Source organism: Bacillus sp. V26, from assembly GCF_034296245.1.
GTDB lineage: Bacteria > Bacillota > Bacilli > Bacillales > Bacillaceae > Bacillus > Bacillus halotolerans.
Genome location: NZ_JAXKQF010000010.1, coordinates 1 through 55430 on the forward strand (window position 1 = coordinate 1; position 55430 = coordinate 55430).

Here is a 55430-nt window from a genome sequence, read left to right on the forward strand (position 1 = left end):
GCCGCTAACATCAGGGAGCAAGCTCCCATCTGTCCGCTCGACTTGCATGTATTAGGCACGCCGCCAGCGTTCGTCCTGAGCCAGGATCAAACTCTCCGATAAAGTAGTTTGACTGACTACGCACATCACTGTGCGATTTTATAATAAAACTTGAATTAACAGGTACGTTTTGTCTTGTTTAGTTTTCAAAGATCATTTATGCCGCTTAACGAAGCAGCTTTATTACTATATCATTTCACTTCTTTTATGTCAACACCTTTTTTAAAAGGGTTAATGAAGCTTTTATTTGTTGTCAGCTGTTCATCAGCGACGAATAATAATATAACACGGATATTATCAAATGGTCAACAACTAATTTAATCAGTTTTAAAGAGACTTTTATCAGTTATATTCGTTTGGCCAGGCACATAAGATGTAACACAAGAATGATGGACAAGATAAGGAGGCATCATCAGTGAATCACTTCTATGTGTGGCACATAAAACGCGTTAAACAATTTATCATTATACTTATCGCCGCATTTGCTGCAGCCAGCTTTTTTTATATCCAAAGAGCTGTCCCGCTCCCTGTGTTTTCGACTGACAGCGGACCGAAAGCCATTTATAAAGGAGAAACAGATTCAAAAGACATTGCTCTTACCTTTGATATCAGCTGGGGGGATGAAAAAGCCGAGCCCATTCTTAATACCCTGAAAGCCAACGGCATCAAAAACGCTACGTTTTTTCTTTCCGCTTCTTGGGCCGAGCGCCACCCGGACACGGTGGCTCGCATTGTAAAGGACGGCCATCAAATAGGGAGTATGGGTTATGCTTATAAAAACTATGCAAATCTAGAGGATAGTGAAATAAAAAAGGACATTAACCGTGCGCGCACCGCCTTTGAAAAATTAGGAATCAAAGACATACGGCTCCTAAGACCTCCTACCGGTCAGTTCAATAAAAATGTCCTATCCATCGCAAAGCAGTATAACTATACAGTCGTTCACTATAGTGTGAACTCCCATGACTGGACGAATCCAGGCGTTGAAAAAATCGTCGATAATGTAAACCGTCAAGTTTCAGGAGGAGACATTATTCTTTTACACGCCTCAGACTCAGCTAAACAAACAGAAGAGGCCCTGCCTGAGATTATCCATCATATGAGAGAAAAAGGTTTAAAAAATGTCAACGTGGGAGATCTCATTGCAAACACAGATGCTAAATCAGCCGAGGTAAAATAAATTATTTCTCTGCAAACTTCGGCAGCATCAGCAATTGAAAAGCATTACACGCCATTAACGGAAAGAGCATTAAGTAAAGCCAGTCCTCATCATTTACTCTGAGCGCAGGAAACCATTCCAATGCAGTGATCACAACCATTAAAAATAAAGATGACACAAACGTTTTCTTTGAGGACTGCTTTTGTTTTATATACGCGGTAAGCAAACCGAAGATCAATAAAAATAACGGCAGCCAAGCATAGCCAGCCATTGACTCTCCTCTATCTCCGAAAAATAAAAACCGCACGTACATTAAATCAAAAGCGACAAACAGGATGAAAAACAGCTGCAGTAAATTCCATAAAGATGAAGATTTTAATATTTCGAGTGCAAACCGGTGAACTGTTAAAAACACGAAAAAGCCCATTTGACTGATGACACTAAAAATCATGCCGACACCGATAAACCAAAATAAAACAGAGAAAATCTGGCCCGCTTCAAAATTCAGAAACAGCTCCTTATATCCCCCCCATTTTAAAGCAAAACCCACAACACTTGTGACAACCGCTCCGACAGCTAAAATAGAAAAGAAAAAACGAACTAAGCCACGGCTTTTCATTTCTTTATTCAACCCCTCAAAAATCGCAGATCGCGATATTTTGTTATGTATAATTCCAACCGGATGAATCATATTAAAAGTAAGATAAGTATGTGAAAGGAGCTTAAGCATGTCAAAAGCCAAAACGCTATTGATGGGCTGTTTTTTGATATTATCTGTAACAGCTTGCGCTCCAAAAGACCAAGCAGCGGATATGGATTATGATCAGACCAAAAAAATGGTTGTTGATATATTAAAAACAGATGATGGAAAGAAAGCAATTAAGGAATTATTAAACGATGATGCGATGAATGAAGCACTGGTGATTGATCAGGATGCCATTAAAGGAACAATAGAAAAAACACTCACCTCTAAAAAAGGTGCGGATTTTTGGAAAAACATCTTTGAAGACACTGAATTTGCGGAAAGCTTTGCTAAAACACTTCAAACAGAGCATGAAAAAGTAATTAAAAAGCTGATGAAGGATCCGGATTACCAGAAAATGCTGATGAGTGTTATGCAGGACCCGGGAATGAATAAAAAATACAGCGAACTGGCAAAAAGCCAAGAATTCCGCAGTTATTTAGAACAAGTAATTACCGAAACACTTTCTAGTCCGCTTTACAAAAAACAGTTCGAAGATGAACTGAAAAAAGCAGCAGCAGAAACCGCTAAAGAAGGTGAGTAAAGGGAAGCCGGGATCAAAAAATCCCGGTTCGCCTTTTTATATTTGCACTTCCATTTTTTCAACGACTTTTTTTGCAATGTCATGATATATTTCACCGATTGGATGGCTTTGGTCATAAACAGACGGAGCAAATTGGTCTTTATCCCAATCAGGCTGTTTTAACGGTATTCTGCCGAGCAAAGGCACTTTAAGCTCCTCAGCAAGTTTATCTCCGCCGCCTTTGCCAAAGACATATTCTCTTTCCCCGGTCTTTGCACTTTCATAATAAGCCATGTTCTCTATGACGCCAACGACCTCATGATCTGTTTTAATAGCCATAGACCCCGCTCTGGCCGCAACAAAGGCTGCAGTCGGGTGCGGCGTTGATACGATAATTTCTTTACTGCTCGGAAGCATCGTATGTACATCAAGTGCGATGTCCCCTGTTCCTGGCGGAAGATCGAGAACGATATAGTCTACTTCTCCCCATTCTACTTCGTGGAAAAAGTTGTTGAGCATCTTGCCCAGCATTGGCCCTCTCCAGACGACAGGAGCATTTTCTTCAACGAAGAAACCCATCGACATGACCTTTACACCGAAGCGTTCAACAGGAAGCAGTTTGTCTCCTTCAATTGTTGGACGCACTGTAATGCCCATCATATCCGGCACACTAAAGCCGTAGATATCCGCGTCAATTAAACCGACCTTTTTCCCAAGCCGAGCCAGAGAAATAGCAAGGTTCACTGACACAGTTGATTTGCCTACTCCGCCTTTTCCGCTCGCTACAGCAAGGAAAACCGGCGGGTTATCCATATTTAACAATGTTTTGTTCTCTGTTGACGGCGCCCGAAATTTCGCAACTGTTTCTTCAGGCAGCTCTTCAAATCGAAGGCCTACCGTCTCAGCGCCTGCCCCTTTTAAGACATTTACGATTTCTTGCTGAACCTGCATTTGTTCTGCTGTTCCGGTTTTTGCAAGAGCCACTTTTACACTGACATGCCGTTTTTCAGGCTTTATTTTTACTTCCTTAACGGCATCCAATTCTCCCAGAGGTCTTTGAAGAAAAGGTTCGCGCATTTCACCGACTAGTTTTCTTACTTCATCTTCTCTTATCATCGAACCTCACCCTTTTGTGTATTCGTTTACAAACATTATTATATCATACATAAACAGCAGGTGTCTTTTGCTTAGAACCATGAGAAAACCCTCCTTTACTCCGGAGGGTCGCCTTTTTCTGTAAAGTATCTCAATATCCCTTTATATATGGAAGATGCCACTTTGTCCTGATATTTCGGTTTCCCCAGCATCTTTGCTTCTCCAGGATTGGATAAAAAACCGACTTCCACAAGCGCACCTGGTTTTGTGACGTTTTGCATTAAGTAAATACCATGAATTCGTTTTGCTTTTCGGGTTGTATTCTCCAGGTTTGTTCTCAACTCATCCTGAATGTATTTTGCAATTTTCTCGTTTTCCTCGTATTTTCCGTAATAAAAGCTTTGGGCTCCGCTCCATTTTTGTGACGGGATCGCATTAAGATGAATGCTAAGGTAGAGCTCAGCCTCTGAATTGTTAATTAAGTTCACTCGCTGTCTTAAGTCTTCCGCTTTTCGTTTACTATAGCCTCTTGTCCCTTCAGGAGCTAGATCGGTGTCACTTTCTCTAGTCATAATCACCAGGGCCCCTTGTTCCTGAAGATAATCCCTGACTCTGAAAGCCACTTCCAGGGTTATATCCTTCTCTAACAGCTTGCCGCCCACTGCCCCTCCATCCGGCCCGCCATGACCTGGATCAAGATAAATAATTTTCCCGCTCAAAGGCAGACTCCACGGATTCCAAGAATCGTTATTGCTGAATTGATACTTGAATAGAAACAGTAATACGATGAAGCCTAGCATAAAACTGAGCCATTTAAGCTTTTTCCTCATCCCTTCCCCTCCCGCTTGTCCGTTATTACATAAGTATGGGACAGGGTCGGGAAATATGATTAACGCATGCGAAGCTTACATTGTTTTTCTCTTTGGACAAACCCTTCTGTCCACCAGTCTTTGATGAATTTTCGTGCAGCTTCATAAACTGTGTTTTTATCAAACGTTGCGTATTGCTCATGTGTCCAATGATAAAGGTATTCAAAAAACTCCATACGAAGCTCTTCTTCTTCCCTAGCAGAGCGGGCACTAACACTTTGCATAGATTCTCCATAATACCCGAAAACCCCGAAACGCCCGCCTAACAAATAAGCTTCTATCGCAAAATCAATACAGCCTTCACTAATAACGTCCCTTTCATCCTGCAAAAATGGAAATAATGGAGTAAGACAGGCCTTTACAGACTGAATGATTTGTCTAAGTGAGAGTTCTTTGAGCAAGTTTTTTTCTAATTCAAAATCCTTTTGGCGTTTCACATCCATAAAAGACAGTACCTCTGCCATACAAATTCACTCTCCTTTTACCGGTTATTTTGAGGTTTGGGAGGTGAAACCATGCCCAAATTCGGTTGGAAATTCGCCCAAATGAAGGTGTCGATAACTTGAACATATGAAAAAGAGTGTAAAAAAAGCAGCTTTCTGCGGGGGAGGGAACTTATGTTCGTTCATGAGAGCAGAGGCAGCACAATAATAAAAGGCAGCTCCCTCTAATAGGTCGCTGCCTTCATACTTTAATGCTTCTTGTTGCAGAATATGTATTAATGTATTGATCCAATACAAAACCGCCTTTATCTTCATAAAAACCAGTGACAATAAAACCGGCGTCGAGCTGTCCCTTAATTTGATCTTCTAAGGAATGCCCGAATTCCAGAGCTTCATTATTTTCAATCAGCTTTTTTACCTTATGTTTTGGAAGATCTTCTGAGTCGGCGTATGGAATAGAGTGCTTTACTTTTAAAACGCCCTGCTCTTCTAATTCAATGTCAAACAGAAAAACAACTGGATTAACAAATCCTGAAATTAAAACGCCATTTCTTTTCAGCACGCGGTTCGCTTCTTTCCAAACCGGCAGGATATCTTCAACAAAAACATTGGCAACTGGATGTACGATGAAATCAAATGATTCATCTTCAAATTGACTGAGATCATCCATACTTCCTTTAACGGTGCGTATGGTCAAGCCGTCGCGGTCAGCAACCATTCTGTCCTGCCCCAGCTGCTGTTCTGAGTTATCTAAGACGGTGACATCCGCTCCGGCTGCCGCTAAAACCGGGGCCTGCTGTCCGCCTCCTGACGCCAAACAAAGCACCTTCAAGCCTTTTACAGGAGGAAACCAATCCTTTGGCACATTTTTCATAGGGGTTAACCTTATATCCCAATTCCCTTTTTTCGCTTGTTCAATGACATGCCGCTCTACAGCAACAGTCCATTCATTGCCTGTCTCTACTTTTTGATCCCACGCTTTGCTATTATGATCTACTAACGCATTCATGAATCGTTCTCCTTACTTTAGTGTTTAGAGTATAACAAATATTTCTAGATTGATACCGCTTTCCCTTTGCATATTCAGAAAAAAATTCATAAAACCGCAATAAATTGACAAAGGAGCTATGTGATTTTATTGCTAGTGATTATAATATCACTTTTTCAAATCAAATTAATGGAACAGCACTTGATGCCGGTATTACGTTTTTCATTGCCCTATGGCATTTGAGCACTTCTGTAAGACTCACTTCAGCACTAGACGTTTCTTTCTGCGATGCGAATTGGTATTTGAACGGTTCCGTGTTTCCAAAAACGAGTTGAAAATCCTTCAATTTGTGATAACAAACCATTTTAGCGATAAATGCGTATGCCATTTGTAAGGTCGTTTGAATGCAGCACGCAGAGGCGCACTATTTATGAAGATGCTGATACACCAACCATAGCGTTTGAATTCATTGTTCGTTTACAGGGGCTCAACATAGATCATTGAAGCACCTGAAAGGTGACACATTTTGGGCTGGTAGCCGTGAAAAGCTTAAGCTATTCGGAACCTTGTGAGAAAGACCAGCTTTTAAAGGCGGTCGTTTTATCAAACAAAAAATGGATGCCTGTTTAATCGCTTCTGCTTTAATTCTTAAAAGAAAATAAAAAAGCCCCCAACCCATGGTTGAGAGCTTTGAAACGTAAAATTAACGTTTTGAGAACTGAGGTGCACGACGAGCGCCTTTAAGACCGTATTTTTTACGTTCTTTCATACGAGCGTCACGAGTCAGAAGACCTGCACGCTTAAGTGTTGCACGGTATTCTGGATCTGCTTCAAGCAAAGCACGAGCGATACCATGACGGATTGCTCCAGCTTGACCAGATAAGCCGCCTCCATGTACGTTTACTAAAACATCATAAGTGCCAGCTGTTTCAGTCAAAGTTAATGGTTGTTTGATATCTTCGATTAGAGCTGGAGATGGGATGTGCTCGCTGATTTCACGATTATTAACGACGATACGACCTTCTCCTGGAACTAAGCGCACACGCGCTACAGAACTTTTACGACGGCCAGTACCGTAATATTGAACCTGTGCCAAATTGGTAACCTCCTTTTTAATTAACCGCGAAGTTCATAAACTTCAGGTTTTTGTGCTTCATGTGGATGCTCAGAACCACGGTATACGTTCAATTTTTTGAACATTTGACGACCTAGAGAACCTTTTGGAAGCATGCCTTTGATAGCAAGCTCAAGCATTTTCTCAGGGTAGTTTGTACGCATTTCAAGAGCAGTTCTTGATTTTAATCCGCCTGGATGTTGAGTGTGACGGTAGTAGATTTTGTCAGTTAACTTTTTACCAGTTAACTCGATTTTTTCAGCGTTGATGATGATCACATGATCTCCAGTATCAACGTGTGGTGTGTAAGTTGGTTTGTGTTTTCCGCGAAGGATAGCTGCAACTTCTGAAGAAAGACGACCTAAAGTCTTGCCAGCAGCATCAACAACTAACCACTTGCGTTCAATAGTACTTGCGTTAGCCATAGGTGTTGTACGCATTGAATTTCCCTCCTAAATGATCTGTCATTTTCAATAAACTTCGATTACGTTCTATTTCACAACACAATAAGTTCCGGGGCTTATCGTGGGGTTGAAATACATACCATATGATATCTTATAACTTTATGCAGACTCTGTCAAGAAAATATTATACACCTGGTTTAGTTGTCATAGTAAACGTTCCATAAGTACAGTCCGTGTCCCGGTGCTGTGCGCCCTGCTGCTTCGCGGTCCTTCGCTTCCAGCATGGATTTCACATCATCAGGAGAAATTTTTCCAATACCTGCATCCAGCAAAGTACCTGCAATAATTCTGACCATATTATATAGGAAGCCGCTGCCTGTGATCCGCATTTGCAGGCCGTCATCAGTCTCAGTCCAATCGAGTTCGTAAATCGTTCTCACTTTGTCCTGCACTTCCGTTTTAGCCGCACAAAAGCTTGTAAAATCATGTGTTCCTAAAAGATGCTTTGCCGCTTCTCTCATGTTCTGCACATTGAGGCGATATGAAAAATGGTAAGCGTAATGCCGTTTAAATACGTCCGGGTGTTTCTCCGTGTATACAAAGTAGCGATATTCCTTTTTAACTGCGCTAAATCGTGCATGGAACCCATCATCCGCAATTTCTGCTGTTTTGACTGCAATATCGTCCGGAAGCAGTGCATTTAAAGCATATGGCCATCTCTCAGCCGGAATAGAGAGCGGTGTATCAAAATGAATCACCTGTCCGGCTGCATGAACCCCGCTGTCCGTCCTTCCAGAGGAAACGACCGGGATTCTGTCTTGTGACTTATGCAGGACAGCCAGCGCCTTCTCCAGCTCATCCTGAACCGTTCTTTTACCCGGCTGTACTTGATATCCTTTAAACAAATGTCCGTCATAAGAAATCGTGCATTTCAGTCTCATAAAGCACCTCTAAGCCCTTAAGAAAAATAACAGAGCAGCCAATATGAACAAGCTGACGATGACAGAAGTATCCTTTGCCGTCCATACAAGCTTTCTGTATTTAGTGCGTCCCTCTCCGCCTTGATAGCCTCTTGCTTCCATTGCAACTGCAAGCTCTTCAGCACGCTTAAACGCACTGACAAAGAGTGGGACTAGCAGCGGTACAATTGCCTTCACTCTGTCTTTAAGCGGTCCGCTTGTAAAATCAACGCCTCTCGCCATCTGAGCCTTCATAATCTTATCTGTCTCCTCCATCAAGGTTGGGATAAACCGTAAAGAGATCGACATCATAAGAGCCAGCTCATGAACAGGAAGCTTCAATTTTTTAAATGGGTTGAGCAGCTGTTCCATCCCATCGGTAATCTCAATAGGTGTTGTTGTCAGCGTTAATAGAGTTGTCATTAAAATCAGGTAGACGAACCTAAGGGAAATGAAGATCCCTTGCACTAAACCGCCCTCATAGATCTTGAAAAAGCCAAGTTCAAAAATGACCGGCCCTTCATGTGTCATGATAATATGAAGCAGGAATGTAAAAAGAACAATCCAAATGATCGGCTTTAGCCCTTTCATCAAAAAGGAAAAAGGAACTCTTGTTAAGGAAACAACGCATGCTGTAAATAAACCAAGCACCGCATATGTCTGCACATTATTGGCCAGGAAAACGATACAGACAAACAAAAAGATCGTAACCAGTTTTGTTCTTGGGTCAAGCCGGTGCACAAGTGAAGAACCCGGCACATACTTGCCGATAATCATGCTGTCCATCATAAGGTTTTTCCCCCCTGAAAAAGAGCACGGATTTCAGCAGCGGCATCTTCTATTGTGAGCAGAGGTTCTTTAAATTTGACACCAAGTGCGGCTTCCAGCTGTCTTTGGAATTTAATCGTTTCCGGAAGATCCAGCCCCCAGCCGGCCATTTCTTCCCCTTTAGAGAACAAGTCTCTCGGACTGCCTGATGCCTGGATAGTTCCTTTATGCATCACGATCATTTCATCAGCATAGGCAGCCGCATCTTCCATGCTGTGGGTAACAAGAATTGTCGTCAGGTTTCCCCGTTGGTGGAGCTCATAAAACATGTCCATGATCTCTTTTCGCCCTCTTGGATCCAGCCCTGCTGTCGGCTCATCGAGAACAAGCACTTCAGGATCCATCGCAAGCACCCCGGCAATTGCAACCCTGCGCATTTGTCCTCCGCTTAATTCAAAAGGTGATCTGTCCAGAAGCTCTTCAGATAAACCTACAAGCTTCAGCATCTCTCTCGCTTTTTGTTCAGCGTCTTCCTTTTTCACACCAAAGTTCATCGGTCCAAATGAAATATCTTTGAGAACTGTTTCTTCGAATAATTGATGTTCGGGGAATTGGAAAACGATTCCGACTTTTTTCCGGAGGGATTTAAGCTCTTTATTCTTTTTTCCTGCCTGTATAACGGTACTGCCTAATGAAATATGCCCCTTTGTAGGCTTCAGGAGACCATTCAGGTGCTGAAGAAGAGTGGATTTACCGGAGCCTGTATGCCCTATTACGGCCACATAGCTGCCTTCCTTAATCGATGCATTGATATCATACAGGGCAAGGCGCTCAAACGGCGTCTTTATCTGATAGCGATGCTCTACATCTTTGATTGTAATGTCCATAGCTCGTTCACCAGCCCTTCCTGAGTCAAATGATTTTCTTCCAAAGCCAGTCCATTTTCTCTTAAGAGCTGGCTGAGCTGGAATGAGAAGGGTAAATCAAGCCCGATTCGAACAAGTTCCTTATTCAATTTAAAAATTTCCTCAGGCGTACCCTCGGCATATTTCTTACCGCCATTCATGACAATGATTCTGTCAGCTTTTGCTGCCTCATTCAGATCATGTGTAATCGAGATGACAGTTGCCATGCCTTGCTCTTTTAAATGTCTTACCGTTTCAAGCACTTCTTCTCGCCCGATCGGGTCAAGCATGGATGTTGCTTCATCTAAGATAATAATATCAGGACGTGCGGCAATAATCCCTGCTATCGCAACTCTCTGCTTTTGGCCTCCGGAGAGATGGTGCGGCTCTTGATCAAGAAAATCCTGCATGTTGACCTGTTTGACAGCCCAATCTACTCTCTCAATCATTTCTTCCCGCGGTACACCATAGTTTTCTAAACCAAAAGCCACATCATCGCGAACTGTTGTTCCGACAAATTGGTTATCCGGATTTTGAAAGACCATTCCAATCTTCTTACGCACTTCCCACACTGACTCCTCTGTCAGTTGAATTCCAGCAACCTTTATGTCGCCTGATTCAGGAAGGATTAAACCATTCAATGCCCGGGCCAGTGTTGATTTCCCTGAACCGTTATGACCTACAATTGCAAGCCATTCACCCTCATACACCTGCAGGGAGACGCCATCTAGTGCTCGTCTTTCTGCGTCTTTCCGATATCGAAAAACGATATCCTCTACCGATATCAACTGATTTTGATTCACGGACAACCGGCCTCCTCTCAGCTCATACTCTGCTTGTCTCTTTATTGAAAAAGTTGCAGTATCTAAAAAAAGGGCATAGATCCAGTTAGAAACTGTCCCGCCCTTCTTTAGATACACAAAAATATGTGATTAAACCAATTCGATAATTGCCATTGGTGCTCCGTCACCACGGCGAGGACCAAGCTTCATAATACGTGTGTATCCACCTTGGCGCTCCTCGTAACGAGTTGCAATGTCAGAGAATAATTTTTGAAGTGCATCTTGGTTATTTTCTTCGTTAGCAACCTCGTTGCGGATGTATGCAGCAGCTTGACGGCGAGCGTGAAGATCACCGCGTTTGCCAAGCGTGATCATTTTTTCAACTACAGAGCGAAGTTCTTTCGCACGTGTTTCAGTTGTTTCGATTCTTTCGTTGATGATCAAATCAGTTGTAAGATCACGAAGCATAGCTTTACGCTGTGCACTCGTACGTCCTAGTTTTCTGTATGACATGTGATGTCCCCTCCTTTATTGGAATGCTTTTTCTGAATTATAAACACACGAAAATCCTAGTTCACAAGGGAAACTAGTCAATCGTCTTTGCGAAGTCCGAGTCCAAGTTCTTCTAGTTTCGCTTTCACTTCTTCAAGTGATTTACGTCCTAGATTACGAACTTTCATCATATCTTCTTCCGTCTTGTTCGCAAGCTCTTGAACCGTGTTGATACCCGCACGCTTTAAGCAGTTGTAAGAACGAACAGAAAGATCCAATTCTTCAATCGTCATTTCAAGAACTTTCTCTTTTTGATCTTCTTCTTTTTCAACCATGATTTCAGCATGCTGAGCTTCGTCAGTTAAACCAACGAATATATTAAGGTGTTCAGTTAAAATCTTTGAACCAAGCGCAATCGCTTCTTTAGGTCCAGTGCTTCCATCAGTCCAAACATCAAGTGTAAGTTTGTCATAGTTTGCAACCTGGCCTACACGAGTGTTCTCTACTTGATAAGATACACGAGAAACTGGCGTATAGATTGAATCGATCGGAATCACGCCGATAGGCTGATCGTCTCTTTTGTTTGCGTCAGCAGGCGTATACCCACGTCCTCTTTGAGCAGTAAGGCGAACTCGGAAACTCGCATTCTCACCAAGAGTCGCGATATGAAGATCAGGATTTAAGATCTCTACATCACTATCGTGTGTAATATCAGCTGCTGTTACAGTTCCATCACCCTGTACATCAATTTCTAGCGTCTTCTCTTCATCAGAGTAGATTTTCAATGCAAGCTTTTTAATGTTTAAGATAATCGTTGTAACATCTTCCACAACGCCTTCAATTGTCGAGAATTCGTGCAGTACACCATCTATCTGGATTGATGTTACAGCGGCACCAGGGAGTGAGGATAAGAGGATACGACGTAAGGAGTTACCCAGAGTTGTACCATATCCACGCTCAAGTGGCTCTACGACAAACTTACCAAATTTGGCATCGTCGCTGATTTCAACCGTTTCGATTTTTGGTTTTTCAATCTCGATCATTACTTAAAACCCTCCTTCAAAACGTCGAAACCTCGAATAGAATCATATGAGATTCCATCCGAAATTCCCCATTGTTTAGTCCCGTATGTGCTCAGGCAACGAGTCGGTGCATTCGTTTAATAAATAACTGTATCATAACCCATTATTGACAGGGACACAAAATCTATACAAACAAATTACACGCGGCGACGTTTTGGTGGACGGCATCCGTTATGAGGAACAGGAGTTACGTCTCTGATAGCAGTGACTTCTAATCCAGCAGCTTGAAGCGCACGGATAGCAGCTTCACGACCTGAACCAGGGCCTTTTACAGTAACCTCAAGAGTTTTAAGTCCATGTTCGATTGAACCTTTAGCAGCTGTTTCTGCAGCCATTTGTGCAGCAAAAGGAGTAGATTTACGAGAACCTCTGAATCCTAGAGCTCCGGCACTAGACCAAGAAAGAGCATTACCATGAGTGTCAGTGATCGTAACGATCGTGTTATTGAAAGTTGAACGAATATGAGCAATTCCAGACTCAATATTCTTTTTCACGCGACGTTTACGCGTGTTAGATTTACGAGCAGCAGCCATTGTTTAGGTACCTCCCTTACTTATTTTTTCTTGTTAGCTACAGTACGACGCGGACCTTTACGAGTACGCGCATTGTTTTTAGAGTTTTGTCCGCGAACAGGCAAACCTCTGCGATGGCGGATTCCGCGGTAGCTTCCGATTTCGATCAGACGCTTAATGTTAAGAGAAACTTCACGGCGAAGGTCACCTTCTACTTTCAGTTTGTCAATAACATCACGGATTTTACCAAGTTCTTCTTCAGTAAGATCACGCACACGAGTATCTTCTGAAACACCAGCCTCTTTCAAGACTTGCTGAGCCGTTGTGCGGCCAATTCCGAAGACATATGTTAAAGAAATAACAACACGTTTGTCACGTGGGATATCTACACCAGCAATACGAGCCATTCTCTGGGCACCTCCTTATAAATTATCCTTGTTTTTGTTTATGCTTTGGATTTTCACAGATCACCATTACTTTTCCTTTTCTGCGAATAACTTTACATTTTTCGCAGATTGGTTTAACTGATGGTCTCACTTTCATGTGTTTCCAACCTCCTTCAGTTTCCGGAGTGCTTTATTTGTAACGGTACGTAATCCTGCCACGAGTTAAGTCATATGGAGATAATTCTACCGTAACTTTGTCTCCAGGTAAAATGCGAATGAAGTGCATGCGGATTTTACCAGATACGTGAGCCAAAACAGTGTGTCCATTTTCGAGTTCAACTTTGAACATCGCGTTTGGCAATGTTTCGACTATCGTACCTTCCACTTCAATTACATCGTCTTTCGCCATTCAAGTGTTCTCCCTTCTTCAAATCAGTAACTTGCTTTCTGACAAATTTCAAAAGAGAAAATCTCAGTTTTCCGTTTGTCACACGCCCTGTTTCGTTTATACTGTTCTGAACTTCCGGAGATACGCAATCATAAAGGGTTAAATGATTGATATTCTATTTCTTAGGAGAATGAAATGTACGCTTTTCTCCGTCTGCTATTAGTACATGATGATTACAATTCCACCGACAACGGCAAGATGAATTCGCTCCTGCCAATGTTAACCGAACTTTCTGCCCTATCAAGCCGGAAAAACATCTGCCTTCGGAATGATGTCATCATCTAGACTTTTGTCAGTATATCAAAACCCGTTTCCGTAATCGCAATTGTATGTTCAAAATGAGCACACTTTTTCCCATCTACCGTTACAACCGTCCAGTTATCAGCCAAAGTTTTCACATAGCGGCTGCCAGCGTTCACCATAGGTTCAATAGCGAGAACCATGCCAGGTTTAAGCCGTGGTCCTTTGTTGGGCGGACCGTAATGAGGAATTTGCGGGTCCTCATGCAAGTCTTGACCAACACCATGTCCGACATACTCCCTAACAACTGAAAACTGCTCATTTTCGACATACGTTTGTATTGCGTGGGAAATATTCGACAAACGTTCACCTGGTTTTGCTTCCTGCAAGCCTTTATATAAAGATTCCTCTGTCACTTCCAGAAGTTTTTTATCATCATCACTGATGTTTCCTACCGGATATGTCCATGCAGAGTCACCATGATAACCATTTAATTTAGCACCGATATCAATACTGATGATGTCACCGTCACGCAACACCCTGCTGCCAGGAATGCCGTGAACGAGCTCTTCATTCACTGATACGCAAATGCTCCCGCGAAACCCATTATACCCCTTAAAAGATGGGATTGCACCCTGCTTCTTAATAAAACGTTCGGCAATTTGATCCAATTCTTTTGTCGAGATTCCTGGTTTAATGTGCTTTTTTAACTCTTCGTGAGTCAAAGCCACGATTCGCCCTGCCTCCCGCATGATACCAAGTTCACGTGGGGTTTTACAGATAATCATTTTTTTAATCCTCCAAGAAGATCCTTCACATCTGCATAAACATCTTGAATGTCCTGCTGGCCATTCACGTTTACAAGATAACCTTTCTCAGAATAGAAATCGAGTAAAGGCTGAGTCTGCTTCATGTTTACCTCAAGCCGTTTAGAGACTGTTTCCTCATTATCATCTGCCCGTTGATAGAGTTCGCCTCCGTCTTTATCACAAACACCCGGCGTTTTCGGCGGATTAAAGACTAAATGATAGGTTGTGCCGCAAACACTGCAAATTCTGCGTCCAGTCAGACGTTCCATTAAAGAATCTTTATCAACTTTAATGTTAATGACATAATCAATCGGCTTGCCGTATTCTTCAAGAATTTCTTCAAGAGCTTCGGCTTGAGCGACTGTTCGCGGAAATCCGTCCAGAAGAAAACCTCTTTCACAATCATCTTTGCCAAGTCTTTCTTTGACAATTCCAATTGTGACTTCATCAGGTACGAGCTCACCCTTATCAATATAAGATTTTGCTTCGAGTCCGAGTGATGTTTCCTCTTTCATAGCAGCACGGAACATATCTCCTGTTGAGATGTGAGGTATTCCATAATCCTCAACAATTCGTTCGCCCTGTGTACCTTTACCGGCACCAGGAAGCCCCATTAAGACTAAGTTCATTCGGATTTCCCCCGTCCTCTCTTAATTAAGAGGGAATGGATAAATCCATTTCCTCTAGTTTTTCATAAATCCACGGTAGTTTCGTTTCACCAACTGGCTTTCTAGTTGTTTCATTGTCTCCAAGGCTACCCCGACAACAATTAACAAAGATGTTCCGCCAATTTGTGCACTTTGAGGCAATCCAGCGAATTGAATGAAAAAGATAGGAAGAATGGAAATCACGGCTAAGAATAAAGCACCCACAAACGTAAGTCGATACAAAATGCTCGTAATTCTATCTTGAGTCATTTTCCCTGGACGAACCCCCGGGATATAGCCACCCTGTTTTTTAAGGTTATCAGCCATTTGTTCAGGATTAACCTGGACAAAAGCATAAAAGTACGTAAAGGCAATAATTAACGCAACATATATAGTCATCCCCACCGGATGAGTATTGTCAAAGTTGGCTTGAATCCACTTTGTCACATCGTTTGTTCCAAAGAATGACGCGATCGTACGCGGTGTTATTAAAAACGCAACCGCAAAGATTACTGGAATAACACCGGCAGGATTCACTTTCAATGGAAGGTGAGTAGACTGACCTCCGCCAGCAGGTGAACGACCTGTGCCTTTAGCATATTGAATCGCAATTTTCCGTACAGCTTGCTGAATGAAAATAACTCCAACAATAACTGCTAAAATCGCAATCACAAGAAGAGCGACTTTCACAATATGAATAAACAGCTGATCGTTGCTACCGACAAATTGAGTCTCATATATTTGTCCAACCGTTTTCGGAATACTAGACACAATCCCCGCGAAGATAATGATCGATATTCCGTTGCCTACTCCATGAGATGTGATTTGTTCTCCAAGCCACATTAAAAAGGCAGTTCCGCCAGTAAGTACTAAAGCGATGATCAGATATGTGGATACGCCGGATTTTTCAATCAGCAATCCGTTAGCCAAATTGTTAAATCCGTATGACATACCCAACGCTTGGATAAATCCAAGGACAATCGTAAAGTATCTTGTGAACTGAGCCAATTTACGGCGGCCGACTTCACCCTGCTTAGACCACTCAGTAAACTTCGGCACAACATCCATCTGAAGCAGCTGGATGATGATTGAAGCTGTGATGTAAGGAGTAATCCCCATTGCGAAAATAGAGAATTGGTAAAGCGCACCGCCGCCAAATGTATTAAGAAGATCAAATACTCCCATTTGAGACTGTGCCTGTAACACATCAGCGTTAACATACGGCACAGGAATAAACGCACCTATGCGAAAGACGATAAGCATGAGTAAAGTGAATATGATTTTATTCCGGATATCACTCACACGCATAAAGTTGGAGATTGTTTTAAACAAGTTAGATCACCTCAGCTGTACCGCCAGCAGCTTCAACAGCTTCTTTCGCAGAAGCAGAGAATTTATTGGCTTTTACAGTTAATTTTTTCTCTAATTTACCGTTGCCAAGAATCTTTACTCCTGCATTAAGTTTGCTTATAACACCAGTCTCAAGAAGAAGTTCAGGAGTGACTTCCGTTCCTTCTGCAAAACCGTTCAATTTGTCTAGGTTGACTACAGCGTATTCCTTACGGTTAATGTTAGTAAAACCGCGTTTAGGAAGACGTTGGAATAAAGGCATTTGTCCCCCCTCGAACCCTGGGCGTACACCGCCGCCAGAACGAGCGTTTTGACCTTTGTGACCTTTACCAGCTGTTTTACCGTTGCCAGAACCAATACCACGACCTACGCGATTACGCGTTTTGCGTGAACCTTCTGAAGGTTTTAATTCATGAAGTTTCATTAGGACACCTCCTTATCCGATCAATTATTTTTATTGTTCTTTAACAGAAACTAAATGAGATACTTTATTAATCATACCACGAATCGCAGCGTTGTCTTCATGAACAACAGTTTGGTTTGTTTTCTTTAAACCAAGTGTTCTCACAGTAACGCGTTGATCTTCCGGGCGACCGATTACACTTCGTTTGAGGGTAATTTCTAATTTAGCCATTAATATTCCCTCCTTATCCTAACAGTTCTTCTACAGATTTTCCACGAAGCTTCGCAACCTCTTCAGCACGCTTAAGTTCACTTAAGCCTTGAAGTGTTGCACGAATCATGTTGATCGGTGTGTTAGAACCTAAAGACTTAGAAAGGATGTCAGCTACACCAGCAAGCTCAAGTACCGCACGTACAGGGCCTCCAGCGATAACTCCAGTACCTTCAGAAGCAGGTTTTAACAAGATGTTACCTGCACCGAAACGTCCGATGATTTCATGTGGAATTGTAGTTCCAACCATTGGTACTTCAATTAAATTCTTTTTCGCATCTTCAACAGCTTTGCGGATCGCTTCTGGTACTTCTTGTGCTTTACCAGTACCGAATCCTACGTGTCCGTTTTTGTCACCGACAACGACTAGAGCTGCAAAGCGGAAACGACGACCACCTTTAACAACTTTCGCTACGCGGTTAACCGTAACTAAGCGTTCTTCTAACTCTAATTTGCTTGGGTCAATACGACGCATAATCATGTGTCCCTCCTTCTTTTATTAAAATTTAAGTCCAGCTTCACGAGCGGCATCAGCCAAAGCTTTTACACGTCCATGGTATAAGTATCCGCCACGGTCAAATACTACGTCAGAAACGCCTTTTTCAGCAGCGCGTTTTGCAACTAATTCTCCAACTTTAGCAGCAGCTGAAGTATCTCCAGTGCTTTCAACGTTCAAGTCTTTATCGAGAGTAGATGCACTAGCAAGTGTTACACCATTTACATCATCGATGATTTGAGCGTAAATGTGCTTGTTTGAACGGAAAACGTTAAGACGCGGTCTTTCAGCAGTACCAGAAAGTTTAGCGCGAACACGAGCGTGTCTTTTAAGACGAGCAGCATTTTTGCTAGTTTTCGTAATCATCTAGGTCACTCCTTTCTTCACTTTAAGCGATCTTACTTAGCAGATTTACCTTCTTTACGGCGAACAACTTCACCTTCGTAGCGGATTCCTTTACCTTTGTAAGGCTCTGGAGAACGGACAGCGCGAATGTTAGCAGCAATAGCTCCTACACGTTCTTTGTCTGTACCTTTAACGACTACTTTAGTTTGAGAAGGAACTTCGATATCGATGCCTTCTTCAGGGACGATCTCAACAGGGTGAGAGTATCCAACGTTTAAAACAAGTTTATTTCCGGATTTAGACGCACGGTAACCGACACCGACTAATTCCAAACCTCTTTCAAATCCTTTAGATACGCCTTCCACCATGTTGCCAAGCAGACTGCGAGTCGTACCATGCAGGGCACGGTGCTCTTTTTGATCAGAAGGACGAGCGACTGTAAGCACATTGTCCTCTATTTTAATCTCCATATCAGGGTGAAACGTACGAGTTAATTCTCCTTTTGGTCCTTTCACAGCTACAGTATTGTTATCGTTTAACGTTACTGTAACATCAGAAGGAATCTCAAGTAGCTTCTTACCTACACGAGACATACCAAACACCTCCATTCATGTTAAACTTTTTACCAAACGTATGCTAATACTTCTCCACCAGCTTGTTTTGCACGGGCTTCTTTGTCCGTTAAAACGCCATGTGATGTAGAAAGAATTGCGATTCCTAGACCGTTAAGTACACGTGGTACTTCATTAGATTTAGCATAAACACGCAAACCAGGTTTGCTGATTCTTTTAAGACCAGTGATTACGCGCTCGTTATTTTGTCCGTATTTCAAGAAAACGCGGATGATACCTTGTTTACTGTCTTCTACGAACTCAACGTCACGAATGAAACCTTCACGCTTTAAAATTTCAGCAATTTCTCTTTTCAATTTAGAAGCAGGAATTTCAAGCTTCTCATGACGTACCATGTTTGCATTACGAATACGAGTCAGCATATCTGCAATTGGATCTGTCATAACCATTATATAATTACCTCCTTCCCTTTCTTGGGGATTACCAGCTGGCTTTTTTCACGCCAGGAATTTGTCCTTTATATGCAAGCTCACGGAAACAAATACGGCAAAGTTTAAATTTACGAATGACTGAATGCGGACGTCCGCAGCGTTCACAGCGAGTGTACTCTTGTACTTTAAACTTTGGTGTACGTTGTTGTTTCGCAATCATTGACTTCTTAGCCACGATTTCGCCTCCCTTTCATTGATTATTTCTGGAACGGCATACCTACTTGAGTTAATAGCTCACGAGCCTCTTCATCAGAATTAGCAGTCGTTACAATAACGATGTCCATTCCGCGAACCTTTGTTACTTTATCGTAGTCAATTTCAGGGAAGATTAACTGTTCTTTGATACCAAGTGTGTAGTTACCGCGACCGTCGAAAGATTTTTTAGAAACCCCGCGGAAGTCACGTACACGCGGTAAAGATACAGAAATAAGTTTATCAAGGAAATCATACATGCGCTCTCCGCGAAGAGTTACTTTCGCACCGATAGGCATTCCTTCACGAAGACGGAATCCAGCAATTGATTTCTTCGCACGAGTAACGACAGGTTTTTGACCTGCGATAAACGTTAATTCTTCAACAGCACTGTCGATTGCTTTTGCGTTTTGAACAGCGTCACCAACACCCATGTTGATTACGATTTTTTCAATTTTAGGCACTTGCATAACTGAGTCATAGTTGAACTTAGTCATTAAAGCAGGTGCAATTTCTTTATTGTACTTTTCTTTAAGGCGGTTCATGAGATAGACCTCCCTTCCTTTAATACTATTTATCTAGAACTTGCCCAGATTTTTTTGCTACACGAACTTTTTTGCCATCTTCCACTTTGTATCCTACGCGAGTCACTTCACCTGTTTTAGGATCGAGCGGCATAACGTTTGATACATGAATTGGCGCCTCTTGATTAGAAATACCGCCTTGAGGGTTAGCTTGAGTTGGTTTAGAGTGTTTCTTTACCATGTTAACACCTTCAACTAAAACGCGGTCCTTTTTAGGGAAAGCAGCAAGGATTGTTCCTTGTTTGCCTTTATCTTTACCAGAGATAACCATAACTTTATCGCCTTTTTTTACATGCATCCTGATCGCACCTCCTTGAATAAGGCATTTATTTCATTAGATAACTTCTGGAGCTAGAGAAACAATTTTCATAAAGTTGTTTTCACGCAATTCACGAGCAACCGGTCCGAAGATACGAGTTCCACGCGGGCTCTTGTCGTCACGGATGATAACACATGCATTCTCATCGAAGCTGATGTATGAACCGTCACTTCTGCGCGCTCCGCTTTTAGTGCGAACGATAACAGCTTTTACGACTTCACCTTTTTTGACAACGCCTCCTGGTGTTGCTTGTTTAACCGTGCAAACAATTACATCACCAATGTTAGCTGTTTTACGACCAGAACCACCAAGAACTTTAATAGTAAGTACTTCACGTGCGCCAGAGTTGTCAGCTACTTTTAAACGAGTCTCTTGTTGAATCATTATTTGTTACCTCCCTTCGGAAAAAAGAATTCCGAACTTTATTAGATAATAACAGCTTCTTCGACAACTTCAACTAGACGGAAACGCTTAGTTGCAGACAATGGACGAGTTTCCATGATCTTTACGATGTCACCGATTTTCGCTTGATTATTTTCATCATGTGCTTTGAATTTCTTTGAGTATTTTACGCGTTTACCGTAAAGTGAATGTTTCTTGTATGTTTCAACAACAACAGTGATGGTTTTATCCATTTTGTCAGAAACAACACGGCCTTGGTAAACTTTGCGTTGGTTACGTTCGCTCATGCTCACGACCTCCCCTCAGTGATTATTTATTAGCAGCAATTTCTCTTTCACGAATCACAGTTTTCATGCGCGCGATAGCTTTGCGCACTTCACGAATGCGAGCAGTATTTTCAAGTTGTCCTGTCGCTAATTGAAAGCGAAGATTGAAAAGTTCTTCTTTAAGAGACTTTACTTTTTGTTCAATTTCAGCAGTGGTAAGGTCACGAATTTCATTAGCTTTCATTTGATTCACCACCAATTTCTTCACGTTTTACGAACTTCGTTTTAATTGGCAATTTGTGAGATGCAAGACGAAGTGCTTCACGAGCAACCTCTTCAGACACACCAGAAATTTCAAATAAAACTTTGCCCGGTTTTACAACAGCTACCCAACCTTCTGGAGCCCCTTTACCGGATCCCATACGTACCTCAAGTGGTTTAGCAGTGTAAGGTTTAGAAGGGAAAATTTTGATCCAAACTTTACCGCCACGTTTCATGTAACGAGTCATCGCAATACGGGCAGCTTCGATTTGACGGTTAGTGATCCAAGAAGCTTCTAGAGCTTGGATACCGAACTCACCGAAATGTACTTCAGTACCGCCTTTCGCACGGCCACGCATTTTTCCGCGATGCTCTCTGCGATATTTAACGCGTTTAGGTAATAACATATTATTTTCCTCCTTCCTCAGTTTTCTTCTTAGTAGGAAGAACCTCTCCACGATAGATCCAGACTTTTACACCAAGCTTACCGTAAGTAGTGTCAGCTTCAGATGTTGCATAGTCAATGTCCGCACGCAATGTGTGCAATGGAACAGTTCCTTCACTGTAGTATTCAGAACGAGCGATATCTGCACCGCCAAGACGACCAGAAACCATTGTTTTCACACCTTGTGCTCCAGCACGCATTGTGCGTTGGATTTGTTGTTTCTGCGCACGGCGGAAAGAAACACGGTTTTCTAATTGACGAGCGATGTTGTCAGCAACTAGCTGTGCATCAAGATCTGCTCTTTTGATTTCAAGAATGTTAATGTGTACACGCTTGCCAGTAAGGCTGTTAAGGGCTTTACGAAGTGCTTCGACTTCAGAACCGCCTTTACCGATAACCATACCAGGCTTAGCTGTGTGGATCGTAATGTTAACACGATTTGCTGCGCGCTCGATTTCAACTTTAGAAACAGAAGCGTCAGAAAGTCGTTTGCTAATGTATTCACGAATTCTTAAATCTTCGTGCAGGAAGTCAGCGTAATCTTTACCAGCGTACCACTTAGATTCCCAATCACGAATGACTCCGATACGAAGACCGACTGGATTTACCTTTTGACCCACTACTTATCCCTCCTTCTTTTCTGATACAACGATTGTAATGTGGCTCGTACGTTTGTTGATTTGGCTCGCACGTCCCATAGCACGTGGGCGGAATCTTTTTAACGTAGGGCCTTCGTCAACGAATGCTTGAGAAATAACCAGGTTGTTAGCGTCCATTTCATAGTTATGCTCAGCATTTGCAATAGCGGATTTTAATACTTTCTCGATAATTGGAGAAGCAGCTCTCGGTGTTAGGTTCAAGATTGACACTGCTTCACCTACTTGCTTGCCTCGAATCAGGTCCATTACTAGACGTGCTTTACGAGGAGCAATACGGACTGTTCTTGCAACAGCTTTAGCTTGCATTTAAAAGCCTCCTCTCTTAGCGTCTTGTTTTTTTGTCATCACTAGCATGACCTTTGTACGTACGAGTTGGAGCGAATTCACCCAACTTATGCCCTACCATATCTTCAGAGATGAATACAGGCACGTGTTTACGTCCGTCATAGACTGCGATTGTGTGACCAATAAACTGTGGGAAAATAGTAGAACGACGAGACCAAGTTTTTACGACTTGTTTCTTGTCTGTTTCATTTAATTTCTCGATTTTTGTCATCAAGTGTCCATCGACAAATGGTCCTTTTTTCAAGCTGCGAGCCATTTTGGAACCTCCCTTCGTGATTGCACTACGGTCCGAAGTGAACCGTAGACAACCCCGTTATTTATTTTTGCGACGACGTACGATAAATTTATCAGATTTGTTCTTTTTCTTACGTGTCTTGAATCCAAGAGTTGGTTTGCCCCATGGAGACATTGGTGATTTACGTCCGATTGGCGCACGTCCTTCACCACCACCGTGTGGGTGATCGTTAGGGTTCATTACAGAACCACGAACTGTTGGACGGATGCCTTTCCAGCGAGAACGTCCAGCTTTACCAATGTTGATAAGTTCGTGCTGTTCGTTACCTACTTGACCGATAGAAGCACGGCAAGCAGAAAGAATCATGCGAACTTCTCCAGAGTTAAGACGTACAAGAACGTATTTACCTTCTTTACCAAGAACCTGAGCAGATGTACCAGCTGAACGTACAAGCTGTCCGCCTTTGCCAGGTTTTAATTCAATGTTATGCACAACTGTACCAACAGGGATGTTGATAAGTGGAAGTGCATTACCTACTTTGATGTCAGCTTCTGGACCTGACATGATTTCAGTACCCACTTGAATTCCTTTTGGAGCAAGAATGTAACGTTTTTCTCCGTCTGCATAGTTGATTAGAGCGATGTTAGCTGAACGGTTTGGATCGTATTCAACTGTAGCAACGCGTCCAGGTATACCATCTTTATCGCGTTTGAAGTCGATAACACGGTATTGGCGTTTATGTCCGCCACCTTGGTGACGTACAGTCAATTTACCTTGGTTGTTACGTCCGCCTTTTTTGTGAAGGGGAGCAAGCAAGGATTTTTCCGGCTTGTCAGTCGTGATTTCAGCAAAATCTGAAGTTGTCATGCCACGACGTCCATTAGAGGTCGGTTTATACTTTTTAATCGCCATTTTGAATTTCCCTCCTTCTTTTTACAGATAATTAAGCTTCAAAAATTTCGATTTCTTTGCTGTCTGCAGTAAGTTTTACGATCGCTTTTCTGCGACGGCTAGTCATACCAGTGTAGCGTCCAACACGTTTTGATTTACCTTTGTAGTTCATGATGTTGACTTTGTCAACTTTCACTCCAAAGATGCTTTCAACCGCGTCTTTCACTTCTGTTTTGTTAGCTCTTACATCAACTTCAAAAGTATATTTTTTTTCAGCCATTAAATCAGCAGAACGTTCAGTAATGACGGGGCGCTTTAGAACATCACGAGGATCTTTCATTATGCAAGCACCTCCTCTACTTTTTCAACCGCTGCTTTTGTAATCAGAAGCTTCTCGTGGTTGACAACGTCTAAAACGTTGATTCCGTTAGCTTCAACTACAGTAACTCCAGGAATGTTGCGAGCAGATAAAGCTACTGCTTCGTTAGCATCTGCAGTTACGATTAAAGCTTTTTTCTCAACAGATAATCCTTTAAGGATAGCTGCCATTTCTTTTGTTTTAGCCGTATCAAGAGTAAGATCTTCAAGTACGATGATGTTGTTGTCGTTTACTTTAGAAGACAATACTGATTTGATTGCCAAGCGGCGAACTTTTTTAGGTAATTTATAAGAATAGCTGCGTGGTGTTGGGCCGAATACGACACCACCTCCGCGCCATTGCGGTGAACGGATAGAACCTTGACGGGCACGTCCAGTACCTTTTTGACGCCATGGTTTACGACCTCCGCCGCGTACTTCAGAACGATTTTTTACTTTGTGAGATCCTTGACGTAAGGAAGCTCTTTGCATAAGAATAGCGTCGAATACAACACTTTCATTTGGCTCAATTCCAAATACAGAAGCGTTTAATTCGATGTCACCAGCAGTAGAACCGTTTTGGTTGTATAATGCTACTTTTGGCATGATCAATTTCCTCCTTTCCTAAGAGAGTTATTTAGATTTAACAGCACTTTTAACAGTGATTAAAGATTTTCTCGCACCAGGTACGTTACCTTTGATCAAAAGAAGATTGCGTTCCGCATCAACTTTTACGACTTCAAGGTTTTGAACAGTGATCTGCTCTCCGCCCATACGTCCAGGTAATAATTTACCTTTGAATACACGGTTAGGATCTACAGGTCCCATTGAACCAGGACGACGGTGGTAGCGTGAACCGTGAGACATAGGTCCGCGAGATTGTCCGTGGCGCTTGATCGCACCTTGGAAACCTTTACCTTTAGATACTCCTGTTACATCTACAATTTCTCCAGCAGAGAAAATTTCAACCTTGACTTCCTGACCAACTTCATACGCATCCATTTCCACTCCGCGTAATTCTTTTACGAAGCGCTTAGGAGCAGTTTCCGCTTTAGCAACGTGTCCTTGTTCAGGTTTGTTAGAAAGCTTTTCGCGCTTGTCATCAAAACCAAGCTGGATTGCTTCGTAGCCGTCGTTTTCAGCTGTTTTCTTTTGGAGAACAACGTTCGGAGCAGCTTCAATAACAGTTACCGGAATAAGATCACCGTTTTCTGCGAATACTTGCGTCATACCAATTTTTCTTCCTAAGATTCCTTTGGTCATTCGTCACACCTCCTATTAAGATCATTCTATATTTTAGAATTAAAGTTTAATTTCGATATCGACACCAGATGGTAAGTCTAATCGCATGAGCGCATCAACAGTTTGTGGTGTTGGGTTCACAATGTCGATTAAACGTTTATGTGTACGCATTTCAAATTGCTCACGAGAATCTTTGTATTTGTGCACCGCACGAAGGATTGTGTAAACTGATTTTTCAGTTGGCAACGGAATCGGACCAGATACGCTGGCACCAGAACGTTTTGCCGTTTCAACAATCTTCTCTGCAGATTGATCAAGGATTCTATGATCATATGCTTTCAAACGAATACGAATTTTTTGTTTTGCCATTATTTTCCCTCCTTTTCGCCTACTTCACGTTAGACAGTTCTCCGTGAGAAAAACCTGAACACCTTGCCATGGCAAAGCGGCCGGGTGTGTCAGCAACCTCTCACTTCATCGCAGTCAAAGACCAACATACACCATTATACAGAAAATAGACGTATGTTGCAAGACTTATTTAGAATATGCATGATTTGCACACTTTTAGTATTATACAGGTGTTTTTCTTATTTATCAAGAAGCGAGTGAATATGGGAATTTTCTTCTATCATAAGTGGTACACTGCGTGTCTACTCAGAGTATTGGCAAATAATGAAGGCTCCTCGATATGCGGCGTGTGGGCGGAGTTTTTAAAATAATGCCAGCGCTTTTCAGGAGCATCCACATACAGATAATACTGTTTCGATGTTTCAGCAGGAACGATCAAATCATGTCTCCCCGAAATAAAAAAACTAGGTACTTTAATAGAAGAAACTGATTTAAATGCATCAAAACGAAATAAATCATCAGTTAAATACTTTGCGCTGAAACGCTGTCCTCTGATGAAACGAGAGATGTTTTTTATTCCATACTCATTTCCAGCAAGCAACTGACACAATACCGCAAGAATGTGCCGGCGATGATGAGTGAATCCTCCCCTGCTCAGTTCAATACAGACTCGAAAGATGAAGAACTGAATTTTCTTGTTCCAAGGTGGAGGGCCAAGTAAGCCTAAGGCTACTGAAAGAGAGCGATTTGTCTTGCGCAGAGAATCATAGGCCGTTTTTTCTTCCAGCTGAGTATTAGTGACCTGACTGATTCCATAATAAGCGTAAAAAAGATCCGGCCTCTCTTGCAGAACACGAAGAGCCAGCAGCGAACCCCAAGAGTGTCCTGCAAGGTACACTTTTGTTTTTGAGAAACGGTCTAAAAGCCATTCGGTTACTTGAATTGTATCTTTAATGATTTGACTGATTGTCATTGAACTCTGCGGAATTTGTTTAGTATAGGAAAGACCCGAACCCCTTTGATCCCAATTTACAACTGTAAAGTACTGTTCCAGTTCCTTTTGATAGCTCCTGATAAATCCGATTTGGGATGCTCCGGGTCCACCATGTAAAAAAAGCAGCAATGGGTTCGCTTTATCATTTCCATTGATCATGAGCATTTGCTTTGTATTTTCGATCCTCAGTTTTTTCATGAAAGAAATTGATGTGTTTTCACTCATAACCCATAGCTCCTCAAATAAGATAAACCTTATTATACAAGCAAACAAAAAAGTACACAAAAAAACGAGACCCAAAGGGTCTCGTTTTCAATATACTATTACTCAGTGATTGTAGAAACAACGCCTGAACCAACAGTACGTCCGCCTTCACGAATAGAGAAACGAGTTCCTTCTTCGATAGCGATTGTAGAGATAAGCTCAACGTTCATTTCAGTGTTGTCTCCAGGCATAACCATTTCTACGCCTTCTGGAAGATGGATGATACCAGTTACGTCAGTTGTACGGAAGTAGAACTGAGGACGGTAGTTAGAGAAGAATGGAGTATGACGTCCACCCTCTTCTTTAGAAAGAACGTAAACTTCAGCTTTGAATTTGCTGTGTGGAGTGATTGTACCTGGTTTAGCAAGTACTTGACCACGTTGGATATCTTCACGAGCTACACCGCGAAGAAGGGCTCCAATGTTGTCTCCAGCTTCAGCGTAATCAAGAAGCTTACGGAACATTTCAACACCAGTAACAGTTGTTTTGCTGTTTTCTTCTTGAAGACCGATGATTTCAACTTCGTCACCGACTTTAACTTGTCCACGCTCAACACGTCCAGTAGCAACTGTACCACGACCAGTGATTGAGAATACGTCCTCAACTGGCATCATGAATGGTTTTTCAGTGTCACGTTCTGGAGTTGGGATGTACTCATCAACTGCATCCATAAGTTCGAAGATTTTAGCTTCGTACTCAGCATCTCCTTCAAGAGCTTTAAGAGCAGAACCTTTGATAACTGGTACATCATCACCAGGGAAGTCGTATTCGCTAAGAAGATCGCGAACTTCCATTTCAACTAGTTCAAGAAGCTCTTCGTCGTCTACCATGTCGCATTTGTTTAAGAATACAACGATGTATGGTACACCAACGTTTTTAGAAAGAAGGATGTGCTCACGAGTTTGTGGCATTGGGCCATCAGCAGCAGATACTACTAGGATAGCTCCGTCCATTTGCGCAGCACCAGTGATCATGTTTTTAACATAGTCAGCGTGTCCTGGGCAGTCAACGTGTGCATAGTGACGAGTTTCAGTTTCATACTCAACGTGTGCAGTAGAGATTGTGATACCGCGCTCACGTTCTTCTGGTGCACCATCAATTTGATCGTACGCCATAGCTGTACCTTTACCAGATTTCTTATGAAGTACTGTTGTGATAGCAGCAGTTAAAGTTGTTTTACCATGGTCAACGTGTCCAATTGTACCGATATTGGCATGTGATTTGGAACGGTCGAATTTTTCTTTAGCCATTCTAAAATCCTCCTTAAGAGCTTTTAATTAGTAATGTATAGAGTGATAGGAAGTGAAAGAAAGCTTTCACTTCCTCATCTTACAATAGTAGTTATACTTGAGTTAAGAGGCAAAATCAATTATTCGCCTTTATTTTTTTTGATAATTTCTTCAGCAATGCTCTTCGGCACTTCTTCGTAGTGATCCATGTGCATAGTGAACGTACCGCGACCTTGCGTGTTAGAACGAAGGGCAGTAGCGTAACCGAACATTTCAGCAAGAGGAACCATCGCACGAACAACTTGCGCGTTACCGCGAGCTTCCATACCTTCTACGCGTCCGCGACGAGAAGTAACATCACCCATGATGTCTCCCATGTATTCTTCAGGAATAACCACTTCTACTTTCATGATTGGTTCAAGAAGAACTGGGTTACATTTGCTGACTGCATTTTTCAATGCCATAGAAGCAGCAACTTTAAACGCCATTTCGTTTGAGTCAACATCATGGTAAGAGCCATCAAAAAGTTTTGCTTTAATGTCGATAAGCGGGAATCCAGCTAATACACCATTTTCAAGTGAATCTTCTAGACCTGCTTGAACAGCTGGGATGTATTCACGAGGAACAACCCCACCGACAATCGCATTTTCGAATTCAAAGCCAGCGCCTTCTTCGTTTGGTTCGAATTCAATCCAAACGTGACCGAACTGACCGCGTCCACCAGACTGACGTACGAATTTACCTTCAACTTTTGCACCGGAACGGAATGTTTCACGGTACGCAACTTGAGGAGCACCAACGTTAGCTTCTACTTTGAATTCACGCTTCATACGATCAACAATGATATCAAGGTGAAGCTCACCCATACCAGAGATGATTGTCTGACCAGTTTCCGGGTTTGTTTGAGTACGGAATGTTGGATCCTCTTCAGCAAGTTTTGCTAAAGCGATACCCATTTTATCTTGGTCAGCTTTTGATTTAGGCTCAATTGCAACGTCGATAACTGGTTCTGGGAATTCCATTGATTCAAGGATAACTAGATCCTTTTCATCACATAGAGTATCTCCAGTAGAAGTATCTTTTAGACCTACAGCAGCTGCGATATCTCCTGCATATACAGTAGAGATTTCTTCACGGCTGTTGGCGTGCATTTGAAGGATACGTCCAACACGCTCACGTTTGCCTTTAGTTGAGTTTTTCACGTATGAACCAGAATCAAGTGTTCCAGAGTACACACGGAAGAACGTCAGCTTACCAACGTAAGGGTCAGTCATAACTTTAAATGCTAATGCAGAGAATGGCTCGTCATCAGAAGAATGACGCTCAATCTCTTCATTTGTATCAGGACGGATACCTTTGATTGCAGCAACGTCTGTTGGTGCAGGAAGGTAGTCAAGAACAGCATCAAGTACTAATTGAACACCTTTGTTTTTGAAGGCAGAACCAACAAGAACTGGGTAGAATTCAACATTTAAAGTACCTTTACGGATACCTGCTTTTAACTCGTCAATAGTGATCTCTTCACCCTCAAGGTATTTGTCCATAAGCTCTTCATCAAGCTCACATACAGCTTCAATGAGGCTGTTGCGAAGCTCTTCAGCTTGCTCTTTGTACTCTTCAGGGATTTCTTTCGCATCAGAACGAGTTCCAAGATCATCTTCGTAGAAATACGCAACGTTTTCTACTAGGTCAATGATACCTTCGAAGTTGTCTTCAGCACCGATCGGCAATTGAATTGCATGAGCGTTAGCTTGAAGACGATCTCTTAAAGTTCCTACAGAGTAAAGGAAGTCTGCACCGATTTTGTCCATTTTGTTGACGAAAACGATACGCGGTACTCCGTAAGTTGTTGCTTGACGCCAAACAGTTTCTGTTTGAGGCTCAACGCCAGACTGTGCGTCAAGTACAGCAACAGCACCATCAAGTACACGAAGAGAACGTTCAACTTCAACTGTGAAGTCTACGTGTCCTGGAGTATCGATGATGTTTACGCGGTATCCTTTCCACTGTGCAGTTGTCGCAGCGGAAGTGATTGTGATACCACGTTCTTGTTCCTGCTCCATCCAGTCCATTTGTGAAGCTCCTTCATGAGTTTCACCAATTTTGTGGATACGACCAGTATAGAACAAGATACGTTCTGTAGTAGTCGTTTTACCGGCATCAATGTGAGCCATGATCCCGATATTACGAGTTTTGTCTAAGGAGAACTCTCTTGCCATTGGGTAATTTCTCCTTCCTTATTGGGAAATTGTGTTTTTTAGTATATAAATCCTACCAACGATAGTGAGCAAATGCTTTGTTTGCTTCAGCCATCTTATGAGTATCTTCACGTTTCTTAACAGCAGCACCAGTGTTGTTAGCTGCGTCAAGGATTTCGTTAGCTAAACGCTCTTCCATCGTTTTTTCTCCGCGAAGACGAGCATAGTTAACTAACCAGCGAAGTCCAAGAGTAGTACGACGTTCAGGACGAACTTCTACAGGAACTTGGTAGTTCGCACCACCTACACGGCGTGCTTTTACTTCAAGTACAGGCATGATGTTTTTCAATGCTTGTTCGAAAACCTCCATTGCATCATTGCCAGTACGTTCTTTAATGATATCGAATGACTTGTATAGGATTGTTTGAGACTTACCTTTTTTACCGTCGATCATCATTTTGTTGATTAGACGAGATACAAGCTTAGAGTTGTAAATCGGATCAGGTAAAACGTCTCTTTTTGCTACAGGACCTTTACGTGGCATCTGAATATCCTCCCTTCATCAATTATACGTTTATACGTTTATTATTTTGCTTTAGGACGTTTAGTACCGTATTTAGAACGGCCTTGCGCACGGTTTTCAACTCCAGCAGTGTCAAGCGCACCACGAACGATGTGGTAACGTACCCCTGGTAAGTCTTTTACACGTCCGCCGCGGATAAGTACAACACTGTGCTCTTGCAGGTTGTGACCGATACCAGGAATGTAAGCAGTAACCTCAATTCCGTTAGTTAAACGAACACGAGCATATTTACGAAGTGCTGAGTTCGGTTTTTTCGGTGTCATTGTACCAACACGAGTACATACCCCGCGTTTTTGTGGAGAAGATACATTAGTGTGCTCTTTTTTAAAGCTGTTGTATCCTTTGTTAAGTGCAGGAGACTTCGAGTTTTCTACTTTACTCACGCGTCCTTTGCGAATTAGCTGATTAATTGTAGGCATGTTTTGTTCCTCCCTTCATTACGTTTTATAACCCACATACCCAGGTGGTTCATCAATAGGCAAAAAACAATGTCTTTACACGAGAATAACTCTCACGCAAAAACAAGAAGTACGTTATAACATAATGGCAACAGCTGCTGCTCCTACTTCAATTCCGCAGGCTTTGCCGAGCTTTTTCATGGATTCAACCATTGAGACAGCAATCCCATTATCTTTCGCAAGTGTTATCACACTTGACGTAAGAATAGGATCCGCGTCTTTTGCAACGACTACTTCCTTTACTGAACCTCGTTTTAGAGCTTTCACTGTTTGCTTCGTACCAATAATAATTGATTTGGCCTGTGATACTTTATCATAAGACATAAACATATCCTCCAAAGTAACAGGTTTATTTCGAGCACCTTGGTTATATTATCATTCTAGGAGACGAATGTCAACAAGGTATGACATTTTTTAGTTTCTATCTTCTCATAGAGTGATTTTTTTATTTAAATATGACTGCTGAAAGACTGTTTTGCAGTCTCTCAGCAGCATGATATCAGTTATTCAACCGGAACCATGTCCTCAGTCGGCTGAACATTTGAAACAGGTTTTACTTTTCGGTATTTCATCATTCCAGTACCAGCCGGAACAAGCTTACCGATGATAACATTCTCTTTCAGGCCGAGAAGTTCGTCACGCTTACCTTTGATCGCTGCGTCTGTCAGGACACGTGTTGTTTCCTGGAAGGAAGCAGCAGATAAGAATGAATCAGTTTCAAGAGAAGCTTTGGTAATACCGAGTAAGACAGGACGGCCTGTAGCAGGACGTTTGCCTTCCAGCAATACCTTTTTGTTCGCTTCAGTAAATTGGTGAATATCAAGTAATGAGCCAGGAAGCACATCAGTCTCACCGGCATCAATCACACGTACTTTGCGAAGCATTTGGCGAACCATTACTTCTACGTGTTTATCGCCGATTTCAACACCCTGCATACGGTAAACCTTTTGAACCTCATGAAGAAGATACTCTTGAACTGTAGTCAGGTCAGTCACTTTAAGAAGTTCTTTCGGATCGATTGAACCTTCTGTCAGCACTTGGCCTCGAGTAATTTTATCTCCTTCCGCTACTTTTAAGCGGGAGTTATATGGTGCCGTATAAGAGCGTGTTTCAACTGCGCCTTGAACCACAATTTCTTGCTGTTTGTCGCGAACTTCATTGATTTCAACGACTGTACCGTCGATTTCGGTAATTGTTGCCTGACCTTTTGGATTACGCGCTTCGAAAAGCTCTTGGATACGCGGGAGACCCTGTGTGATATCGTCTCCTGCAACCCCGCCTGTATGGAATGTACGCATTGTTAACTGTGTACCAGGCTCACCGATTGATTGGGCAGCGATGATTCCAACTGCTTCTCCGACTTCTACATCGGTACCAGTCGCAAGGTTTCGGCCATAGCATCGTTTACATACACCATGAGGCGTATTACATGTGAAGGCAGAACGGATCCACACTTCTTCAATGCCGGCTTCAACGATTTCAATCGCTTTATCTTCATCGATCAGTTCGTTTTCGTTTACAAGCACTTCCCCTGTTTCAGGGTGTTTCACTTGTTTTCTTGCAAAACGGCCGATTAAGCGTTCTTCTAAGCGCTCAATGATTTCAGTGCCTTCTCTAAGCGGTTGAGCAAGGATGCCTCGGTCAGTTCCGCAATCAGTTTCACGGATGATAACATCCTGTGCAACGTCAACAAGACGGCGTGTAAGGTAACCTGAGTCAGCAGTTTTAAGGGCGGTATCGGCAAGACCTTTACGCGCACCGTGAGTGGAGATAAAGTACTCCAATACTGTCAGACCTTCACGGAAACTAGATTTAATCGGTAACTCAATGATACGTCCAGCCGGGTTGGCCATCAGACCGCGCATTCCGGCAAGCTGAGTAAAGTTAGACGCGTTACCACGGGCACCAGAGTCACTCATCATGTAGATCGGGTTGAGCTCATCAAGTGATTTCATCAGTTTGCCTTGGATAACGTCTTTTGCAGAACTCCAGATAGAGATAACTCTCTCATAGCGTTCTTCTTCAGTGATCAGACCGCGGCGGAACTGCTTCATAACGTTATCAACTTTGCCTTGTGCTTCTTCAAGAATTTCTTGTTTATCATCGAGAACGACGATATCAGAAACCCCAACTGTAATACCGGCTTTTGTTGAATATCTGAAACCTAGGTTTTTCATGCGGTCAAGCATTTTAGACGTTTCCGTAATGTGGAATCGTTTAAAGATTTCCGCGATGATTTTACCCAGAATACCTTTTTTAAACGGTGCATTGATTGGCTGCTGTGCGATGGCAGCTTTTACATCGGCACCTTTTTCTAAGAAGAAACGGTCAGGTGTTTTCTCTTCAATGTTGCTCTTCGTTGGTTCATTCATGTAAGGGAATGATTCTGGAAGAATTTCATTGAAGACCAGTTTACCGACAGTTGTAATTAACAATTTTGAACGCTGCTCTTCGGTAAATGTCACGTTCTTAAGGGAGTTCGCTGCAACAGCCACTCTCGTATGAAGGTGAACATATCCGTTTTGATAAGCAAGAAGCGCTTCATCCGTATTCTTAAAGACCATACCTTCGCCGACAGCACCAGCACGCTCCAGAGTCAGGTAGTAGTTACCCAGTACCATATCCTGAGACGGTGTTACAACCGGTTTACCATCTTTAGGGTTCAAGATGTTTTGAGCGGCAAGCATCAAGATGCGTGCTTCAGCTTGAGCTTCTGCAGATAATGGTACGTGAACCGCCATTTGGTCACCGTCAAAGTCAGCGTTATAAGCTGTACATACGAGCGGGTGAAGACGGATTGCGCGTCCTTCAACAAGTGTCGGTTCAAACGCTTGGATACCTAATCTGTGAAGCGTAGGGGCACGGTTCAGAAGGACCGGATGCTCCTTGATAACTGATTCTAGTACATCCCATACTTCAGGCTGTACGCGCTCAATTTTACGTTTCGCACTCTTAATGTTGTGAGCAAGACCCTTTTCAACAAGCTCTTTCATAACGAAAGGTTTGAAAAGTTCGAGCGCCATTTCCTTCGGTAATCCGCATTGGTACATTTTCAAATGAGGACCAACGACGATTACAGAACGTCCGGAGTAATCGACACGTTTACCAAGAAGGTTTTGACGGAAACGGCCTTGCTTCCCTTTCAGCATGTGAGAAAGAGATTTTAATGGTCTGTTACCAGGGCCTGTTACAGGGCGTCCGCGACGGCCGTTGTCAATTAAAGCATCGACAGCCTCTTGAAGCATACGCTTTTCGTTTTGAACGATAATGCTAGGCGCACCAAGGTCTAAAAGGCGTTTCAAACGATTGTTACGGTTGATGACACGACGATAAAGGTCGTTCAAATCAGAAGTCGCAAAACGTCCGCCATCAAGCTGAACCATCGGTCTGAGCTCAGGAGGAATAACAGGAAGCACATCAAGGATCATCCAAGAAGGCTTGTTTCCTGAGTTACGGAAGGCTTCCAAAACTTCAAGGCGTTTGATCGCACGAGTACGACGCTGTCCTTGAGATGTTTTCAGCTCTTCTTTTAACATATCAACTTCTTTTACAAGATCGATATCTTGAAGAAGTTTATGAATCGCTTCCGCACCCATAGATGCTTGGAACTTATTACCGTACTTATCAAGATACGCACGGTATTCCTTTTCTGATAGAAGCTGTTTCTTTTCAAGCGGTGTGTTTGCCGGATCAGTTACAACGTAAGAAGCAAAGTAAATAACTTCTTCCAGTGCACGAGGCGACATATCCAACACAAGACCCATTCGGCTTGGGATACCTTTGAAATACCAAATGTGGGAAACTGGGGCAGCCAGTTCAATGTGCCCCATTCTCTCACGACGGACTTTAGCCCGTGTTACTTCAACTCCGCAGCGGTCACAAACTACGCCTTTATAACGAACTCGCTTGTACTTCCCGCAATGACATTCCCAGTCCTTAGTCGGTCCGAAAATGCGTTCGCAGAATAGACCGTCCTTTTCAGGTTTTAACGTACGATAGTTTATCGTTTCAGGCTTTTTCACTTCACCAAAAGACCATGAACGGATTTTATCCGGTGAAGCAAGACCGATGTTCATATACTCAAAATTGTTCACATCTAGCAAGGGGCCTACCTCCCTTTTTATCTTCGGATTAACCGATGTCACTTGCCTTTATAACTAGAGATTATTCTTTTGTTACTACATCGCGTTCAACGTCTGCAGATGCTGTTTCTTCCGGCTCTTCATCACCTGATAACGCCAGGCCGTCAGCTTGTTTTGCATCTTCTTCGTCTTCTAAATCTCTCATTTCTATTTCTTCTTCATCGCTAGAAAGGATTTTCACATCCATACCTAAACTTTGAAGTTCTTTAATTAATACTTTGAATGATTCCGGAACACCAGGTTCAGGAACGTTGTCGCCTTTAACGATGGCTTCGTATGTTTTCACACGTCCAACCACGTCATCAGACTTAACAGTCAGAATCTCTTGAAGAGTGTAAGCTGCACCGTAAGCTTCAAGTGCCCAAACCTCCATCTCACCAAAACGCTGTCCGCCAAATTGTGCTTTACCGCCAAGAGGCTGCTGCGTAACAAGTGAGTAAGGACCTGTAGAGCGTGCATGAAGTTTATCGTCAACCATGTGAGCCAGTTTAATCATGTACATGATACCGACAGATACACGGTTATCAAACGGCTCTCCAGTACGTCCGTCGTAAAGAACGGTTTTAGCGTCACGAGACATTCCGGCTTCTTCAAGTGTTTCCCAAACATCCTCTTCACGCGCTCCGTCAAATACCGGTGACGCAATGTGGATGCCGAGGTAACGAGCGGCCATACCCATGTGAAGCTCTAATACCTGCCCGATGTTCATACGTGATGGTACGCCCAGCGGGTTAAGCATGATATCAATTGGTGTGCCGTCAGGAAGATAAGGCATATCCTCTTCAGGAAGAATCTTAGAGATAACACCTTTGTTACCGTGACGACCGGCCATTTTATCCCCTTCAGAAATTTTACGTTTCTGAACGATATATACGCGTACTAACTGGTTCACACCTGGAGGAAGTTCGTCTCCGTCCTCACGGTTGAAGACTTTAACATCGTGAATAATTCCGCCGCCGCCGTGAGGCACACGAAGAGAAGTATCACGAACCTCGCGGGCTTTTTCACCAAAGATGGCGTGAAGAAGGCGTTCTTCTGCAGTAAGTTCTGTTACACCCTTAGGCGTTACTTTACCAACAAGAAGATCTCCGTCTTTTACTTCTGCCCCTATACGGATAATTCCGCGGTCATCAAGATTGCGAAGCGCATCTTCACCGACGTTCGGAATATCGCGAGTGATTTCTTCAGGCCCGAGTTTAGTATCACGTGCTTCTGATTCATATTCTTCAATGTGAATAGATGTATAAACATCATCTTTCACAAGACGTTCACTCATGATGATGGCATCCTCATAGTTGTAGCCATCCCATGTCATGAAGCCGACCATTACGTTACGGCCAAGTGCAAGTTCACCAAGCTCCATAGAAGGACCGTCAGCAAGGATTTCTCCTTTTACCACTTCATCGCCGACACTTACGATCGGACGCTGGTTGTAGCAAGTACCTTGGTTAGAGCGGACAAATTTCAGCAAGCTGTATTTATCTAGGTTTCCTTTTACTTTTTGACCGTCTACTTCTTCATAGCGGCGAACCCAAACGTTTTTCGCTTCTACACGTTCAACGATACCAGGGTGTTTACAAATCACAGCGGCACCAGAGTCTTTACCTGATACGTATTCCATACCAGTTCCTACAAATGGCGCTTCCGGCTGCATCAAAGGCACAGCCTGACGCTGCATGTTCGCTCCCATTAGGGCACGGTTCGAGTCATCGTTTTCTAAGAACGGGATACATGCTGTCGCAGCAGATACTACCTGCTTAGGCGATACATCCATGTAGTCAACACGGTTTCTAGGAACAACGGTGTTCTCTCCGCGGAAACGGGCTACAATGCTGTCATCCACAAACGCACCTTCGTCATCGAGTCGTGCATTTGCCTGAGCGACAACGTAGTTATCCTCTTCATCAGCAGTTAAGTAATCGATTCTTGGCGTCACTTTTCCTGTTTCAGGATCAACGCGGCGATATGGCGTTTCAATAAAGCCAAAACGGTTTACTTTTGCATATGATGATAGTGAGTTGATCAAACCGATGTTCGGTCCCTCTGGCGTTTCAATCGGACACATACGGCCATAGTGGGAGTAGTGAACGTCACGCACTTCCATTCCGGCACGCTCACGTGTCAATCCGCCCGGTCCAAGAGCCGACAGACGGCGCTTATGTGTTAATTCAGCAAGCGGGTTCGTCTGGTCCATGAATTGAGAAAGCTGAGAGCTTCCAAAGAACTCTTTTATGGACGCAATAACAGGACGAATATTGATCAGCTGCTGAGGTGTAATTGTATTCGTATCTTGAATTGACATTCTCTCACGAACCACACGCTCCATACGGCTTAAACCGATACGGAATTGGTTCTGGAGAAGTTCACCTACAGAACGTAAACGGCGGTTTCCAAGATGGTCAATATCATCTGTGTCGCCTACTCCGTGCAGCAAGTTGAAGAAGTAGCTGATAGAAGAAATAATATCAGCAGGTGTAATGTTTTTAATCTCTTCTTCAACGTAAGCATTGCCGATCACATTAATAACCTGTTCTCCTTCTTGATCAGTAGGAGCAAAGATTTTAATGGATTGAAGTGTTACTTCATCCTCAACAACACCGCCGTTCGGATACAGCTTTCTGAAACCGATTCCGTTTTCTAAGTATGGCAGTACTTTATCAAGAGTCCTTCTATCAAGAATCTGACCTTTTTCAGCCAGAATTTCTCCTGTTTCAGGATCAACAAGCGTTTCAGCAAGTCTCTGATTAAAGAGGCGATTTTTAATATGAAGCTTTTTATTAATTTTATAGCGTCCTACATTGGCAAGATCGTATCGTTTCGGATCAAAGAAACGAGAATCAAGCAAGCTTTTCGCATTTTCCACTGTAGGCGGCTCTCCAGGACGGAGGCGCTCATAGATTTCGAGCAGCGCTTTATCGCTGTTTTCTGTGTTATCTTTATCAAGCGTATTTCGCAGGTATTCGTTTTCTCCTACAAGATCAAGAATCTCTTGATCGGAGCCGAAGCCGAGAGCACGCAAAAGAACCGTAACCGGCAACTTACGTGTGCGATCAATGCGTACATAAACAACATCTTTCGCATCAGTTTCGTATTCTAACCATGCGCCACGGTTTGGAATGACAGTTGCGGTAAAACCTTTTTTACCGTTTTTGTCTACTTTACCACTGAAATATACACTTGGAGACCGAACAAGCTGGGAAACGATAACGCGTTCCGCACCGTTTATGATAAAAGTACCTGTATCTGTCATAATAGGGAAATCCCCCATGAAGACATCTTGGTCTTTTACCTCTCCAGTTTCTTTGTTAATTAAACGAACCTTCACTCTTAGCGGAGCTGAGTAAGTCACATCACGTTCTTTTGATTCCTCTACTGGATATTTAGGCTCCCCTAAACTGTAATCAATGAACTCAAGAGAGAGGTTACCAGTGAAATCCTCAATTGGCGATATGTCTTGAAACATCTCTCTAAGACCCTCATCAAGAAACCACTGATAAGAAGAGGTTTGAATTTCAATGAGATTTGGTAATTCTAACACTTCGCTAATGCGAGCATAGCTTCTGCGCTGGCGGTGTCGTCCATACTGAACTAGTTGACCTGTCAACTGATTCACCCCTCAAATCATGCGTATTATATGTGTAATAAGCATTTCTTCCAAAGAAAGAAAGAAAACACTTTTACAAGACAAAAGAAAAAAGGGTTTCTAATTAAGAAAACCACATCCAAAAACAAATACCGATTTTATTAGCATTTCCATACTTGTATAATTTATACATAGATATTGACATTTCATCATATCAATCTAAATATATACATTGGCATTTTATAATATTAACATAGCCAAAATACCGAGTCAAACTTTTTTTGCTTTTATGATATAATAGCCTTTCTTTTTTTGAACGACAGAAACTTCTTCGAACAGTTTCTCAAGCTTTTCAATGGCAGAAGGCGCACCTTGTTTTTTCTGTATGACGATCCACAATTCACCTGAAGCTTTTAAGTGTTCAGCGCTTTTCTCAAAGATAGCATGGACAACTTTTTTTCCGGCTCGGATTGGGGGATTTGTAAGAATAGAAGCAAATGTTTGAGCAGAGTCAACGTTTGAAAACAAATCGCTTTGGTAAATCTCAACGTTTGTTATTCCGTTTTGTTCTGCATTTTCATTTGATAACTCTACGGCTCTTTCATTAACATCAATCATGTGGATGGTCCGGTCTTTAAAGTCGCCGGCCAGCGATAATCCAATCGGGCCATAGCCGCAGCCTACATCTAGAAAGCTGCCCTCAACTTCAGGCTCTTCAAAAGATTCGACCAGCAGGCGCGAGCCAAAATCGACTTCCTTTTTAGAAAAAACACCGCTGTCGCTGGTAAACGTAAACTCCTTGTTTCGAAGCCTAAAAGACCATGTTTGTTTGTTGCTTTTTACTGAAGGTTTTTCTGAATAATAGTGCTCACTCATTATTAGAACCTCCTTTTTTTCATAACTTAAAGAATGGCAAAGAAAAAGCCCGCCTCATAAAAGCGAGCTTCCCCTACAGGCAAGTGAAGATTACTTAACTTCTACAGAAGCGCCAACTTCTTCAAGTTTAGCTTTAAGCTCTTCAGCTTCTTCTTTAGCAATACCTTCTTTAAGTGGTTTTGGAGTGTTGTCAACAAGTTCTTTAGCTTCTTTCAAGCCAAGACCAGTGATTTCACGTACAACTTTGATAACTTTGATTTTTTGAGAACCTGCACCAGCAAGGATAAGGTCGAATTCGCTTTGCTCTTCAGCAGCTCCGCCTGCAGCAGCTCCGCCAGCTACAGCTACAGGAGCAGCAGCAGTTACGCCAAATTCTTCTTCGATTGCTTTTACTAGGTCGTTCAATTCAAGTACAGTTGCTTCTTTAACGGAAGCAATGATTTCTTCGATATTTAAAGCCATTTGTAATTCCTCCATTTGTTTTGATTTTTAAAAACTGATTAGATTAAGCGCCTTGTTCTTCCTTTTGATCTGCCACAGCTTTTGCAGCAAGAGCAAGGTTGCGAACTGGAGCTTGAAGTACGCTAAGCAACATAGAAAGCAAGCCTTCGCGTGATGGAAGTTCAGCAAGAGCTTTCACTTCTTCAACAGTAGAAACTTTACCTTCGATAACGCCAGCTTTGATTTCAAGAGCTTCATGCTGTTTAGCAAACTCGTTAAGAACTTTAGCTGGAGCGACAACATCCTCAGTACTGAATGCAATTGCATTCGGTCCAGTTAAGACATCATTCAAACCATCAAGTTCAGCTTGTTCAACCGCACGGCGAGTCATTGTGTTTTTGTAAACTTTGAACTCAACGTTAGCTTCACGAAGCTGTTTACGAAGTTCTGTTACTTCAGAAACGTTAAGTCCGCGGTAATCAACGATGATCGTTGATTTGCTTTCTTTTAATTTAGAAGCAATTTCTTCAACAACAACTTTTTTTGTTTCAATTGCGCTGCTCATGGTTACACCTCCTGTAGATTCTTGTGTAACACTTATACCGTTAGGTGATCACGACTGAGAAACGGATTCCATATAAAAAGCCTCCATGAGACATGGAGGCTGTATATACAAGCATACGTAACGTAATAGCTGTGATAATATACACCTCGGTAGGATATTAAGCCGTTAAGCCCCTACTGTCTACGGTATAAATGATATATTATATTTTACAACATTTTGAATCATATCAGAATGTTGAATTCATGTCAATATTATTTTACGTTGAAAGTTGAAGCGTCTACTTTGACACCAGGTCCCATAGTAGAGGTTACAGCAACGTTTTTCACATAAACACCTTTTGCTGCAGCAGGTTTTGCTTTCAGGATTGTATCATACATTGTTGTGAAGTTCTCAACAAGTTTTTCATCCTCGAAAGAAACTTTACCGATAGGAACATGGATGTTTCCAGCTTTATCAACGCGGTATTCAACTTTACCAGCTTTGATTTCGCCGATTGCTTTTTCAACTTCGAAAGTAACTGTACCAGTTTTAGGGTTTGGCATTAAACCTTTTGGTCCAAGTACACGACCGATTTTACCAACTTCACCCATCATGTCAGGTGTAGCTACGATTACATCGAAATCGAACCAGCCTTGTTGAATTTTGTTGATGTAGTCAGTATCTCCAACGTAATCTGCACCAGCAGCTTCAGCTTCTTTCGCTTTTTCGCCTTTTGCGAAAACGAGAACGCGCTGGGTTTTACCAGTTCCGTTTGGAAGCACAACTGCTCCGCGGATTTGCTGGTCGTTTTTACGAGGGTCAACCCCTAGACGGAATGCAACTTCAACTGTAGCGTCGAATTTAGCTGTGTTTGTTTTTTTAACGAGAGCTACTGCTTCAGAAACATCGTAAGCTTTCGCACGATCTACAAGCTTAGCAGCTTCTGCGTACTTTTTACCTTTTTTAGCCATTTTAAAATTTCCTCCTTATGTGGTTATAGCGGAATAACCTCCCACGAATAAGGGTTGCGAACTTGTGAAAACTCGCAACCCGACAAGAAACAAATTAATCCTCGATTACAATACCCATACTGCGTGCAGTACCTTCAACCATGCGCATTGCCGCTTCAACGTCTGCTGCGTTTAAGTCAGGCATTTTCGTTTCAGCGATTTCGCGTACTTTATCGCGCTTAACGGTTGCCACTTTATTACGGTTTGGTTCACCAGAACCAGACTCAATTCCAGCTGCTTTTTTAAGCAATACTGCAGCAGGCGGAGTTTTTGTAATAAATGTAAATGAACGGTCTTCGTAAACCGAAATTTCAACAGGAATGATTAAACCAGCTTGGTCAGCTGTACGAGCGTTAAACTCCTTACAGAATCCCATGATATTAACACCGGCTTGACCTAGTGCAGGTCCAACTGGCGGCGCTGGGTTAGCTTTTCCAGCAGGAATTTGCAATTTTACAACTTTTACTACTTTTTTAGCCACGAGACACACCTCCTTAAGTCCGTGATGTGGTAATAGGGTAAACCCTCCCACTCAAGGTTTCATTCTTTATATGAATGACGAAATATCAAGCTAGCTGCCTTGGATAAGTCCAAGACGTACCTTTGCTATATTATCATTTATATATAGCAATTTCAAGTTTTTTCACATTACAATTTGTCGATCTGGGTAAATTCCAGCTCAACCGGCGTTTCACGGCCGAACATATTAACGAAAACTTTAACCTTGCTTTTATCGTAGTCAATCTCTTCAATTGATCCCGTAAAGTTGGCAAAAGGTCCGTCTATCACTTTCACTGTCTCTTTTAATTCAAAGTCAATGTCAGTTTTGCGTTCGTCCATACCCATTCTCTTCAGAATGGTTTCTGCTTCGCCAGGAAGAAGCGGCGTCGGTTTTGAACCAGAGCCGGCAGAACCTACGAATCCAGTAACACCTGGTGTATTGCGGACAACATACCAAGAATCATCCGTCATGACGATTTCAACAAGGACGTAACCAGGGAATACTTTCTTTTTAACGACTTTTTTCTTGCCGTTTTTGATATCTGTCTCTTCTTCTTCAGGTACGACTACACGAAAAATCTTATCCTGCATCCCCATTGATTCAACACGTTTTTCCAAGTTGGCTTTTACTTTGTTCTCATAACCAGAGTACGTGTGAACAACATACCAATTCTTTTCCATTCTCTTCAGGACTGTCCAGTCCTTCCCTCCCCGCATTTGGTTTTAGTGTACTACCATAACGCTTCATGCAAAAAATAGGCGGTAAGCCTATGATAACTTTCATTTTTAACCCACAATAAAAAACCCGCTGAACGGGTTTTGGCAAGTGATATTATGATCTATTATAGCACGTATTGCTGATCATTATTCAACTATTAAACGAATTAATTGAGAAATTCCTGTGTCAAGGAGGGCAAAAAAGATAATAAAAAAGATAACTGTTGAAATAACCGTGATGGTATAGCGAGTTAACTCTTTTCCTTTAGGCCAGCTTACCTTTTTCATTTCTTTCCCAACATCTTTAAAGAATCTCATAATACGCATGTAAAAGACCTCCACAATTTAAAAGCGCAAACACTATTTTGTTTCAAGATGAGCTGTATGTGAATTGCAAGTACTGCAGTATTTCTTTACTTCTAATCGCTCAGCCGCTGATGCAGAGCTCTTCATTGTCGTATAGTTACGGTTTCCGCATGTTTTGCATGCTAACGTAATCTTTTTTCTCATGTCATTACACCTTTTCTAAATAGACATTAGTTCTTATCTTAAGTAACATATCATAGTCAGAAAAATACTGTCAATATACCATAAATCCCTATTACAAACTGATCTCGCGAATTTCCAGGTACTTCTCCAGCTTGCGTTTGACTCGCTGAAGGGCGTTATCGATCGATTTCACATGGCGGTTCAGCTCATCTGAAATCTCTTGATAGCTTCTTCCGTCTAGATATAATACAAGTACTTTTCTCTCTAAATCACTTAAAAGTTCTCCCATTTTCATTTCAATATCATCAAATTCTTCCTGATTGATAATCATTTCTTCTGGGTTTAACGTTTTCGCTCCCGAAATGACATCAAGCAGCGTTCGGTCTGATTCTTCATCAAAAATCGGTTTATCTAATGAGACGTAGGAATTCAAAGGAATGTGTTTCTGGCGAGTAGCTGTCTTTATTGCGGTAATAATTTGGCGGGTAATACATAATTCTGCGAAAGCTTTGAAAGAGGTAAGCTTGTCCTCTTTGAAGTCACGAATAGACTTATAGAGGCCTATCATTCCTTCCTGAACAATATCTTCTCTGTCCGCACCTATTAAAAAATAGGATCTTGCTTTTGCTCGAACAAAGTTTCGGTACTTCGTAATCAAGTAATCTAACGCATCACTGTCCCCAACATGAACCTTTTCAATGACCTGCTCGTCCTCCAACTGGCAAAACTGCTCTTTGTTGAATTTTCCCTTGTTGTTCTGTAGATTCACTCCGATCCCCCCGGCGCACGTAGATAGAAATATTATACATTACTGGACAAAAAAGCGTCAACTTAATCTAAGTCGCCCCTCCGCCATTTTTCAAACGTTTTCAAAACCTCTTCCGATAAAGCAATTTTACCCGCTGGCTTTTCGGAAGTGATCTTTCTTACCCGCCTTTCGATTCGCCTTTCTATCGCTTCTACCTCTCTCAAGAGCTCCCGGGCCGATTTTCGCAATGCCCCCTGTCCGAAAATCGCCCACTGCTCAGTGTAGTCAGAGGTCGCAACATGAATTTGAGTCGCAATGTTATTCAGATCCTGTGCCAGCTTTTCTATCCGCTCATCCGCAGTCTCATTTTCTTTTGTGAAAATCACTTCAACTCTGTGGTTAGTGTGTTTTTTCTCAATTCCCTTCACAAGATGCGCGTCAAATACGACAATAACCCTGTTTCCTGTATACGATTGATATTCCGCCATTTTCTGAATCAGTACGTCTCTCGCCTCTTCAAAACTGTTCGCTTTTAAATCCTTCAGCTGCGGCCAGGCTCCAATCATGTTGTATCCGTCTACTAACAGGATATCCATTGATCATTATTCTCCCAGAGGGTTTCGCTTCCGGTAGACTTCATACATCAAAAGCCCCGCCGCTACAGATGCATTGAGTGAAGTAACTTTACCTGCCATCGGGAGTTTAATAAGAAAATCACATTTTTCTTTAATCAGGCGTCCCATTCCTTTTCCTTCACTTCCGATGACGAGAGCCAAAGGCATGCTGCCGTCCATTGTGCGGTAATCCTCCCGCGCGGATGCATCCGTTCCGACAACCCAGATTCCCCGCTCTTTCATTTCCTCTAGCGTTCGCGCCAAATTGGTGACCTTTGCGACTGGAATATGCTCAATTGCGCCTGTTGAAGCCTTTGCTACAGTAGTTGTCAGCCCGACAGCTCTGCGTTTTGGAATCACAATACCATGGGCGCCGACTGCATCAGCTGTTCTCATTATTGAACCGAGATTATGAGGGTCCTCAAGCTCGTCCAGAATGAGAAAGAAAGGCTGTTCATTTCTTTCCTCTGCCGCTTTATATAAGTCGTCCAGTTCCGCGTACTCATACGCTGCGACCTGCGCCACTACACCTTGGTGCTGCCCTGTCACCATTTGGTCGAGTTTTTTTCTAGGGACGTATTGAATGGTGATGCCCTGCTTTTTCGCAAGCTCAATCACCTGCTGTGCTTGTCCCTTTACGGTGTTTTCCGCCATCCACAGCTTATACAGCTTGCGATCTGATTTTAACGTCTCGATCACTGCATTTTTTCCTATGACGTAATCATGTTGCTGACTCATTTGTTTTCCTCCCTGACCGTTCCGAATTGTATAGCTTCAGCAACAAGCTGATTCAGTCTTTCTTCTTTTTTCTCAAGAAAAAGATAGCCCAGTAGTGCTTCAAATGCTGTGCTATAGCGGTACGTCTGCACATCTGTATTTTTAGGAATCGTTCCCGACTTGGCATTTCTGCCTCTTTTCAGCACCGCTTCCTCTTCTTCCGTGAAAAATGATTGATTCCGCAGAAAGAAAAGGATCTCAGCCTGTGACTTTGCCGATACGATCCGGCTTGATTTCTTGTGAAGATCATTTGGTTTGGTAAATCCCTGCTTAAGCAGGTGATGCCTCACATAAACTTCAAAAATGGCATCACCTATATAAGCAAGCGCAAGGCCGTTAAGCTGCTTTGAATCTTTTATCGTTTCAAAATCAAGCATCCGTTATTCTCCCCGTTTCCAGCGAGTGCCTTGAGCCGTATCTTCAAGAATGATATTCATGCTTTTCAGCTGGTCGCGGATCTGATCAGACAGAGCAAAATCACGATTGCGGCGCGCTTCATTTCTTTTTTCAATCAAATCTTCAATCTCTTGATCCAGAAGCTCCTGCTCACCCAGTGAGAAACCGAGGACAGAAACAATTCGGTCAAACATGTCAATAAACGCTGTAATAACGTGATCTGCCGTATGATCTTCCTGAAGATAATAGTTCGCATTCTTCGCCAAATCGAATAAAACAGAAATGGCATTCGCTGTATTAAAATCATCATCCATTGCTTCTTCAAATGCTGTTCGATGTTCTTCAATCTTTGCAAGCCATTTATCATCATCTTCTGTTAAATTCGTGCTGCTGTTTAAACGGTGCTGAAGGTTGCTATACGCTGTTTTCAACCGGTTAAACGCGCTCTTTGTGTTCTCCAGAAGCTCTTCTGAATAGTTAATTGGGTGACGATAGTGAACAGACAGCATAAAGAATCTGAGCAGCTGCGGATCATGCTGTTTAATAATGTCATGCACAAGCACAAAGTTGCCGAGTGATTTTGACATTTTTTCATTATCGATATTGATATAGCCGTTATGAAGCCAGTATTTCGCAAATGTTTTGCCAGTCAGCGCTTCTGATTGAGCAATTTCATTTTCATGGTGAGGAAATGTTAAATCCTGGCCGCCTGCATGGATATCAATTTGATCACCTAAGTACTTTTTCACCATCGCAGAGCATTCGATATGCCAGCCCGGACGTCCTTTCCCCCAAGGGCTATCCCAAGAGATTTCTCCTTCTTTAGCCGCTTTCCACAGAGCGAAATCAAGAGCATCTTCTTTTTTCTCGCCAACTCGGATGCGTGCGCCAGATCTCAATTCATCAATCGATTGCTGCGAGAGCTTTCCGTATCCCTCAAATGCTCTTGTTTTGAAATAAACATCTCCTTCAGATTCATAAGCATAGCCCTTTTTCACCAGCTGATCTATGAAATCAATAATCGCGTCCATGTTTTCCATGACGCGCGGATGAAGGTCCGCTTTTCTGCAGCCAAGAGCGCCCACATCTTCAAAGTATGCCTTAATAAAACGCTCAGAAATGGTCGGAACATCTTCACCAAGTTCATTTGCCGCTTTAATTAATTTATCATCTACATCTGTGAAGTTAGAGACATATTGGACATCGTAGCCTTTATACTCTAAATAGTTTCGAACCGTGTCATAAACGATGGCCGGACGGGCATTTCCAATATGAATATAATTGTAAACCGTCGGTCCGCACACGTACATTTTCACTTTTCCCTCTTCAAGAGGAACAAACGTTTCCTTCTGTCTAGTCAATGTATTATAAAGAGTGATTGTCATTTTTGATTAATCCTTTCTTTTCTGTCTTCAAGTTCCGTCTTCAGCTCTAAAATCTGCTGTTCCAAAGACTTAAACCGGTCAGCAACCGGATCGGGTAAATCCTGATGGTTTAAATCCCGTTTGATTTTCTTGCCGTTTTGCACGACAACCCTTCCCGGGATGCCGACAACTGTAGAGTAGTCCGGAACATCGTGCAGCACAACTGAACCAGCCCCTATTTTAGAGCCTTCACCGACAGTTATTGAACCGAGCACTTTAGCACCTGTCGCTATCAATGCGTCATCTTTAATTGTCGGATGCCTTTTGCCCCTTTCTTTCCCCGTTCCTCCAAGGGTAACCCCCTGAAAAACGGTTACGTTATTGCCGATTTCACATGTCTCCCCAATGACAACCCCCATCCCATGGTCTATGAAAAATCTTCTTCCGATCGTAGCCCCTGGGTGGATTTCAATTCCTGTAAAAAATCGGCTCACCTGAGATATAAGGCGTGCAAGGAAATAAAATTTTCGTTTATATAAAGCATGTGCAATCCGATGCGCCCATATAGCATGTAAACCGGAATAAGTTAAAATCACTTCAAAATAACTTCGTGCTGCAGGATCTTGATCGAACACCGTATCAATGTCTTCTTTGAGCATTTTAAAAAACACATGCTTCCCCCCATTCTACCCGCTATCATCTATCTATTTCCTCTAGACCCAATAAAAAAAGCGCCTCTGCATGTAAACATGACAGAGACGCTTTGACCGCGCGGTTCCACTCTGTTTGAAAAGCAGACTCCTGCTCTCCCAACTTCAGCCTGTAACGGCGGCGGCCGCCTTTGAATACTGATTTCAAAAAACGTTCTTCAAAGGTCTTAAGGGCGCACTTCTAAAACCCGACTCCTGGATCTCTCTCAGCCAATGAAGATCCTTTCTGTATTGGTCTAAAGCTTTATACTCTTCCCTGTCAACAATCATCTATTTAGATATTTTTCAACCGCTGAATTGCAGATTCTTTTCCGATCAGTTCAATTGATTGCGGAAGCTCAGGACCGTGAGTTTGGCCTGTTACAGCAACACGGATCGGCATAAACAGTTTTTTCCCTTTATGACCTGTTTCTTTTTGTACTGCTTTGATAGAAGCTTTGATTTGGTCCGGAGTGAACTCCTCCAGCTCTTCAAGCTTCGCAGCGAATGTGCTGAGCACTTCAGGCACCTGTTCTTCTTCTAAAACAGCTTTTGCTTCTTGATTATACTCGATCTCATCCGTAAAGAACAAATCAGTCAGCTCAACAATTTCCGCACCGTAGCTCAATTGCTCATGATATAGAGAAATCAGTTTGCGAACCCATTCTTGTTCTTCAGGAGATAGTTCATTGCCAACTTTGCCGGCTTTTTGAAGATGCGGAAGCGTAAGCTCAACAACCTGATCAAGATCCAATTTTTTCACATATTGGTTGTTGACCCATTTCAGCTTATGCATATCAAACAAAGCTGGTGATTTAGATAAACGATTTACATCAAAAATTTCAATAAACTCTTCTTTTGTGAAAAGCTCTTCTTCTCCCACCGGCGACCAGCCCAGCAGGCCGATAAAGTTGAACAGCGCCTCCGGCAAGTAGCCAAGCTCTTTATATTGCTCAATGAATTGAATAATTGATTCATCACGTTTGCTGAGCTTTTTACGGCTTTCATTTACAATCAGCGTCATGTGGCCGAACTGAGGAATATCCCAGCCGAACGCTTGAAAGATCATGATCTGTTTTGGTGTATTCGAAATATGGTCCTCACCGCGCAGCACGTGTGTCATTTTCATTAGATAGTCATCCACAGCAACTGCAAAGTTATAAGTCGGCGTTCCGTCTTTTTTCACAATAACAAAGTCGCCGATGCCATCAGATTCGAAAGAAATTTCACCTTTTACAATATCATTAAACGCAATGATTTTTCCTTCAGGGACACGGAAACGAATACTCGGCTTTCTGCCCTCTGCAAGGAATTTTTCCTGTTCTTCCTGAGTCAGATCTCTGTGCTTTCCGGAATAACGTGGCATTTCTCCGCGGGCAATCTGCTCTTCACGTTCTTTTTCAAGTTCTTCTTCTGTACAGAAACATTTATAAGCAAGCCCTTTTTCAAGCAGCTCTTCATAGTAAACCTTATAGATATCGTTACGCTCGGACTGACGGTATGGGCCGTACTCTCCGCCGACATCCACACTCTCATCCCAGTCGATGCCAAGCCATTTTAAATAGTTGAGCTGGCTTTGTTCTCCGCCCTCAATGTTACGTTTTTTATCAGTGTCCTCAACACGGATAATAAACTTGCCGCCTTGGTTGCGGGCAAATAAATAATTAAAAAGCGCCGTTCTGGCATTTCCAATATGCAAATGTCCTGTTGGACTCGGTGCATAACGGACGCGTACTTCGTTTCCCATTTCAAATACTTCCTTTCATCTCATGTATGGCCTCAGGCTAAATGTATGCATCTATTCTACCACCAAATAGACCAGGCATCAAAACAAGTTAGCCTTTTTGTATCAGCACTGTGGCTTGAGCCGCTATTCCTTCCGCTCTTCCTGTAAATCCAAGCTTTTCGGTCGTGGTCGCTTTAACATTCACTTGGGAAACCTCTGCCTCAAGCCCTTCAGCGATTCTTTTTCTCATGTCTTCTATGTACGGCGCCATCTTCGGCTTCTGCGCAATGATCGTACAGTCAATATTTCCAAGTACATAACCCTTCTGTTTCACAATCCCCCAGACATGCTGAAGTAATTTAAACGAATCAGCATCCTTGAACTCCGGATCTGTATCAGGGAAATGCTTGCCGATGTCGCCCTCCCCGACAGCTCCGAGACATGCGTCAGCAACGGTGTGCAATAATACATCCGCGTCAGAATGTCCGAGCAATCCTTTTTCATACGGGATTTCAACTCCGCCGATAATGAGAGGCCGGCCCTCTACTAATTGGTGCACATCAAAACCTTGTCCGATTCTAAACATGATTATTCCCACTTTCTGCTTCCATGATAGCTTCAGCTGACGTTAAATCATCAGGAGTCGTCAGCTTAATATTTGTATAGTTACCCTCTACAACACGAACCGAACGGCCCTCCAGCTGTTCGACGAGACTGGCGTCATCCGTTCCTAAAAACCCTCTGCGCTCTGCCTCAGCGTGAGCCTCCATCAATAAAGAAAGACGAAAAGCTTGTGGCGTTTGGACAGCCCACAAGCTTGAACGTTCAATCGTCTCACTGACTTCTAAATCTTGAACGCGTTTAATCGTATCTTTTACCGGAACAGCCAGGATGGCCGCTCCGATCTGCTCCGCTTCAGCAATCAGTTCGTCAATCTGGTCATGCTTTATAAAAGGGCGAGCGCCGTCATGAACGAGGACAATCTTTTCTTGTTTAACGGCTTTGAGCCCTTTATAAACACTGTGCTGGCGTTCATCTCCGCCTGCTACAAGCTCGATAGCGGTTTGAAACGGATATTGGTTCAGCAATTGCTGAAAGTCGTCCCGTTCGCGCTCGTTAATCACCAAAATGATTCTGCCGCACGGACGATGGCTGTCAAACACCCGTAAAGTGTGAATGATAACCGGGTCTCCTTTCAGCTCGATAAACAGTTTATTTCTCCCTGCCTTCATCCGTTTCCCCTGTCCGGCCGCAAGAATTACCACATCATAATTCATTGTTCTTTCTCCCTTTACAGCGCCTTCTCCAACAGCTTAGGCTTGGCAAAAATCATTCGTCCCGCTGCTGTCTGCAGCACGCTTGTGACGAGAACATCAATGTGTTTGCCGATATAATTCCGTCCTTCTTCAACGACAATCATAGTGCCGTCATCCAAGTAAGCGACTCCCTGATTATGCTCTTTGCCGTCTTTAATGACCTGAACATTCATTTCCTCACCCGGAAGCACAACAGGCTTGACCGCGTTGGCAAGGTCATTAATGTTTAACACTGCTACCTTCTGAAGCTCGCATACTTTATTTAAATTAAAATCATTCGTCACAACGACTCCGGATGTCAGTTTAGCGAGTTTGACAAGCTTGCTGTCAACCTCCTGAATATCTTCAAAGTCACCTTCATAAATTTCAACTTTAATATCTAATTCTTTTTGAATGCGATTCAGGATATCAAGACCGCGGCGTCCTCTGTTGCGTTTTAACACATCTGAGGAGTCAGCGATATGCTGCAATTCCTCAAGGACAAACTGCGGAATCACGATAATTCCCTCTAAAAAACCAGTCTGACAAATATCTGCAATTCTCCCATCAATAATAACACTTGTGTCCAGGATTTTCAGCTTTTTGTCTTGGACCTCATGATCTTCATCAGCTGTTCCTTTTTTCTTTTGCATTCTGGCGGAAATGGAGAATAGGCTGATCAATTCATCCTTTTTCTTAAAGCCCACCTGAAAGCCAAGATAACCGAGAAAGAAAGCTAAAAACACAGGGATGATTGTGCTGAGTATGCGGTAAGGTATATTGTCTAAAGGAATAACGTTTACGATAAGATAAGCAATTATAAGTCCAAATACTAAGCCAAGACTTCCAAATAACAAATCTGGAACAGGCGCTTTTAATAATGAATCCTCTATCCACTTAACCCAGTTCACAACGTAATCTGTACCCCATATACTGATGAGAAAAAAGATAATTGCACCTATTGCCGCAGACGTATATGCGTTTGTTATTAAAGGTATGTCCTGTAAACTTAACAGTACAAACAATTCAGGTATTAAAAATATACCAACAACGCCGCCGAAGATTATGAAGAACGCCTGAACTATTCGTTTTAACATACCCCCACCTCCTTTAAAGAAAATTGTTGTATTTCACAAGATTTTACGCAACCTACGAATATCAGAATAAACAAAAACCAACAATAATATACCCGTAAAGATATGGTTTTAACCGAAAATCATAGCTGTCTGTCTAAATAATGCTTCTCTTGAAGGCGTTTTAAGCCCTTTTTGATTTTTTGGGCTCGTACTTCACCAATACCCTCTACTTCATCTAATTCTTCTGCACTGGCCTCAATAATTCTCGGCAGAACGCCAAATGCCTCCACCACATTCTCCACAATCGGCATCGGAAGGCGCGGAATCTTATTTAGCAGCCTGTATCCTCTAGGCAGAACATAGTCATCAAGATTTGTAGAAGCCGGATAACCAAGCAGCTTATAAACAATGGAATCATCAAGCAAATCGTAGCTGGACATATCCTGCAGCTCTTTTAAAAGGACAAATGGATCTTTAATCTTTTCTTTCACATAATCCTTAATAAATAAAGCAGCCTCTTCTTCCATATCAGTAATCAGTTCGATGACCTGCAGCTTAATCAAATGACCTTCTGTTCCCAGTTCTCTGATATACATGTTGATTTCATTTTTGATTCGCAGCACCATTTCATAACGGTGCATCACAGACAGAACATCGCTGAATGTAACGAGTTCCTCAAACTCTAATGCGTTTAGTGCATTAATCGTTTTATCCAGAATTGTTTTATATTTTTCTAGAGTTTGAATGGCTTGATTCGCTTTTGTTAAAATAAATCCTATGTCTTTTAGTGTATACTTCATACTTTCCTGATATAACGTTATGACATTTCTTCTCTCAGAAATTGCGATAACGAGACAGCCGGTTTGCTTAGCTACTCTTTCGGCGGTGCGGTGCCGCATTCCTGTTTCTGACGAAGAAATTGTGGCTTCAGGCATCAATTGTGTGTTGGCATATAGGATCTTTTGACCAGAATCACTTAAAATAATCGCTCCATCCATTTTAGCCAGTTCATATAAATGCGCCGGAGAAAAAGCGGTGTTAATGTGGAAACCGCCATCCACCACTTCTTTTACTTTATCATTATATCCAACAACAATCAGACCGCCTGTATTTGCTCTCAGTACATTTTCTATCCCCGCTCTGAGCGGTGTTCCAGGAGCAACAAACTGCAAAATAGAAGACAGGTCTAACTCATGTTTCGCCCCTTTTTTCTCTTTTTCCATCTATTATCCTCCTAATGAAGTACGAAGTGCCTCTGCAACATTTGCTACTCCGATGACCTCAATCCCTTTTGGTTTCGTCCATCCATCCAGATTTGCCGCAGGTATGATCATGCGTTTAAAACCAAGCTTTGCCGCTTCTTTTACACGCTGTTCAATTCTTGATACCCGGCGGACTTCTCCGGTTAATCCCACTTCTCCTATAAAGCAATCTGCAGGATTTGGAGGTGTATCTCTAAAGCTTGATGCGATACTGACCGCTATAGCAAGATCAATCGCAGGTTCATCAAGTTTGACGCCGCCCGCTACCTTCAAATATGCATCCTGATTTTGCAGCAGCAGACCTACTCTTTTTTCTAACACAGCCATTAACAGTGACACCCTGTTATGATCTATCCCTGTTGCCATGCGCCGCGGATTGCCAAAGCTTGTTGGCGAGATGAGCGCTTGAATTTCAACAAGAATCGGCCTTGTACCTTCCATAGAAGCCGTTATGCTCGACCCCGCTGATCCCGCCGAACGCTCTTCTAAGAAGATCTCTGAAGGATTCAGTACCTCAGTGAGCCCTTCTTCCCGCATTTCAAAAATACCCATTTCGTTTGTAGAACCAAAGCGGTTTTTTACAGCCCGTAAGATTCGGAAAGTATGGTGACGTTCTCCTTCAAAGTATAAAACAGTGTCAACCATATGCTCCAGCAGTCTCGGCCCCGCGATGGATCCTTCTTTCGTTACGTGACCTACAATAAATATCGGAATACCTTTTGTCTTTGCAATTTTCATCAGCTCGGCTGTACATTCTCTTACCTGTGACACACTGCCGGGAGCCGATGTAATATCGCTTTGATAGACCGTTTGAATAGAGTCAACAACCACAAACGCTGGATTCATCTCTTCTATAGCAGACGAAATATACTCCATATCGGTTTCGGATAAAACATGCAGTGAGGGATTATTTATGCCCAGACGGTCTGCTCTTAATTTCGTTTGTTTTACCGATTCTTCTCCTGAAATGTACAGAACATGACGTGTTGAACCAGATAACTGAGCGGATACTTGCAGTAATAAGGTCGATTTTCCGATGCCGGGGTCCCCGCCAATTAAAACAAGTGAGCCCTTCACCACACCGCCGCCGAGCACTCTGTTAAACTCGCCGAGCTGTGTTTTAACCCGGGGTTCTTCTGATGTTTCGATTGATGTTATGGGGGAAGGTTTCCGAACGGTTTGAACAGAATGAGAAAAAGCCGCTCTCCGATTGGCCGGTGCTTTTTTAATCATTTCTTCCACCATTGTATTCCAAGCACCGCAGCCCGGACATTTCCCCATCCATTTTGGAGACTCGTAGCCGCAGGATTGGCAGATGAATTTGGATTTTGTTTTAGCCATAAATAGTGTAAGACCTCTCCCTTGTTCTATTTCTTGATACGAAATTGAGGCATACACTTACATGCTGTATGCCTCATTTTCGTCTTCTATATTAATTCGTTTTAGCTGTTGTTTTTACGACAAATTCGCCATCTTCTACATCAAGAACGATATGGTGTCCTTTATGAATGTTACCTCTGAGCAGCTCTTCAGATAAACGATCCTCCACATGTTTTTGAATGGCTCTTCTGAGCG

Annotated in this window: 71 protein-coding genes, 1 rRNA gene, 2 pseudogenes and 2 other annotated features (1 of these 76 running past the window's edge); of the genes and pseudogenes, 2 read left to right on the top strand and 72 right to left on the bottom strand. The window is 42.5% G+C overall.

Annotated elements, in window-relative coordinates; translation table 11 throughout:
* Positions 1 to 102: ribosomal RNA gene (locus UJ203_RS19905) — 16S ribosomal RNA — on the bottom strand; the annotation flags it as partial.
* A 352-nt stretch (positions 103 to 454) separates the two neighbouring features.
* Here UJ203_RS19905 and pdaB point away from each other — a divergent pair.
* Positions 455 to 1219 carry a polysaccharide deacetylase family sporulation protein PdaB gene (pdaB, locus tag UJ203_RS19910; RefSeq protein ID WP_044153389.1) on the top strand — a complete coding sequence of 255 codons (765 nt, stop codon included), beginning with the start codon at positions 455 to 457 and terminating at the stop codon, positions 1217 to 1219.
* A gap of 1 nt (position 1220) precedes the next feature.
* Here pdaB and kbaA read toward each other — a convergent pair whose 3' ends face one another.
* Positions 1221 to 1817, bottom strand: coding sequence for a KinB-signaling pathway activation protein (kbaA, locus tag UJ203_RS19915; protein WP_322013482.1), 597 nt, complete (start codon positions 1815 to 1817; stop codon positions 1221 to 1223).
* A gap of 109 nt (positions 1818 to 1926) precedes the next feature.
* On the opposite strand from kbaA, the gene gerD reads away from it, so the two are divergent.
* The gene (gerD, locus tag UJ203_RS19920) at positions 1927 to 2484 is read left to right on the top strand and encodes a spore germination lipoprotein GerD (protein ID WP_010332792.1); all 558 of its coding nucleotides are present in this window, start codon (positions 1927 to 1929) and stop codon (positions 2482 to 2484) included.
* A gap of 36 nt (positions 2485 to 2520) precedes the next feature.
* On the opposite strand, the gene salA is transcribed toward gerD, so the two are convergent.
* The 70 genes and pseudogenes from salA to clpC form a co-directional block, all read right to left on the bottom strand.
* The gene (gene salA, locus UJ203_RS19925) at positions 2521 to 3579 is read right to left on the bottom strand and encodes an iron-sulfur carrier protein/transcriptional regulator SalA (protein ID WP_322013485.1); all 1059 of its coding nucleotides are present in this window, start codon (positions 3577 to 3579) and stop codon (positions 2521 to 2523) included.
* Between the two features lie 95 nt (positions 3580 to 3674).
* Positions 3675 to 4388: an N-acetylmuramoyl-L-alanine amidase CwlD gene (gene cwlD / locus UJ203_RS19930; RefSeq protein WP_044153395.1), complete on the bottom strand. Its 714-nt coding sequence runs from the start codon at positions 4386 to 4388 to the stop codon at positions 3675 to 3677.
* A gap of 59 nt (positions 4389 to 4447) precedes the next feature.
* On the bottom strand, positions 4448 to 4891 hold the full coding sequence (locus UJ203_RS19935) for a YbaK family protein (RefSeq protein WP_044153396.1): 444 nt from the start codon (positions 4889 to 4891) through the stop codon (positions 4448 to 4450).
* Positions 4892 to 5111: 220 nt separating this feature from the next.
* Positions 5112 to 5879 (bottom strand): class I SAM-dependent methyltransferase, encoded by a 768-nt coding sequence (locus UJ203_RS19940; protein ID WP_105955677.1) that lies wholly within the window; start codon positions 5877 to 5879, stop codon positions 5112 to 5114.
* A 682-nt stretch (positions 5880 to 6561) separates the two neighbouring features.
* Positions 6562 to 6954: a 30S ribosomal protein S9 gene (rpsI, locus tag UJ203_RS19945; protein WP_003225846.1), complete on the bottom strand. Its 393-nt coding sequence runs from the start codon at positions 6952 to 6954 to the stop codon at positions 6562 to 6564.
* A gap of 20 nt (positions 6955 to 6974) precedes the next feature.
* Entirely contained in the window at positions 6975 to 7412 is a 438-nt protein-coding gene (gene rplM / locus UJ203_RS19950) for a 50S ribosomal protein L13 (protein ID WP_003241966.1), read from the bottom strand.
* 161 nt (positions 7413 to 7573) lie between these two features.
* Positions 7574 to 8317, bottom strand: coding sequence for a tRNA pseudouridine(38-40) synthase TruA (truA, locus tag UJ203_RS19955; RefSeq protein WP_105955678.1), 744 nt, complete (start codon positions 8315 to 8317; stop codon positions 7574 to 7576).
* 9 nt (positions 8318 to 8326) lie between these two features.
* On the bottom strand, positions 8327 to 9124 hold the full coding sequence (locus UJ203_RS19960; RefSeq protein ID WP_322013494.1) for an energy-coupling factor transporter transmembrane protein EcfT: 798 nt from the start codon (positions 9122 to 9124) through the stop codon (positions 8327 to 8329).
* A complete protein-coding gene (locus UJ203_RS19965) occupies positions 9121 to 9990 on the bottom strand; it encodes an energy-coupling factor ABC transporter ATP-binding protein (RefSeq protein ID WP_101864929.1) in 870 nt (289 codons plus the stop codon). Before UJ203_RS19965 ends, UJ203_RS19960 begins: the two co-directional genes overlap by 4 nt.
* Positions 9966 to 10811: an energy-coupling factor ABC transporter ATP-binding protein gene (locus UJ203_RS19970; RefSeq protein WP_322013496.1), complete on the bottom strand. Its 846-nt coding sequence runs from the start codon at positions 10809 to 10811 to the stop codon at positions 9966 to 9968. Before UJ203_RS19970 ends, UJ203_RS19965 begins: the two co-directional genes overlap by 25 nt.
* Positions 10812 to 10940: 129 nt before the next feature.
* The gene (gene rplQ, locus UJ203_RS19975) at positions 10941 to 11303 is read right to left on the bottom strand and encodes a 50S ribosomal protein L17 (protein WP_003225836.1); all 363 of its coding nucleotides are present in this window, start codon (positions 11301 to 11303) and stop codon (positions 10941 to 10943) included.
* 77 nt (positions 11304 to 11380) lie between these two features.
* Entirely contained in the window at positions 11381 to 12325 is a 945-nt protein-coding gene (locus UJ203_RS19980; protein ID WP_010332783.1) for a DNA-directed RNA polymerase subunit alpha, read from the bottom strand.
* A 176-nt stretch (positions 12326 to 12501) separates the two neighbouring features.
* Positions 12502 to 12897: a 30S ribosomal protein S11 gene (gene rpsK / locus UJ203_RS19985; RefSeq protein ID WP_010332782.1), complete on the bottom strand. Its 396-nt coding sequence runs from the start codon at positions 12895 to 12897 to the stop codon at positions 12502 to 12504.
* Positions 12898 to 12917: 20 nt separating this feature from the next.
* Positions 12918 to 13283 carry a 30S ribosomal protein S13 gene (gene rpsM / locus UJ203_RS19990; RefSeq protein WP_003156545.1) on the bottom strand — a complete coding sequence of 122 codons (366 nt, stop codon included), beginning with the start codon at positions 13281 to 13283 and terminating at the stop codon, positions 12918 to 12920.
* A 22-nt stretch (positions 13284 to 13305) separates the two neighbouring features.
* Positions 13306 to 13419 carry a 50S ribosomal protein L36 gene (gene rpmJ / locus UJ203_RS19995; protein WP_003156543.1) on the bottom strand — a complete coding sequence of 38 codons (114 nt, stop codon included), beginning with the start codon at positions 13417 to 13419 and terminating at the stop codon, positions 13306 to 13308.
* Positions 13420 to 13452: 33 nt separating this feature from the next.
* On the bottom strand, positions 13453 to 13671 hold the full coding sequence (infA, locus tag UJ203_RS20000) for a translation initiation factor IF-1 (RefSeq protein WP_003156508.1): 219 nt from the start codon (positions 13669 to 13671) through the stop codon (positions 13453 to 13455).
* Positions 13649 to 13885 (bottom strand): annotated as a pseudogene (locus UJ203_RS20005) (RNA-binding protein); the annotation flags it as partial. The pseudogene UJ203_RS20005 and the gene infA, both read right to left, overlap by 23 nt.
* 106 nt (positions 13886 to 13991) lie before the next feature.
* Positions 13992 to 14738: a type I methionyl aminopeptidase gene (gene map / locus UJ203_RS20010; RefSeq protein WP_044153406.1), complete on the bottom strand. Its 747-nt coding sequence runs from the start codon at positions 14736 to 14738 to the stop codon at positions 13992 to 13994.
* Positions 14735 to 15388, bottom strand: a complete 654-nt coding sequence (locus UJ203_RS20015) for an adenylate kinase (RefSeq protein WP_010332780.1) — start codon at positions 15386 to 15388, stop codon at positions 14735 to 14737. The genes map and UJ203_RS20015 overlap by 4 nt, the downstream gene beginning before the upstream one ends.
* A gap of 54 nt (positions 15389 to 15442) precedes the next feature.
* Positions 15443 to 16738, bottom strand: a complete 1296-nt coding sequence (secY, locus tag UJ203_RS20020; RefSeq protein ID WP_044153408.1) for a preprotein translocase subunit SecY — start codon at positions 16736 to 16738, stop codon at positions 15443 to 15445.
* Between the two features lies 1 nt (position 16739).
* A complete protein-coding gene (gene rplO / locus UJ203_RS20025) occupies positions 16740 to 17180 on the bottom strand; it encodes a 50S ribosomal protein L15 (RefSeq protein ID WP_003225819.1) in 441 nt (146 codons plus the stop codon).
* A gap of 30 nt (positions 17181 to 17210) precedes the next feature.
* The gene (rpmD, locus tag UJ203_RS20030) at positions 17211 to 17390 is read right to left on the bottom strand and encodes a 50S ribosomal protein L30 (protein ID WP_003156497.1); all 180 of its coding nucleotides are present in this window, start codon (positions 17388 to 17390) and stop codon (positions 17211 to 17213) included.
* A 13-nt stretch (positions 17391 to 17403) separates the two neighbouring features.
* A complete protein-coding gene (gene rpsE, locus UJ203_RS20035) occupies positions 17404 to 17904 on the bottom strand; it encodes a 30S ribosomal protein S5 (protein WP_003156493.1) in 501 nt (166 codons plus the stop codon).
* A gap of 24 nt (positions 17905 to 17928) precedes the next feature.
* Positions 17929 to 18291, bottom strand: coding sequence for a 50S ribosomal protein L18 (gene rplR, locus UJ203_RS20040; RefSeq protein ID WP_044153410.1), 363 nt, complete (start codon positions 18289 to 18291; stop codon positions 17929 to 17931).
* A 32-nt stretch (positions 18292 to 18323) separates the two neighbouring features.
* Positions 18324 to 18863 carry a 50S ribosomal protein L6 gene (rplF, locus tag UJ203_RS20045; RefSeq protein WP_010332777.1) on the bottom strand — a complete coding sequence of 180 codons (540 nt, stop codon included), beginning with the start codon at positions 18861 to 18863 and terminating at the stop codon, positions 18324 to 18326.
* 29 nt (positions 18864 to 18892) lie between these two features.
* A complete protein-coding gene (rpsH, locus tag UJ203_RS20050) occupies positions 18893 to 19291 on the bottom strand; it encodes a 30S ribosomal protein S8 (protein ID WP_010332776.1) in 399 nt (132 codons plus the stop codon).
* A gap of 31 nt (positions 19292 to 19322) precedes the next feature.
* Positions 19323 to 19508 carry a 30S ribosomal protein S14 gene (rpsN, locus tag UJ203_RS20055; RefSeq protein WP_003156488.1) on the bottom strand — a complete coding sequence of 62 codons (186 nt, stop codon included), beginning with the start codon at positions 19506 to 19508 and terminating at the stop codon, positions 19323 to 19325.
* 22 nt (positions 19509 to 19530) lie between these two features.
* Positions 19531 to 20070 (bottom strand): 50S ribosomal protein L5, encoded by a 540-nt coding sequence (gene rplE / locus UJ203_RS20060; RefSeq protein WP_044153413.1) that lies wholly within the window; start codon positions 20068 to 20070, stop codon positions 19531 to 19533.
* Between the two features lie 25 nt (positions 20071 to 20095).
* The gene (gene rplX / locus UJ203_RS20065; protein ID WP_003156486.1) at positions 20096 to 20407 is read right to left on the bottom strand and encodes a 50S ribosomal protein L24; all 312 of its coding nucleotides are present in this window, start codon (positions 20405 to 20407) and stop codon (positions 20096 to 20098) included.
* 36 nt (positions 20408 to 20443) lie between these two features.
* Positions 20444 to 20812, bottom strand: a complete 369-nt coding sequence (gene rplN, locus UJ203_RS20070; protein WP_003225805.1) for a 50S ribosomal protein L14 — start codon at positions 20810 to 20812, stop codon at positions 20444 to 20446.
* 41 nt (positions 20813 to 20853) lie between these two features.
* The gene (gene rpsQ, locus UJ203_RS20075; protein ID WP_003178345.1) at positions 20854 to 21117 is read right to left on the bottom strand and encodes a 30S ribosomal protein S17; all 264 of its coding nucleotides are present in this window, start codon (positions 21115 to 21117) and stop codon (positions 20854 to 20856) included.
* Between the two features lie 22 nt (positions 21118 to 21139).
* Positions 21140 to 21340, bottom strand: coding sequence for a 50S ribosomal protein L29 (gene rpmC, locus UJ203_RS20080; protein WP_003156482.1), 201 nt, complete (start codon positions 21338 to 21340; stop codon positions 21140 to 21142).
* Positions 21330 to 21764: a 50S ribosomal protein L16 gene (gene rplP / locus UJ203_RS20085; RefSeq protein WP_003225801.1), complete on the bottom strand. Its 435-nt coding sequence runs from the start codon at positions 21762 to 21764 to the stop codon at positions 21330 to 21332. The genes rpmC and rplP overlap by 11 nt, the downstream gene beginning before the upstream one ends.
* A gap of 1 nt (position 21765) precedes the next feature.
* Positions 21766 to 22422 (bottom strand): 30S ribosomal protein S3, encoded by a 657-nt coding sequence (rpsC, locus tag UJ203_RS20090; protein WP_010332773.1) that lies wholly within the window; start codon positions 22420 to 22422, stop codon positions 21766 to 21768.
* A gap of 3 nt (positions 22423 to 22425) precedes the next feature.
* Positions 22426 to 22767 carry a 50S ribosomal protein L22 gene (gene rplV, locus UJ203_RS20095; protein WP_003156475.1) on the bottom strand — a complete coding sequence of 114 codons (342 nt, stop codon included), beginning with the start codon at positions 22765 to 22767 and terminating at the stop codon, positions 22426 to 22428.
* 16 nt (positions 22768 to 22783) lie between these two features.
* Entirely contained in the window at positions 22784 to 23062 is a 279-nt protein-coding gene (rpsS, locus tag UJ203_RS20100) for a 30S ribosomal protein S19 (RefSeq protein WP_003156472.1), read from the bottom strand.
* A 57-nt stretch (positions 23063 to 23119) separates the two neighbouring features.
* Positions 23120 to 23953, bottom strand: coding sequence for a 50S ribosomal protein L2 (gene rplB / locus UJ203_RS20105; RefSeq protein WP_003225795.1), 834 nt, complete (start codon positions 23951 to 23953; stop codon positions 23120 to 23122).
* 31 nt (positions 23954 to 23984) lie between these two features.
* A complete protein-coding gene (rplW, locus tag UJ203_RS20110) occupies positions 23985 to 24272 on the bottom strand; it encodes a 50S ribosomal protein L23 (RefSeq protein ID WP_003225793.1) in 288 nt (95 codons plus the stop codon).
* Positions 24272 to 24895, bottom strand: coding sequence for a 50S ribosomal protein L4 (rplD, locus tag UJ203_RS20115; RefSeq protein WP_003242004.1), 624 nt, complete (start codon positions 24893 to 24895; stop codon positions 24272 to 24274). The genes rplW and rplD overlap by 1 nt, the downstream gene beginning before the upstream one ends.
* Positions 24896 to 24922: 27 nt before the next feature.
* Positions 24923 to 25552, bottom strand: a complete 630-nt coding sequence (rplC, locus tag UJ203_RS20120; protein ID WP_059291697.1) for a 50S ribosomal protein L3 — start codon at positions 25550 to 25552, stop codon at positions 24923 to 24925.
* Between the two features lie 39 nt (positions 25553 to 25591).
* Complete coding sequence (rpsJ, locus tag UJ203_RS20125) at positions 25592 to 25900, bottom strand: 30S ribosomal protein S10 (protein ID WP_003156464.1); 309 nt, start codon at positions 25898 to 25900, stop codon at positions 25592 to 25594.
* Between the two features lie 259 nt (positions 25901 to 26159).
* Positions 26160 to 27098: an alpha/beta hydrolase gene (locus UJ203_RS20130; protein WP_322013521.1), complete on the bottom strand. Its 939-nt coding sequence runs from the start codon at positions 27096 to 27098 to the stop codon at positions 26160 to 26162.
* A 98-nt stretch (positions 27099 to 27196) separates the two neighbouring features.
* Positions 27197 to 28387, bottom strand: coding sequence for an elongation factor Tu (tuf, locus tag UJ203_RS20135; protein WP_010332768.1), 1191 nt, complete (start codon positions 28385 to 28387; stop codon positions 27197 to 27199).
* Between the two features lie 119 nt (positions 28388 to 28506).
* On the bottom strand, positions 28507 to 30585 hold the full coding sequence (gene fusA / locus UJ203_RS20140; protein ID WP_095714790.1) for an elongation factor G: 2079 nt from the start codon (positions 30583 to 30585) through the stop codon (positions 28507 to 28509).
* 52 nt (positions 30586 to 30637) lie between these two features.
* Entirely contained in the window at positions 30638 to 31108 is a 471-nt protein-coding gene (gene rpsG, locus UJ203_RS20145; protein ID WP_003225784.1) for a 30S ribosomal protein S7, read from the bottom strand.
* A gap of 41 nt (positions 31109 to 31149) precedes the next feature.
* Entirely contained in the window at positions 31150 to 31566 is a 417-nt protein-coding gene (gene rpsL, locus UJ203_RS20150; protein ID WP_003156445.1) for a 30S ribosomal protein S12, read from the bottom strand.
* A 114-nt stretch (positions 31567 to 31680) separates the two neighbouring features.
* Complete coding sequence (locus tag UJ203_RS20155) at positions 31681 to 31929, bottom strand: 50S ribosomal protein L7ae-like protein (protein WP_059291694.1); 249 nt, start codon at positions 31927 to 31929, stop codon at positions 31681 to 31683.
* 179 nt (positions 31930 to 32108) lie between these two features.
* A complete protein-coding gene (gene rpoC / locus UJ203_RS20160) occupies positions 32109 to 35708 on the bottom strand; it encodes a DNA-directed RNA polymerase subunit beta' (protein ID WP_044153421.1) in 3600 nt (1199 codons plus the stop codon).
* 61 nt (positions 35709 to 35769) lie between these two features.
* Positions 35770 to 39351 (bottom strand): DNA-directed RNA polymerase subunit beta, encoded by a 3582-nt coding sequence (gene rpoB / locus UJ203_RS20165; protein ID WP_044153423.1) that lies wholly within the window; start codon positions 39349 to 39351, stop codon positions 35770 to 35772.
* A gap of 249 nt (positions 39352 to 39600) precedes the next feature.
* A complete protein-coding gene (locus UJ203_RS20170; RefSeq protein WP_322013528.1) occupies positions 39601 to 40206 on the bottom strand; it encodes a class I SAM-dependent methyltransferase in 606 nt (201 codons plus the stop codon).
* Between the two features lie 90 nt (positions 40207 to 40296).
* Positions 40297 to 40668 (bottom strand): 50S ribosomal protein L7/L12, encoded by a 372-nt coding sequence (gene rplL, locus UJ203_RS20175; RefSeq protein WP_003156436.1) that lies wholly within the window; start codon positions 40666 to 40668, stop codon positions 40297 to 40299.
* 43 nt (positions 40669 to 40711) lie between these two features.
* On the bottom strand, positions 40712 to 41212 hold the full coding sequence (rplJ, locus tag UJ203_RS20180) for a 50S ribosomal protein L10 (protein WP_044153425.1): 501 nt from the start codon (positions 41210 to 41212) through the stop codon (positions 40712 to 40714).
* 64 nt (positions 41213 to 41276) lie between these two features.
* Positions 41277 to 41416 (bottom strand) — a sequence feature (ribosomal protein L10 leader region).
* Positions 41417 to 41463: 47 nt separating this feature from the next.
* A complete protein-coding gene (gene rplA, locus UJ203_RS20185) occupies positions 41464 to 42162 on the bottom strand; it encodes a 50S ribosomal protein L1 (protein ID WP_003225765.1) in 699 nt (232 codons plus the stop codon).
* A 94-nt stretch (positions 42163 to 42256) separates the two neighbouring features.
* A complete protein-coding gene (gene rplK / locus UJ203_RS20190; protein WP_003156430.1) occupies positions 42257 to 42682 on the bottom strand; it encodes a 50S ribosomal protein L11 in 426 nt (141 codons plus the stop codon).
* A 167-nt stretch (positions 42683 to 42849) separates the two neighbouring features.
* Complete coding sequence (nusG, locus tag UJ203_RS20195) at positions 42850 to 43383, bottom strand: transcription termination/antitermination protein NusG (RefSeq protein WP_003225764.1); 534 nt, start codon at positions 43381 to 43383, stop codon at positions 42850 to 42852.
* 183 nt (positions 43384 to 43566) lie between these two features.
* Positions 43567 to 43746, bottom strand: a complete 180-nt coding sequence (gene secE / locus UJ203_RS20200; RefSeq protein ID WP_010327716.1) for a preprotein translocase subunit SecE — start codon at positions 43744 to 43746, stop codon at positions 43567 to 43569.
* Between the two features lie 33 nt (positions 43747 to 43779).
* Positions 43780 to 43929: a 50S ribosomal protein L33 gene (gene rpmG, locus UJ203_RS20205; RefSeq protein WP_003156421.1), complete on the bottom strand. Its 150-nt coding sequence runs from the start codon at positions 43927 to 43929 to the stop codon at positions 43780 to 43782.
* 91 nt (positions 43930 to 44020) lie between these two features.
* The gene (gene sigH / locus UJ203_RS20210) at positions 44021 to 44677 is read right to left on the bottom strand and encodes an RNA polymerase sporulation sigma factor SigH (RefSeq protein WP_003225758.1); all 657 of its coding nucleotides are present in this window, start codon (positions 44675 to 44677) and stop codon (positions 44021 to 44023) included.
* Positions 44678 to 44739: 62 nt separating this feature from the next.
* Entirely contained in the window at positions 44740 to 45252 is a 513-nt protein-coding gene (gene rae1, locus UJ203_RS20215) for a ribosome-dependent mRNA decay endonuclease Rae1/YacP (protein ID WP_105955684.1), read from the bottom strand.
* 6 nt (positions 45253 to 45258) lie between these two features.
* Complete coding sequence (gene rlmB, locus UJ203_RS20220) at positions 45259 to 46008, bottom strand: 23S rRNA (guanosine(2251)-2'-O)-methyltransferase RlmB (protein WP_059336713.1); 750 nt, start codon at positions 46006 to 46008, stop codon at positions 45259 to 45261.
* Positions 45992 to 46424: pseudogene (locus tag UJ203_RS20225) on the bottom strand (mini-ribonuclease 3). Before UJ203_RS20225 ends, rlmB begins: the two are co-directional and overlap by 17 nt.
* Before the next feature lie 3 nt (positions 46425 to 46427).
* On the bottom strand, positions 46428 to 47828 hold the full coding sequence (gene cysS, locus UJ203_RS20230; RefSeq protein ID WP_059352661.1) for a cysteine--tRNA ligase: 1401 nt from the start codon (positions 47826 to 47828) through the stop codon (positions 46428 to 46430).
* Positions 47825 to 48478, bottom strand: a complete 654-nt coding sequence (cysE, locus tag UJ203_RS20235; protein WP_059336716.1) for a serine O-acetyltransferase — start codon at positions 48476 to 48478, stop codon at positions 47825 to 47827. Before cysE ends, cysS begins: the two co-directional genes overlap by 4 nt.
* 80 nt (positions 48479 to 48558) lie before the next feature.
* Positions 48559 to 48789 (bottom strand) — a binding site (T-box leader).
* 2 nt (positions 48790 to 48791) lie between these two features.
* Positions 48792 to 50243, bottom strand: a complete 1452-nt coding sequence (gene gltX / locus UJ203_RS20240; protein ID WP_044153440.1) for a glutamate--tRNA ligase — start codon at positions 50241 to 50243, stop codon at positions 48792 to 48794.
* Positions 50244 to 50331: 88 nt separating this feature from the next.
* On the bottom strand, positions 50332 to 50808 hold the full coding sequence (ispF, locus tag UJ203_RS20245; RefSeq protein ID WP_095714845.1) for a 2-C-methyl-D-erythritol 2,4-cyclodiphosphate synthase: 477 nt from the start codon (positions 50806 to 50808) through the stop codon (positions 50332 to 50334).
* Positions 50801 to 51499, bottom strand: a complete 699-nt coding sequence (gene ispD, locus UJ203_RS20250; protein ID WP_059336719.1) for a 2-C-methyl-D-erythritol 4-phosphate cytidylyltransferase — start codon at positions 51497 to 51499, stop codon at positions 50801 to 50803. Before ispD ends, ispF begins: the two co-directional genes overlap by 8 nt.
* A 14-nt stretch (positions 51500 to 51513) precedes the next feature.
* Positions 51514 to 52614, bottom strand: coding sequence for a PIN/TRAM domain-containing protein (locus tag UJ203_RS20255; protein ID WP_322013544.1), 1101 nt, complete (start codon positions 52612 to 52614; stop codon positions 51514 to 51516).
* Positions 52615 to 52733: 119 nt separating this feature from the next.
* Complete coding sequence (gene disA / locus UJ203_RS20260; protein ID WP_003242042.1) at positions 52734 to 53816, bottom strand: DNA integrity scanning diadenylate cyclase DisA; 1083 nt, start codon at positions 53814 to 53816, stop codon at positions 52734 to 52736.
* Between the two features lie 3 nt (positions 53817 to 53819).
* Entirely contained in the window at positions 53820 to 55196 is a 1377-nt protein-coding gene (radA, locus tag UJ203_RS20265) for a DNA repair protein RadA (RefSeq protein WP_248339798.1), read from the bottom strand.
* 91 nt (positions 55197 to 55287) lie between these two features.
* On the bottom strand, positions 55288 to 55430 hold the end of the coding sequence (gene clpC, locus UJ203_RS20270; RefSeq protein WP_010332750.1) for an ATP-dependent protease ATP-binding subunit ClpC. It continues 2290 nt past the right edge of the window; the window shows 143 of its 2433 coding nt (coding positions 2291-2433); the start codon falls outside the window, past its right edge; its stop codon occupies positions 55288 to 55290.

Excerpts from the sequence above, each read along its gene's own strand:
- kbaA (WP_322013482.1), bottom strand. The coding sequence starts at position 1,817 with ATGAAAAGCCGTGGCTTAGTTCGTTTTTTCTTTTCTATTTTAGCTGTC.
- gerD (WP_010332792.1), top strand. The coding sequence starts at position 1,927 with ATGTCAAAAGCCAAAACGCTATTGATGGGCTGTTTTTTGATATTATCT.
- salA (WP_322013485.1), bottom strand. The coding sequence starts at position 3,579 with ATGATAAGAGAAGATGAAGTAAGAAAACTAGTCGGTGAAATGCGCGAA.
- cwlD (WP_044153395.1), bottom strand. The coding sequence starts at position 4,388 with ATGAGGAAAAAGCTTAAATGGCTCAGTTTTATGCTAGGCTTCATCGTA.
- UJ203_RS19935 (WP_044153396.1), bottom strand. The coding sequence starts at position 4,891 with ATGGCAGAGGTACTGTCTTTTATGGATGTGAAACGCCAAAAGGATTTT.
- UJ203_RS19940 (WP_105955677.1), bottom strand. The coding sequence starts at position 5,879 with ATGAATGCGTTAGTAGATCATAATAGCAAAGCGTGGGATCAAAAAGTA.
- rplM (WP_003241966.1), bottom strand. The coding sequence starts at position 7,412 with ATGCGTACAACACCTATGGCTAACGCAAGTACTATTGAACGCAAGTGG.
- truA (WP_105955678.1), bottom strand. The coding sequence starts at position 8,317 with ATGAGACTGAAATGCACGATTTCTTATGACGGACATTTGTTTAAAGGA.
- UJ203_RS19960 (WP_322013494.1), bottom strand. The coding sequence starts at position 9,124 with ATGATGGACAGCATGATTATCGGCAAGTATGTGCCGGGTTCTTCACTT.
- UJ203_RS19965 (WP_101864929.1), bottom strand. The coding sequence starts at position 9,990 with ATGGACATTACAATCAAAGATGTAGAGCATCGCTATCAGATAAAGACG.
- rplQ (WP_003225836.1), bottom strand. The coding sequence starts at position 11,303 with ATGTCATACAGAAAACTAGGACGTACGAGTGCACAGCGTAAAGCTATG.
- UJ203_RS19980 (WP_010332783.1), bottom strand. The coding sequence starts at position 12,325 with ATGATCGAGATTGAAAAACCAAAAATCGAAACGGTTGAAATCAGCGAC.
- rpsK (WP_010332782.1), bottom strand. The coding sequence starts at position 12,897 with ATGGCTGCTGCTCGTAAATCTAACACGCGTAAACGTCGCGTGAAAAAG.
- rpsM (WP_003156545.1), bottom strand. The coding sequence starts at position 13,283 with ATGGCTCGTATTGCTGGTGTAGATATCCCACGTGACAAACGTGTTGTT.
- rpmJ (WP_003156543.1), bottom strand. The coding sequence starts at position 13,419 with ATGAAAGTGAGACCATCAGTTAAACCAATCTGCGAAAAATGTAAAGTT.
- infA (WP_003156508.1), bottom strand. The coding sequence starts at position 13,671 with ATGGCGAAAGACGATGTAATTGAAGTGGAAGGTACGATAGTCGAAACA.
- map (WP_044153406.1), bottom strand. The coding sequence starts at position 14,738 with ATGATTATCTGTAAAACCCCACGTGAACTTGGTATCATGCGGGAGGCA.
- UJ203_RS20015 (WP_010332780.1), bottom strand. The coding sequence starts at position 15,388 with ATGAACTTAGTCTTAATGGGGCTTCCTGGTGCCGGTAAAGGTACACAG.
- rplO (WP_003225819.1), bottom strand. The coding sequence starts at position 17,180 with ATGAAACTTCATGAATTAAAACCTTCAGAAGGTTCACGCAAAACGCGT.
- rpmD (WP_003156497.1), bottom strand. The coding sequence starts at position 17,390 with ATGGCTAAATTAGAAATTACCCTCAAACGAAGTGTAATCGGTCGCCCG.
- rpsE (WP_003156493.1), bottom strand. The coding sequence starts at position 17,904 with ATGCGTCGTATTGACCCAAGCAAATTAGAGTTAGAAGAACGCTTAGTT.
- rplR (WP_044153410.1), bottom strand. The coding sequence starts at position 18,291 with ATGATTACGAAAACTAGCAAAAATGCTGCTCGTCTTAAAAGACACGCT.
- rplF (WP_010332777.1), bottom strand. The coding sequence starts at position 18,863 with ATGTCTCGTGTAGGTAAGAAGCTACTTGAGATTCCTTCTGATGTTACA.
- rpsH (WP_010332776.1), bottom strand. The coding sequence starts at position 19,291 with ATGGTTATGACAGATCCAATTGCAGATATGCTGACTCGTATTCGTAAT.
- rplE (WP_044153413.1), bottom strand. The coding sequence starts at position 20,070 with ATGAACCGCCTTAAAGAAAAGTACAATAAAGAAATTGCACCTGCTTTA.
- rplX (WP_003156486.1), bottom strand. The coding sequence starts at position 20,407 with ATGCATGTAAAAAAAGGCGATAAAGTTATGGTTATCTCTGGTAAAGAT.
- rplN (WP_003225805.1), bottom strand. The coding sequence starts at position 20,812 with ATGATTCAACAAGAGACTCGTTTAAAAGTAGCTGACAACTCTGGCGCA.
- rpsQ (WP_003178345.1), bottom strand. The coding sequence starts at position 21,117 with ATGAGCGAACGTAACCAACGCAAAGTTTACCAAGGCCGTGTTGTTTCT.
- rpmC (WP_003156482.1), bottom strand. The coding sequence starts at position 21,340 with ATGAAAGCTAATGAAATTCGTGACCTTACCACTGCTGAAATTGAACAA.
- rplP (WP_003225801.1), bottom strand. The coding sequence starts at position 21,764 with ATGTTATTACCTAAACGCGTTAAATATCGCAGAGAGCATCGCGGAAAA.
- rplV (WP_003156475.1), bottom strand. The coding sequence starts at position 22,767 with ATGCAAGCTAAAGCTGTTGCAAGAACAGTCCGTATTGCTCCTCGTAAA.
- rpsS (WP_003156472.1), bottom strand. The coding sequence starts at position 23,062 with ATGGCTCGCAGCTTGAAAAAAGGACCATTTGTCGATGGACACTTGATG.
- rplB (WP_003225795.1), bottom strand. The coding sequence starts at position 23,953 with ATGGCGATTAAAAAGTATAAACCGACCTCTAATGGACGTCGTGGCATG.
- rplW (WP_003225793.1), bottom strand. The coding sequence starts at position 24,272 with ATGAAAGATCCTCGTGATGTTCTAAAGCGCCCCGTCATTACTGAACGT.
- rplD (WP_003242004.1), bottom strand. The coding sequence starts at position 24,895 with ATGCCAAAAGTAGCATTATACAACCAAAACGGTTCTACTGCTGGTGAC.
- rplC (WP_059291697.1), bottom strand. The coding sequence starts at position 25,552 with ATGACCAAAGGAATCTTAGGAAGAAAAATTGGTATGACGCAAGTATTC.
- rpsJ (WP_003156464.1), bottom strand. The coding sequence starts at position 25,900 with ATGGCAAAACAAAAAATTCGTATTCGTTTGAAAGCATATGATCATAGA.
- UJ203_RS20130 (WP_322013521.1), bottom strand. The coding sequence starts at position 27,098 with ATGAGTGAAAACACATCAATTTCTTTCATGAAAAAACTGAGGATCGAA.
- tuf (WP_010332768.1), bottom strand. The coding sequence starts at position 28,387 with ATGGCTAAAGAAAAATTCGACCGTTCCAAATCACATGCCAATATCGGT.
- fusA (WP_095714790.1), bottom strand. The coding sequence starts at position 30,585 with ATGGCAAGAGAGTTCTCCTTAGACAAAACTCGTAATATCGGGATCATG.
- rpsG (WP_003225784.1), bottom strand. The coding sequence starts at position 31,108 with ATGCCACGTAAAGGTCCTGTAGCAAAAAGAGACGTTTTACCTGATCCG.
- rpsL (WP_003156445.1), bottom strand. The coding sequence starts at position 31,566 with ATGCCTACAATTAATCAGCTAATTCGCAAAGGACGCGTGAGTAAAGTA.
- UJ203_RS20155 (WP_059291694.1), bottom strand. The coding sequence starts at position 31,929 with ATGTCTTATGATAAAGTATCACAGGCCAAATCAATTATTATTGGTACG.
- UJ203_RS20170 (WP_322013528.1), bottom strand. The coding sequence starts at position 40,206 with ATGAGTGAGCACTATTATTCAGAAAAACCTTCAGTAAAAAGCAACAAA.
- rplL (WP_003156436.1), bottom strand. The coding sequence starts at position 40,668 with ATGGCTTTAAATATCGAAGAAATCATTGCTTCCGTTAAAGAAGCAACT.
- rplJ (WP_044153425.1), bottom strand. The coding sequence starts at position 41,212 with ATGAGCAGCGCAATTGAAACAAAAAAAGTTGTTGTTGAAGAAATTGCT.
- rplA (WP_003225765.1), bottom strand. The coding sequence starts at position 42,162 with ATGGCTAAAAAAGGTAAAAAGTACGCAGAAGCTGCTAAGCTTGTAGAT.
- nusG (WP_003225764.1), bottom strand. The coding sequence starts at position 43,383 with ATGGAAAAGAATTGGTATGTTGTTCACACGTACTCTGGTTATGAGAAC.
- secE (WP_010327716.1), bottom strand. The coding sequence starts at position 43,746 with ATGCGTATTATGAGATTCTTTAAAGATGTTGGGAAAGAAATGAAAAAG.
- rpmG (WP_003156421.1), bottom strand. The coding sequence starts at position 43,929 with ATGAGAAAAAAGATTACGTTAGCATGCAAAACATGCGGAAACCGTAAC.
- rae1 (WP_105955684.1), bottom strand. The coding sequence starts at position 45,252 with ATGGATATCCTGTTAGTAGACGGATACAACATGATTGGAGCCTGGCCG.
- rlmB (WP_059336713.1), bottom strand. The coding sequence starts at position 46,008 with ATGAGTCAGCAACATGATTACGTCATAGGAAAAAATGCAGTGATCGAG.
- cysS (WP_059352661.1), bottom strand. The coding sequence starts at position 47,828 with ATGACAATCACTCTTTATAATACATTGACTAGACAGAAGGAAACGTTT.
- gltX (WP_044153440.1), bottom strand. The coding sequence starts at position 50,243 with ATGGGAAACGAAGTACGCGTCCGTTATGCACCGAGTCCAACAGGACAT.
- ispF (WP_095714845.1), bottom strand. The coding sequence starts at position 50,808 with ATGTTTAGAATCGGACAAGGTTTTGATGTGCACCAATTAGTAGAGGGC.
- ispD (WP_059336719.1), bottom strand. The coding sequence starts at position 51,499 with ATGAATTATGATGTGGTAATTCTTGCGGCCGGACAGGGGAAACGGATG.
- UJ203_RS20255 (WP_322013544.1), bottom strand. The coding sequence starts at position 52,614 with ATGTTAAAACGAATAGTTCAGGCGTTCTTCATAATCTTCGGCGGCGTT.
- disA (WP_003242042.1), bottom strand. The coding sequence starts at position 53,816 with ATGGAAAAAGAGAAAAAAGGGGCGAAACATGAGTTAGACCTGTCTTCT.
- radA (WP_248339798.1), bottom strand. The coding sequence starts at position 55,196 with ATGGCTAAAACAAAATCCAAATTCATCTGCCAATCCTGCGGCTACGAG.